We start from the raw sequence: 48285 nt of genomic DNA on the forward strand, positions 1-48285 counted from the left end.
CAGATAGGCGGTCAGGGCGCGCGCCACCGGCGATCCGGGCGCATGTCCGGCAATCGACATCTCGCCGCCATCGGCATGAATGAGGCCAAGCACGAGTTTCATCAAGGTGGATTTGCCCGCCCCGTTGTGGCCCAATAACGCCACACGCTCGCCCGCCGACACCGACAGGGAGACATCGTTCAAAGCGGTCTGCGCCCCGTAGCGTTTAGTGAGATGCGAGAGGGTCAAAATCGTCATCACGACCTCCGTTTACCCAAAGCGGTGTGCTTTGCGCCAAGAGTTGAAAGGGCCGCGGCACGTCACGCACAGGCGCGGATGTGAGCGGATGGCTGTCCACAACACCGCCGGTTTGCGTGGCGGGAAACTGTTCCTGAGACCACCGCACAAGTTGCACAGCCGGCGCCCCGAGCAGCAGTTTCGCGGCCGGTTGCGACCATAGGATATGGTCCATTAAATCATTGGGGCGATAAATGCTATCGGCACGCGCATCCCCATCCAGATCAAAGGCGGGATGATCGGACCAATAGTTGCCCGTCCCCTCGAACGACCACTCCACATCGCGGGTACCCACATATTTGACCTGCGTGCGATTGCCGATAAAGGCGTTCTTGGTGATGGTGTTGCGCTCGGATCCGGCGGTGAAATGCACGCCGATATCGCAGCCCTGAAAGGTGTTATCCGCCAACAGGTTCTGGTGCGAGTTATACACAAACACACATTTCTCCGTCCCGCCCGTCACCAGATTGGCAAAGATATCGGATTTGTTGGTAAAGTTGAGCATGACCCCGTGGTCACGGTCATTCACCGAAATATTGTCCCGCGCCACGATCCGGTCCGAGTACATCATCGCAAACCCCAAATGGTTGCCGATGGACACGTTGCCCGCAATCAGGCTGTCGTTGGTATACATATAATGGATGGCGAACCGCAGATCGCGCATCAGGTTGCCACGGTAGGTATTGTCCCGCGACGTGTTGGAAAAAATGCCGTCCCGCCCGTAGCGGATTTCATTGTCCTCGACCACCGATCCCGGCGCGTTCCAGACATAAATGCCATTGCCGCGGTCATTCATCCGCGCCAGACGCAGACCCTCGATCCGGTTGCCTTTGACAAGCGCATCACGCGCCCCGTGGATGTCCACACCCACAAGATTGCCGACGATGTCATTGTCGATCACCCGCGCACGGGTGGCCTTTTTGGTCAGCTTCAGACCCGCATCAATCGTATCATGCGACCGGCCCGACCCCGTCACGGTCAATCCCGTCACCGTCACATCCGCCGCATCAATCGTGATGACAGACCCCTGCCCCGCTCCGTCGATCACCGCACCCGGCGCGCCCGACAGACGCAAAGGAACAGTGATGGTCAACGGGCCAGAATACTGGCCCGCCGAAAGAATGACCTCGTCGCCCGCCGCAGCATGTGCCACGGCGGAGACGAGCGCCCCGTCGCCCGGTTGCACCACGATCCGCTCCGCGACCACAGGGGACGCGCACAGAACCGCAGCAACGATGAGAGCAACGAGACGGGTCATCAGGCTTTAGGCTCGACGAGCATACGGCCGCGCATTTCCATGTGGAGTGCGTGACAGAACCACTGGCAATAGTACCAGTAAACGCCGGGTTTCGATGCCACGAAGCTGATGGACGCTGTCGCCTGTGGGGCAACTTCCATCGCAACGCCGTGGTTGTTCATCGTGAAGCCGTGGGTCAGGTCGTCGATGTCGTCAAGGTTGGTGACATAGACCGTCACTTCGTTGCCCTCCTGGACCGTGAATTTCTCAAGCGAGAATTGCGGTGCCTGAGACGACATGTAGACGCGGACCTTGTTGCCATCGCGGATAACCGTGTCTTGGTAGTCATCCAGATCAACACCGTCGGCCTCGGCCTGTGCGCGGGCATCGGACCACGTCACGTCATTGCGGTCCCAAACAGACACAGGGTTCACAACAGAGGCGTGAACAATGATGCTGTCGTGGGGTTCGGCAAAGGTCGGACCATCGTGAACCATGGTCAGTTCGCTGCCGTTGATCGAGAACAATTGCTCGTTTTCAGGCTTCAACGGACCAACGTTGAGGAAACGGTCTTTCGAGAACTTGTTCATCGTGATGTACCATTTGCCATCCGCGTCAAGTGTCTCGCCCATCGAGGTCGAGTTGTGACCGGGCTGGTAATGAACGTCTTCTTTGGTGAGGATCGGATCGACGTCTTCGCCGTTGTAGGCGCGTACGGCGTCTTCGATGTTCCACATCACAACCTGGCTGTCGAGGAAGAGCGTGGTCAACGCATTGCCCTTGCCGTCAAAACAGGTGTGGAGTGGCCCGAGGCCCAATTCAGGCTCGGCAACGATTGCCGAACGTGGGTCGATGTCGCTTTCGAACAGCGCGTCGAGTTTGCGCACGTCGATCACGGACACGGTTGGCGACAATTTACCTGCAACGCACAGGTGGATTTTGTCGGGCGCCATGTTCACGCCGTGGGGCGAGTTGGGGATCGGAATGTAGCGTGTGTACTTTTTGTTCTGGCCTTTACGGCCGTCAATCACAGGCACACCGTTGAGAACCTGAACGTCGCCGTTGGCCACGCCTTTTTCGATCTCTTTGATGTTGAACACAACGACGTGGTCCATTTCGGCTTCCATCATCTCGGCGAGGTTCATCCCCATTTCCGAGTTATAGGAGGTCGAGAAGGCGTATTTGCCGTCGTAGTCACAATCGGTGTTGTCGAGGTTGCCCGACACCATAACCTGCCATGCGACTTTCATTTCGTCGGCGTGGATGGCGGTGTAGAAGTTCACGTACTGCGATGGATCGTCGAGGATTTTACCGTCGTTGATCATTGGTACTTCGTCTTCGCCGTTGGCAAATACGTAGTCGGTGCGTGGCCACTTTTGTGGGCGCAGGCCGTGGATGGCTTTGGCGTTCGGGATCTCGAGGATCTTGTCACACTTCATCACGTCACAACGCACACGTGCCACACGGGTGTTGGCCTTGTCGTTCATGAACAGGAAACGGCCGTCATATTTGCCCTCGGTAAAGGACATGTGGACGTGGTGCAAATCGCCGTTGTCGTGGATTTGCTTGCCCTGTGCTGCGAGGAACTTTTTGGTTTCTGGCAACATGTTTTCTGTGTGGATCTTGATGGATTCGTTGGTGGACCCCCAACCCGTTGCGGAACAACGGTTGAACACGGGAACGCGCATCAGTTCGCGCATGGACGGAATGCCCAGGATGCGCATTTCACCGCACTGGCCCGAGGACCAGAAGCCGTAGTATTCGTCAAGTTCGCCCGGTCCGGGGATCAAGGAGTGTGCGTCCTGCGCCGCAGCCGACGTGGCTGTTGCGGCTGTGACCGCGGCGGCACCGCCCAAGAGGCCAAGACGGCCGGTTGCGCCGCCAACAACGGCTGCACCGGTCGCGGTTGCGCCGATGAAACCGCGACGGCTCAGACCGCCTTTGGGTTCGTTTTTCATTGAGTCAGACATGGGTTTTCCCTTCCCTATTTGCTGATATTCGGATGGTTTGCCAATGCGGCGGCTTTTGCGCCCGTGAGTACGGGGGCCGTCACCGATGCGCGGCGTTTGAGTTGTTTGATCACCACAGGACACTTGTCCTTGGACTGGTAGAGCACCTGACAATGCATGCAGTTCACGCATTCGTTGGGGTTGATTTCGCCCGTCGGGTGAATGGCCTGAACCGGACACTCGTGCGCACAGGTCTGGCACGGGCTACCGCATTCCTTGTAGCGTTTGAGCCAGTCAAACATGCGCAGGCGTGCGGGGATCGCCAGTGCTGCACCAAGCGGGCACAGGTAGCGACAGTAGAACCGCTCGACGAACAGACCCGCCATCAACAGCGCCACAGCATAGGCCACAAACGGCCAGGCGCGCATGAATTTGAGAATGATCGCGGTTTTGAACGGTTCGACCTCGGCAAGGTGTTCGGCCTGCTCGATAGAGTAGAGCGAAACCCCGAAAAGACCGAGGAAAATCATGTACTTGAGTGGCCATAGCCGCTCGTGCAGCCCCCACGGCAGCGTCCACTGCGGGATGCCGATCTTGCGGGCGACCTGGTTGGACAGCTCTTGCAGCGCCCCGAACGGACACAGCCATCCGCAATAGGCCCCACGCCCCCAGAACAACAGCGCCGTCGCCACCGAGAACCACAGGATAAAGGTCAGCGGGTCAAGCAGGAACGCCTGCCAGCTAAAGCCCGAGGTCAACGCCCCGAACAGCGCCATCAGGTTCACAACCGACAGCTGCGCATTGGCGTAAAAGCCCAGAAACACAAGCGTGACCATCAGGAACGACATGCGGAACCAGTAGGTAAACCGCGCCGAACGTGTCACGTAGGTCTGGAAAAAGAACGCCGCCGTGAGCACGAACAGCATCACACCAAGCGCCGCAATCTCGACCGTTTTATCCTCCCAGATCCGTTTCCACAGGGCGTTTTGCGCGTCCATCTCGCTCGCATGACCCTCGGCCTCAACCGGCGCAGGGGCCACAATCGGCGACAGATAGGCGGGCGGCAACTGATAGCCGAGATCATAAGTCAGAAAGACCTTTTCGATCGCGGCCACATCGCGTTGTACCAAAAGCTGGATCCGGAACGGCTTGGTCGGATCAAAACCGGAATCCGCCGGAATTTTAAAGAGATCTTTCTCGACGAACTCGGGCGCACCGGAGGCCGCAATCGCCCCCATCCGTTTGTGACCACGGTCGCGGAAACGCACCGACACGTCATCCTGAATCAACACGATACGGTCGAAAATCCCGCCGCGCACATAGCCCGACCCCTTGAACGAATAAATCCCGCGGCCAACCACAGCAACAGCGTGCTCGCCCTCGTCAAGCCACGCAGTCAGGTTGCTATATTCCGCATCGCCAAGGATCGCCTCGCCAATCGCAGGCACAGACACCAAGGCCGCTTGCATATCGATAAATGTCGTCTCGGGCGCCTCCGTCAACGCCCGTTTCGCCGTGCGCGGATCGCCCATCTCCTCGAACGCGGCATTGATCTGACCCACGTCCAGAGCCAAGCGGCGCACAGTTCCGTCGCCTTCCATCTCGGTCCAGCTGTCAGGCATCGCGGCATCGGCATTGATGACAAATTGCGGACCCGTATCCACCTCGGTATGCAACCCGCCAAGGCCAAGCGCACGCGCCACCTTCAACCCGGAACGAATGATACTGTCGTCAATCACCATGATCGTCACGGTCGCGCCGGAGATAATGTTGAGATCGTGACCCGACCCCCCTGCCGCGGCTTCCTCGACAAGGCTGAGACCGATGTAATCCACCATCATCGCCTTGATCTTGGTGTCGGGAATACCGATCAACACAATCGGCTCGGAGTGTTTCACCAAATCGATCCCGAGAATACGCGCATCGTCGTCCACGGCCACCATCGTGTGAATCGGCTTACCCGAATACCCCGTCGTGCCGACGAAATCCGATGTGATAAACACATGACCGATCTGCGCGCCCTCTTTCATCAGGGGCGCGACCGCGACATCATCGCGAATGGGACCGAACGCATCGGCACCGGGGACAAGATCACCGGGGGAAATTTTGGAGAGGAATTGCGCGAGCACCGGCTGAGCGGTCTGGGCGCGGGCGCCTCCCGTCATGGAAACGACAATCAACACCGTTGCGAAAAGCAAACAGGCGAAATGCCGAACACGGGTCAGGAGCGAAAGAACAAAACGACTGGGCATCAGTTATACCTTGCTTTTGGACGGGGGGCCACGGGACGGGGACGCAACACGTTCAACACGCACAGGCAGGATCGTCAGGGCCGCAAAAACAGTATCCGCACGCATCACAACGGCCGGAACATCCGGGAGTGCGGTCAATGTGGCGAGAGGCACGAGCGAACAGTCGGCGCAATGTCCGCACTGCGTTGTCGATGAGGGAGAAATCGCATTGCCGTTGCGGTCAATCTGGACCGTTTCGGCCCCCTCGGTCGCGCAAATGACAATCTGCGTCACACCCACACGCGCCATCGCATGCGCCGTGCGTTTGTAGCCACCAATTCCCGCGCCAAGCAGAAGGCTCAGCGACAGAATCAATGTGAGAAAAGTGTGCGTCAGACGTGTCATGCCACAGCAATCCTGCATTCGGACAAACTTATCTTTGATCTAAGTCAAACATATTTGCCGTTATCTTTCAAAGTCTTTCAAATATTTAAGAAATCACAGCCATGAATGCGTCTAATTTGGCCTGAACTTCAAAGAGATCGAAAAACTATAGCTCGCCTGCGTCAAACCCTTCGGGGCCGAGGGGAACCGCCGCGCCGATTTCGCTGCCGCTACGGCAGCCTGATCAAGCACCGGATTGCCCGAACCTTGCGCGATAGACACCGCCCCGAGCGCACCATTGGCCCCGACGGTAAGTTTGAGTTTCACCTGCCCCGTTGCGCCGTTTGCCGCACGGGGATAGCGCTGAGCACGTTGGATATTGCGCCGGATCGTCGCTCCCCATTTGGACATCAAGGATGCTGTTTGCGCCTTGGACACCCCTGCGGTGGTCCCCTGCCCGCCCGCTGTCGCGGGTTTTGCGGCGGCGGGAGATGTGGTGGCGGGTTTTGACGGCGTGGAAACGGGTTTCGGTTTGGCCGTTGCGGTGCGCGGCACAGCCGCAGGGGCCGGACGTTCGGGGCGGGGTTTAGGCGCAATTGCCGGTGGTGGCACCTGTTGCGGTAGGGCGATCTGTGGCGCGGGGGCCGTGTCGTCAAACATCGGCGGCGGCAGTGTCGCAACGGGATCGGGCAACGCGGACGGTGGCGTCTCGGACGGCGCAGTATAGGGTGCGCGATCCTCGGGCGGGGTGACATCCAGCGACAGATCCTCGATCTGCGGCTGTGCCTGTTGCGAAACGGATTGCGCCACCTGCGTGGGGGTTTCCCATGCCGCGATCATCTGTGTGTAATCTTGCGGGGCCACCGTGATCTCACCCGCCATTGCCGGTGCGGCGGCAACGATAACCGTATCGACGCGGGTCATATGGGCAATCACCGCCCCATGCAGGCCCACAGCCATCAGACCCGCAACCAACAGGTCGATCCGTGATGTGAGCCAGACACTCATTTCTGCACCGTTACGAGGGCGATGTTTTCGACCCCGATCCCGCCCAACCGGCTCAAAAGTGCAGTCAAGTCCCGCGCCGGTGCGGCATGATCGGCCATGAGGTCAAGCGGGCAGGCGGCACAACCGAGCGCCCATTGCCCAAGCGCGTCCATGACGGCGCTCTCGCCCTCGGATGTGTTGAACGCCAACGCGCCGGTGCGCGACAGGTAAAGCGTATCCACATCGCGTCGCGCCTGATCCGTTGCGGCCTCGGGGGCCGAAATATCCATCGGTGGCGGCGGCACCAGACGCGCCGTCATCAAAAAGAAGATCAGCAAAAGGAAAACCACATTGATCATCGGCACCAAACCGATGTCCATGCGGTCGCGTTCCGGTCGGGACAGTTTCATTCCTGTGCCTCCACCAATGCGGTATTTGGCAATCCGGCGGCGGTGAGGTGGTCGAGCAGATCAACGAGCATCTGGACAGAGACCTCCCCGGACGCGCGGACCAGAATCGTATCCGTCGGGGTCTCCATCAGCGTAGGCAGCTGCGCCGTTATCTCGGCGAGCGGCATGTTTACCCCGTTCAGCAAAACGCCCTCCGCCGTGACATCCACCAAACGCGGCGGCCCAACGTATGGCGCGTCGGAAATCGTATGCGGTGTCGCCCGAACGGCGATCGTCGCCTCACGCGAATATTGCGCGGCCAACATGAAAAATACCAAAAGCAGGAACACCACATCGATCATCGGCGTGAGCGACGGGCGCAACCGCACCTTTCGATATGATCGCGTTAGCTGCATCGACCTCTTACCCTTTGGTCCGGTTTGTGGCGATGAGAATGCGTGTGGCGCGGGCTTCGATGTCGCGGGTCATCCGTTCCGCCGTGCTGTCAAAACCGGCCAGAGCCAGTGACGCAGGAATCGCCACCGCCATGCCCGCCGCCGTGGTCAGCAACGCTTCCCAAATCCCGCCGGCAAGCACCCCGGGGTCGGCCTGATTGCCGGACGTTTGCAGCGCCTGAAACGCGGCGATCATCCCCAAAACCGTTCCCAACAGACCCAAAAGAGGGGCGATCGCGGCAATCACCTCAAGCGCACGCAATCCATGACGGACCTGTGCGACGCAATCGGTGGCCACAAGCTCCGCCTCGGCCTCTGCATCTTGGCGGGGCAGCGTTCTAACGGCGTCTTGCGTGGCCTGTTCGATGCGCCCCAGAACGGTGTGACCGGACGACGCCCCCGACCATGCGCCCAACCGGAACAGGTGCATCAGTTTCCAAATGATGAGCGTTGCGGTGGCGAGCGACAAAAGCGCAATCGCGACCATCGCATAGCCACCTTTGTCGTAGATCATCGCGTAAAGGGACATGACATCCATGGGTCGCTCCTCGTTGCAGTCTTTGTGCCTATCTGACGATTCGGGCCTCTGTGCGCCTTGATCGAAGACAAGCTTCGCGAAACCGTGTGGCGAAAGTTCACAGCTGTGAACAGCTACGCCGCGTCCTTTCGCATCAGGGCCATAATCATCGGGCCACAGGAAAATTCCCCGACCGCCGCTTTGGCACTCAAGCTGCGCAGATACCCGCCGGGGGATCTGATGTCGGTGACACGTTCAAGCATCGCGGCCAAGGCAATCGAGGCCTGTGCGGCCCCCATATCCCGTTTGGCATCATTCCACGCCGAGGGCGAAATTCCCATCATCGGGCGGACGGTTTCGGCGGCGCGCACGAACTCGTGCCAATGCCGGATCGGTCCGTCTGAATAAGTCTGTAATTCACCGCACGCTTGCAACACCATTGCGAGAGGCAGGTTGGGGAGCGCCCGATCCGGGGGCAGGGGGGTATCAGTATCGGTATCTATATCTGTCGCTGTCTCTGGCTCACAATCAAGTAACGCGACCTCGCCGGTTTCCACAGGCGCGTCCAAAGACGGCTCGGAGGCCACGGATCCGCCTTTCGCGTTTTCTAAGCGAAGTTCAAGATCATAAGAGTCTTTAATTGAATTCTGATAGTGCTGCTCACTGTGAGCGTCATTGGTGCTCATATCTTCTGCAATACGTGGCTCCAGAATATCGCGTGCGTGGTCGAGTGCAGCACGCAGATCAACCTCCATCGCCTCCAGATCCGCCACCGCCAACTTGCGGCGAAGGGCGCGGGCGGACAACACGGCCAGATCGCTGAACTGACCCCAAATCGCAAGGTCGGGGCGCACATCTTCGCCGTATTCGGTCAGCGACGCCAGATCACGGCGCATCAGGCTCACAGCCTCGCGCAGACGCTTGTACCGCTCGGCCTCGGCACGCACGGCTTCGGCCGCCGCACAGATTTCGGCAAAGCGCGTGACGAGCGGCGTGAGATCAAACCCGAACGCCAGTTTTTCATCCCCATAGTGACGCGCATACCGTTTCCCGTTGGGGCTATCACGGCGAATAATCATCCCCGCATGGACAAGGCGGCCCAAATGGCGGCGCATGGTCGAGGTGGGCATACCATTCAGACGCTCACAGATCGATTTGTTGGACGGATGCACAATCAACGCACTGTCATTACCGCCCAAAATCGTCGCCTGATGAAAACTGACAAGCGCCTGAAGCACCGTCATATCGCGGTCGGTGAGGCCGTAAACCTCACGCGCGGCGGCCACTTCGCGGAGCGCCTCCCATTTGTTGACCCCATTTGGCGGCAGCTCTTTGGAGCCATGCGCCTGATGTTTCAACATGACAGCATCTATCGTTCGCCGGAACGGCGTGACTGGCGTGTATCCCATATCTGTTCACGAAGACAAAGATTTCCCGCTCCGCGAATCACTTTGGACTTGCGGATTGTTGCTCTCGACACTACCTTGAAGGTGCTAGAAACAAGTTAGGGTCTCGTGGAGCTATGTCTTTACGGGGCCTTTTCTTTGGTCCGGTCGTGCCTCCTTTTTGTTATCGTTGCTCTTCCTCAGTCTTCGACGCGCCGTAACCAGCGCGTGTGAAGCTCGTCTATCAACTCTTGCGCCTCGGCCTCGACCCAGTCGGCGAACCCGCCGCCCTGTAGGCTCAGAGTGATGCCCTTTGTGGTGCGTTTGATGCTTCCGCCACGCTGACCACCGATGCGAATGGGCTGTGCCTTCGTCGCGCGGGCAGGGGAGGGGGCGGCGGATTGTGCCACCGCTTTGCCCACGGCCGCCTCGACCGCCTGAAACGCCGCCACGGAGACGTCGGTGGGGTCGGGCACACGGTCCTCGGTGACCAAGGCCACGCTGGCTTTGGTATGCACATCGTCGGCCACCTGGATCAGGCGGGCGCGGTCCACGCCCTTGGCCTCGATCATCTTGGCAAGCGCGTCCCACCGTGGTCGCCCGATGCCATGCGCCGCACCGATCGCGCGGATCACATCAGCCCCGATCATATCCACCACGGCCAAGGCCATCGAAATGGACGATTTGGTCACTGTGAGCACTTCGGCGACTTGTGACTGTGTGCCAAAGCCGTTTTCGATAAGCTCTTGGGAAAAAAGGGCTTTTTCAATGTATGATAGGTCGCGGCGGGCCATGTTCTCGGAAATTTGCGCCCGCAGGGCGGCATCATCGTCAAGGTTGGCCACGAGGGCGCGGACCTTTTCGACCTTGTCGGACAGGCGGATGGATTCCAAACGGCGGCGGCCATAGACGAGCAGATATTGATCCGGCTCGGTGGGGTGGCGGCGCACCAGAATCGGCACGGTCTGGCCGTTGGCCTCAATCGCGGCGCGCAGATCGGCCACGTCCTCGGGTTCGAGACGGTCGGCGAGGCGGTCGTCGATAATCGCCGCGGGATCAAGTTCCCAGACACGGTGGCCATCGACGGCATCGCGGGCCGAGCGCAGCGCACGGTTGTTGGACATCATCGAGGTCGCGGAGACGGGCGCGGGGCCACCCGAGGCCGCGAGGCTATCGAGCATCGACATCCGCTTTTTCTTGCCATTGGTCATGTGTCTCGCCCCCATGTCTTTTGGATCAGTTGAGAGATTTCGTCGTTCACCGCATTGAGGCTTTCGACCGCGCGGTCGTAGGTGGAGCGGGTAAAGGCGCTGCGCTCGACCTCGTAGAGGGTTTGTTTGGTCAGGCCCGCGTCCGAGATGGCGGTGGATTTGAGCATCTGTGCGTTGAGCACGCTATCGCCGTACATCGTGCGCAAGAACGCGACGATCCGGTTTTGCGGGGCATCGGCGGGTTCGTACCGCGTGAGGACATAGCGCATCCAGTCGTGGGACATATCCGCGCCGCTTTCGGCGATCACGTCCATCAGGTCGGCAGTCATCCGCAGGAACTGGCTCATCGACATGACGTCGAGCATTTCGGGGTGGATGGTGACCAGAACGCCGGTCGCGGCGGAGAGCGCCGACATGGTGAGAAAGCCCAGTTGCGGCGGGCAGTCGATCACCACGACATCATAGTCGTCGTCCACTTGGGCCAAGGCCTCTTTGACGCGGAAAAAGAACAGGCCCGCGTTGCCTTGGGACAGGGCGCGGGGGGTTTCGTGTTCGAATTCCATCAGTTCGAGGTTGCCCGGAATGAGGTCGAGGTTCGGGATATAGGTTTGGCGGATCACCGTGCGGATCGGGTCGGGATCGTCGTAGCGGATCGCATCGTAGAGCGTGCCGCCGTCGACGAGGTCGAACTCGGGTTGCACGCCGTGCAGCGCGGTGAGCGAGGCCTGCGGGTCAAGGTCGATGGCGAGGACGCGGTACCCCGACAGGGCGAGGCGTTGCGCGAGGTGGGCGGCGGTGGTGGTTTTGCCGGAGCCGCCTTTGAAGTTCATCACGCCGATGATCTGCATGTGGTCGCCGTCGCGCCGCCCCGGCAGGTAATCGCCCGCCTTGCGCGCGGTTTTTTCCAACAGAACCCGCAGCTCCTGAATGTCGCGGGCCGAATAGAGGCGGCGGTTGCCGGGGGTGAGTTCGGGGGAGGGGCCTTTGCCGTCGAGGTGCAGTTTACGCAGGTAGGAATCGGTAACACCGAGCAGGGCGGCGGCCTCGCCCGACATGAATTTGCGCATCTTTTTGCTGGCGTCAGGCGGGAACAGGCTTTCGCGTTGCGCGTGCAACTGTTGGGCCAACCACTCGGAGTGTTGACGGATGACCGCATTGAGGTCTTCATGCTCTTGGGTCTTGCTCATTTGCCCTCTCGCGCCGTTCTCGGCTGTCTTTGCCGTACACGATCCGAACGTCTACTGGCGCGGTATCGTGTTCACGGTGTTTGGCGTTTATCGCCGCTTTTCCGTGACTATTGCCGAAAGACTCGGATTCGCGCAAGGCTTTTCTGGGATAGATCCGTCCAGATTTAGTAGGGCAGGGCGCCAAACACACTACAGGCACGCAAATCGCCACATATATAGCGACACCCCCGACACCGCGAAACGCGGGCTTCGGACCGGACACGAATCTCGCGGCACCGGCGGGCAAAACGGCGGGCAAAACGGCGCAATCCGCGACAGGGCCGCCGCCGGATCCACCAAAACACCGGCCCGCGCCCGACCTTCGAAATATTTTTTCGAGCTATTTTGTCGCGGTGTTCGCGCGGGATTCCGACGCAGGGCCGCACAGGACCGGCCCGCCCGATCCTGACCGGAGCGCCCCCGCAACAGGACGCCAGACGCATATCCAAATTTCTTAGTGTTTTCATAAAGCTTCAGGCGGGCTCACGTAAATGTGATGTGCTTTCAACGCCTTGGACGCGACCCGATTGCCCCTGTGTGACGGCCCTAAAAGATGCATCCCCGAGACACCAATTTCGACGGTTCCGCATCCGCGATACACCGCGCCACATCGGAGCGCACCACGCGGACACCTCGCGGGCGCAGACAGTCCGAACTGGCACCCCGCCACAGCCGCGCGGCCTATGATCTATGTCAAAGGGGCGCGGTACGGTGCCTGTTAGGTCAAGCCCGTGAACAACGAGCGAGACCATGCAACACACGCCTGCACGCCGATCCTTTCTAAAAGGCCGCTTTACCAAAGCGACCCATATCCGCCCCCCGGGATCCGTGGCGGCGTTTCACGATCTATGCACCCAGTGCGGCGCCTGTGCCAACGCCTGTCCCACGGGAATCATCTACCGCGACAACGACGGCTTTCCCGTGATCAACCTGCGCGCGGGGACCTGTCTGTTTTGCTCGGCCTGCGCCGACGCCTGTGAACCCGCCGCCATCGCACCCGCACCCGCGTGGTCGGTACGGGCAAAGGCAGATGCCTCATGCCTGTCGATGACCGGCGTCACCTGTCGCACCTGCGAAGACCAGTGCGACGCACAAGCCATCCGGTTCCGCCTTCAGACCGGCGGTCGGGCCATTCCCGAATTCGACGCGGATATGTGTACGGGCTGCGGCGCCTGTGCGGCGCCATGTCCGACCAACTCAATCACGTTTTACGACAAAAACCCCCAACACGAGGAAACATCATGCTGAATATTTGTGGATGCCTCGTCCATGCGCTGCCCGAACGGGAAGATCAGGTGATCACCGCGATCGCGGCAATGGATGGATGCGAAGTGCACGCCAACGAAAACGGCCGTGTCGTTGTCACCGTCGAGGATACCGGAACCAAACGCGCATCGGACCAGATCATGGATATGCACCAGATCCCTGGCGTTTTGACTGTCACTCTTACCTACCACCACTTTGAACCGCTCGGCGAACACCCCGCCGCCGCGATGTCGCTCTGAGGAGATCAAGCCATGACCATTGAAACAACACGGCGTTCATTTTTGAAAACCACTGCGGCGGCGGCGACCGCCTCGGCGGCGGGGATCACCCTGCCACAGGCCGCCACGGCTCAGGTCGGCGCCCCCGACATCCGGTGGGACAAGGCCGCCTGCCGGTTCTGCGGCACGGGCTGTTCGGTGCTGGTCGGCACCAAAGACGGGCGCGTCGTCGCCACGCAAGGCGACCCCGAGGCCCCCGTCAACCGCGGCCTCAACTGTATCAAGGGCTATTTCCTGTCCAAGATCATGTACGGCAAGGACCGCCTGACCACGCCGCTGTTGCGCAAAACCAACGGCGTCTATGACAAGAACGGTGAATTCGAGCCGGTGTCATGGGACGAGGCCTTTGACGTGATGGCGCAGAAATGGAAAGAGACGCTGAAAGCCAAAGGCCCCGAAGCCGTAGGCATGTTCGGTTCCGGCCAGTGGACCGTTTGGGAAGGCTACGCCGCCGCTAAATTGATGAAGGCGGGTTTCCTGTCCAACAACCTCGACCCGAACGCACGTCACTGTATGGCCTCGGCTGTTGCGGGCTTTATCCGCACCTTTGGCATTGATGAGCCGATGGGATGTTATGACGACCTCGAGCACGCCGACACATTCGTGCTTTGGGGCTCCAACATGGCCGAAATGCACCCGATCCTGTGGTCGCGTCTGACCAACACGCGCCTGACCAAACCCGGGGCCGAGGTGCATGTGTTGTCCACGTTCGAACACCGTTCGTTCGAGTTGGCCGACAACGGCATGATCTTTACACCACAAAGCGATCTGGCGATCCTCAACTACATCGCCAACTACATCATCGAAAACGATGCGGTGAACTGGGATTTTGTGAACAAGAACGTCAATTTCACCAAAACGCCCACCGACATCGGCTATGGCCTGCGTCCCGAACATGCGCTTGAACAAGCGGCGGCAAACCCCGCAGCGGGCAAGCTCGAAAGCATCACCTTCGAGCAGTACAAAGAGTATGTTTCTGAATATACCCTTGAAAAGGCTGCCGAACTTTCGGGCGTTCCCGCCGAGAAACTCGAACGTCTTGCGCGTCAGTATGCCGATCCGAACCGCAAGGTCATGTCGCTGTGGACCATGGGGTTCAACCAACACACCCGTGGCGCATGGGTCAACTCGCTGATGTACAACGTCCACTTGCTGGTTGGCAAAATTTCCGAGCCGGGCAACTCGCCGTTCTCGTTGACGGGTCAGCCGTCGGCCTGTGGGACCGCCCGCGAAGTGGGGACATTTGCGCACCGTTTGCCCGCCGATCTGGTGGTGAACAACGACGCGCACCGCGCCTTTTCCGAGGAGAAATGGAAACTGCCGCAGGGTGTGTTGAACGGCAAGGTCGGCGCCCACGCCGTGTTGCAGAACCGGTTGCTCAAAGACGGCAAGATCAACGCCTATTGGGTGCAGTGTAACAACAACATGCAAGCGGCACCGAACATGAACGAAGAGGGGTATCCCGGGTATCGCAACCCCGAGAACTTCATCGCCGTGTCCGATCCCTATCCAACCGTGACCACCATGTCCGCCGACCTGATTTTGCCGACGGCAATGTGGGTGGAGAAAGAGGGGGCCTACGGCAACGCCGAGCGGCGCACCCAGTTCTGGCGTCAACAGGTGAAAGCCCCCGGCGAGGCGAAATCGGATGTGTGGCAGCTGATGGAGTTTTCCAAGCGCTTTACCACGGACGAGGTCTGGCCCGCCGAGATCCTCGACGCCAACCCCGAGTACAAAGGCAAGACCCTGTTCGATGTGCTGTATGCGAACGGTCAGGTCGACAAATATCCGCTGTCCGAGACGGCGGAAGGGTTCGACAACGACGAGAGCGAGCACTTCGGGTTCTACATCCAGAAGGGTCTGTTCGAGGAATACGCCAGCTTTGGCCGCGGCCACGGCCACGACCTTGCGCCATTCGACACCTACCATCAGGCGCGTGGTTTGCGGTGGCCCGTGGTGGACGGCAAAGAGACGCTTTACCGCTTCCGCGAGGGGTATGATCCCTATGTGAAAGAGGGCGAGGGCGTTAAGTTCTACGGCAAGCCCGATGGCAAGGCGGCGATCATTTTCGCACCGTTCGAGCCCGCCGCCGAAGAGCCCGATGAGGAATTCAACCTGTGGTTGGTGACGGGGCGTGTGCTTGAGCACTGGCACTCCGGTTCGATGACGCGCCGTGTGCCCGAGCTGCACCGTGCCTTCCCGTCGGCGGTGATCTTTATGCACCCCGAAGACGCGAAAGAGCGCGGATTGCGGCGGGGCCAAGAGGTCAACGTGTCGACCCGTCGCGGCGATGTGGCCACCCGTGTCGAGACCCGTGGGCGCAACAAGATGCCACGCGGCGTTGTGTTCTTCCCGTGGTTCGACGAGGGCCAGTTGGTCAACAAGCTGACGCTCGACGCCACATGCCCGATCTCGAAAGAGACCGACTTCAAGAAATGCGCCTGTAAGATCGAGCGCGTTTAACGGCCCTTAAGGAGACAAACCGATGTCCGCCAAGTCGACACATCCCAAAGGCATTGACCGCCGCCGCTTCCTCACGGATACGGCGCGCGGGATTGCGGGCTGTGCCTTGGCGGGCGCGGGACTGACATGGTTCGCAAGCGACGCGCGGGCCTTGCCCGCAACCGCGATCCGTCCACCGGGGGCCTTGGGCGAGGACGATTTTCTCGCTGCCTGCATCCGGTGCGGATTGTGCGTGCGCGATTGCCCCTATGACACGCTTGTCCTTGCCGAACTCGGCACGGATGGCGCGGCCACGGGGACACCGTTTTTCACGGCACGCGATGTGCCATGCGAAATGTGCGACGACATTCCCTGTGTCGCGGCCTGCCCCACGGGCGCCCTCGACAAGAATCTGACCGAAATCGACAACGCGGACATGGGCGTGGCGGTTCTGATCGACGAGGAACATTGCCTCAACGCGCTCGGGTTGCGGTGTGACGTGTGCTATCGCGTCTGCCCCGTGATCGACAAGGCCATCACGCTCGAACAATCACCGAACACGCGCTCCGGCCACCATGCAATCTTTATGCCCACCGTCCATGCCGACCACTGCACGGGCTGTGGCAAATGCGAAAAGTCCTGTGTGCTTGAGGGCGAATCCGCGATCAAGGTGCTGCCGCAACGCATCGCCCGTGTCGAGGCCGCCGCCCACTACCGCCTCGGGTGGGAGGAACACGAAGGCATCGTCGACGAATTGGTCGACCTGCCCGACCGCCTCCCCGGACCGGGGACCGACAACCTCGCCGCACCGGGCGGGTACACGGACGGCGTTCCCGCCTTTGAACCGGCGTTCAAACTTCCGTCAACAGGGGGGGCAGGGCAATGAGCACGGCCTCCAAAATGCCCGTCGGACGCGAAGCTGTCGAACTCAAAGGATGGTGGAAAGCGTATAAATATCTCATCTTGCGCCGCACCTCTCAGGCCATCTTTCTCTTGGTGTTCCTGATCGGGCCGTGGTTCGGCCTGTGGTTGGTCAAGGGGACGCTTGCAGGGTCGATGACCTTGGGCGTGCTGCCGCTCAACGACCCGTTTATCGCGCTGCAATCACTTGTTGCGGGGCACATCCCCGAAACCACCGCCCTCATCGGCGCGGTGATCGTGGCCTGTGCCTATGCGCTGATCGGCGGGCGCGTCTATTGTTCGTGGGTCTGTCCGATCAACCCCGTCACCGACGCGGCCCATTGGCTGCATACACGGCTCGACCTGCCCAAAGGGTGGCAACCCAAACGCCAGACACGCATCATCGCGATGTTTGCCGTGCTTGCCGTCTCCGCACTCTCCGGCACCATCGCATGGGAACTGGTCAACCCGATCACCATGGTCCACCGTGCGCTCGTCTTTGGCGGCGGGTTCGCATGGGCCTTTGTGATCGGCGTCTTTTTGTTCGATCTGTTGTTGTCGCGCCGGGGTTGGTGCGGGCATCTGTGTCCGGTTGGTGCCTTTTACGGCCAGCTTGGCGCGAAATCCGTTCTGCGTGTCACCGCTGTGAAACGCGCGGCCTGTGACGACTGTATGGATTGCTTTGCCGTCTGTCCCGAAATGCAGGTCATCACCCCCGCCTTGCGCGGACAGGACGACGACACCCCGCTCATTCTTTCGCCCGACTGCACCAACTGCGGGCGCTGCATCGACGTGTGTTCTGTCGATGTGTTCGAATTCACCCATCGTTTCGACACACGCCCCGCTCCGGGTCGTGTGCGCGAGAAATCCAAACCTGCAAAACGGGCCGATAAAGCTGCCTGAACAAGCAATGGAGTTATAGGAAATGAAAACCCAAAGTCTCATAACCGCTTTGACCTTTTCGGCGCTTGTGGCCGTCGGCAGCATGGCTACCGCACAGCAATCGGGGAGCGGCAAAGTCGAAACCCTGCGGGGCGGGGACGTCGACGATTATGTCGCCGTCGAGGATGTGTTCCATCAGGATGAAAACCGGTTTGTGCGCAACTACCGCCAACAACCGCCGCTCATCCCGCACACGATCGAACAATACCAGATTGATCTGTCGGCCAACGAATGTCTGGCCTGTCACGACTGGACCAACGCGGGGGATCGCGGGGCGCCCACCTTGTCGATGACCCACTACCTTGACCGTGACGGCAACCAACTTGACAGCGTTGCAGGCACACGGTGGTTCTGTAACCAGTGTCACGTACCACAGGCCGATGCGCCTGCCCTCGTCGAAAACGATTTTCAGGCGTCTAACTAACGCCCAGCGGGAAAGGACTTAGCTATGGCTGAACAAGACACAACCACTGCCCGCGCGGGATTTTTGCGCCGCGTCTGGCGGTTCATTGCCTCTCCGTCGGGGATTTTCTCTCTGGGCTTTCTCGTCGCCGCGGGTTTCGCGGTCGGGGTCATGTTCTGGGGCGGCTTCCACTGGGCGCTCGAGATGACCAACCGCGAGGAATTCTGTATCGGGTGTCACGAGATGCGTGACAACGTCTATGCGGAATATCAGGGCACGATCCACCAGAACAACCGTTCCGGTGTGCGCGCGACCTGTCCCGATTGCCACGTGCCAAAGGACTGGGGACCAAAGATGATCCGCAAGATCCAGGCCTCGAAAGAGCTCTACGGTCACTTCATCTCGCAATCCATCTGGACGGAGGAGAAATTCGAAGACCACCGCATTGATCTGGCGTCGAACGAATGGGCGCGGATGAAAAAGACGGACAGTAAGGAATGCCGCAACTGTCACTCCTTTGAATTCATGGACTTTACGTTTCAGGAAAACCGTGCCGCCGACAACCACCAAAAGGCGTTGGATGACGGCATGACCTGTATCGATTGTCACCAGGGGATCGCGCACAACCTGCCCGCCAATTACCTCGACGCCTATCGCGATGTCGTGGCCAAGTTGGAAGCCGACGGTGTTATCGAGCCGCAGACGAAAGATGTCGCCGCCGCAAAGAGCGAAATCGAAGAGTACCTTGGTTCGAAATAAATGAACGCGGGGGCGGCCGGAGTGGCCGTCCCCATTTTTCCTTTGACCGAAGAGAGTGATCCCATGAACATCGCCTATGTCACCCATGCCGAAGGGGGCGTTGTGAACCGCGTTCTGGCCGCGCTTGCCATGACGTTACTGGACGAGGGGGTGCGTGTGATCGGCACCACACAGACCGATACGCCGCGGCCCAAAACCCATCATTGCGACATGGATGTGCGGGTTTTGCCCGATGGCGGGATTATTCGCATTTCGCAGGATCTGGGGCCGAATGCCCGCGGGTGCCACCTTGACCCGAGCGCCTTGGAAGAGGCGGTGGCGTTGACGGCGGCGCGTCTGGAGGGGGCGGAGATTCTGGTGGTGAACAAGTTCGGTAAACACGAGGCCGAGGGGCGCGGGTTCCGCGAGGTGATCGCCGAGGCCGCCGCGCGTGACATTCCCGTGATCGTGGGCACAAACGGCTTGAACATCGATGCGTTTATGGCGTTTTGTGGCGGGGACGCTGTGGCGCTTGACGCGGCAACGGACACGCTTTTGACATGGGCGCGTCCCTTGGTGCGCAGGGCCGCCTGACCCGTTCTGAAAAGGAAAGCCCATGATTCGTTTGTCTCGCCGGTCTGTTATTGTGAGTGGCGCTGCGGCGCTTGGATGTGCCGCGATTGGCGCCCCTGTGTTGGCCGCTGATCCGCTGTCGATCACCGTTGTGAAAGACCCCGATTGTGGCTGTTGCGCGGCATGGGTCGACGTGTTGGACGCGGACGGATTTGCCACGGATGTGAAACTCGCGGGCTATGACCAATTGCAAACGATCAAAGGCAAATTGGGGATCACCCCCGATCTGGCCTCATGCCATACCGCGTTGATTTCGGGCTATGTCATCGAGGGCCATGTGCCGCCCGCCGACATCCGCCGCCTGTTGGCCGAGGCCCCCGAGGCCATCGGCCTCACCGTTCCGGGCATGCCCTACGGCTCTCCCGGAATGGGGCCGGAAAACGAGCGCGAGGCCTATGATGTCCTGCTCGTGAACCGCGATGGTTCGACACAGGTGTTCGCCCGTTACGACGCCGCCTGAGCGCACCGGTCAGCCCTGTGACACCGGCGCGTAGAACTCGGTCTCCGAGGGGACCGAGCAACTGCCGCACATTTTGGACACGGTACAGCCGCCGCAGGGCAGGGGCTGTATCTGTTGTTCAATCGCGCCCTTGCGGATCCAGTGTTGCAACATGCCGCGCACCGCATCGGGGGAAATCCCGAACCGGTACGACAGGTCGGTGACGCTCACGCTGCCTTGCGCATCGATGTGGGTTTTCAGATCCAGAAGCAGCGGCATCTCAATGCCCCCCCATTTCCAATGGGGCGCCGTGGGACCGCCGCCCGATCAGCCATAGCACGCAGGTCACGGCCCCGAGAGCGGCGACAATCGCGCCGATCCACCACCCCGACGAGACCGGATGCCGCGTGAAGGTGGCGATCTGGTAGAACCCGACGGCGGAGCCATAGGCCAGTCCCATGGTCCAAAGCCCCGCAAAGCTCGCCCATTTCCACCCCGTTTCACGCCAGATCGCGCCCATAGCGGCGGCGCATGGCATGTAGAGCAGGATCATCAACAGATAGGCAAACGCACCGGTCTGACCGTCGAACCGCGCCGACATGGTGCTAAACGTCGACGATGTGACGCCCTGCGCATCGGCGGCCAGTTCGGCATCCCCGACCTCGCCGATGTTCAACCCGAGCGGATCGGAGGCCATGCCGAATGCATCGCGCAGGTTCGGCCCGATGGTGGACGCGGCCTCCGAGAACGATGCGCCGATCGAGACGGCACCACCGGCCTCGTTTGCATCACCGCTGTAGAGCGTGTTGAGCGTGCCGACCACGGCCTCTTTGGCGAGAATGCCGGTGAAAATCCCGACGGTGGCGGGCCAGTTGTCCTGTTCGATGCCCATCGGGCCAAAGGCGGGGGTCAGCGCCCGACCGACCTGCGACAACACAGAGGTGTCACGGTTGTCGTTGCCGAAACTGCCGTCCGTCCCCCATGAGTTGAGAAAGGCGAGGGCCGCAACCATGATCACGATCACCTGTCCGGCCTCTAACAGGAAGTCGCGCAGACGGTGCCATGTGCGCCGCCGCAACCCGCCCAACGTGGGCAAATGGTAGGGGGGCAATTCCATCACAAACGGCGAGGGCGCCCCGCGCAGCACGGTCACTTTCAACAACAACCCCGTGCCAACGGCGGCCATCAGGCCAAGCAGGTACAGCCCGAACACAAGGTTCTGTCCCCCCGTGGGAAAGAAGGCGGCGGCAAACAGTGCATAAACGGGCAGGCGCGCCCCGCACGACATGAACGGCGCCATCATCACCGTCAACACGCGGTCGCGTTGGCTATCAAGGGTGCGCGTGGCCATGATCGCCGGCACGTTGCACCCGAAGGCCACGATCAGCGGCACAAAGCTTTTGCCCGGCAGGCCGATCATGCGCATGAAACGGTCGGTGACAAAGGCCGCGCGGGCCATATAGCCGCTGTCCTCCAACACCGAGAGGACAAAGAACAGGCAGGCGACAATCGGGATAAACGTGGCCACGGTCTGAATACCGCCGCCCACGCCATTGGCCAGAACCGTCACCACCCATGTCGGCGCATTGACAGAGGCCAACAGGGCCGCGGTGCCATCCACGAACAGCGCCCCCGCGAAGATGTCAAAGAAATCGATAAAGGCCCCGCCGACGTTGATGGTGAGCATGAACATGACATACATCACCGCCAGAAAGATCGGGATGCCAAGGCCACGGTGCAGCACAACGCGGTCGATCCGGTCCGACAGCGGGCGGCTGATCTGGTCAAGGCGGTCAACGGTTTGCCCCACGATTTCCGACACACGGTCATAGCGGCCACAGGCAATCAGCGTGTCGGCCTCCATTCCCGTCTCTGCCTCGAGGCGCAGGCGCAGGCTCCGTGCCTTGGCCGCCAGATCGGCGGTGGTCATGGCCGGGTCCAGAACGTCGCCCTCGACGTGTTTGATGGCAATCCAACGGGCGTGGTCCGCACCCTTTCGGGCAATGACGTCCGGCAGCAGATCGCTCACGGCGCTCTCGATTTCGGGACCGAACGGCGTGCCGTCATCGGGCAGGCGGCCGCCCTTCAGGATCTGGTCACGCAGGGCGCCCAGACCGGAATTCTGTGCCGGTCCCGAGGCCACAATCGGCAAGACGGGACAACCCAGATGCTGTGACAGGGCATCGATGTCGATGCGGATGCGCCGTTGACGGGCGATGTCCATCATGTTCAGCGCGACGATAATGGGTGCACCCATTTCGAGCAATTGCACAGTCAGATAGAGGTTGCGTTCCAGATTGGCGGCGTCGATGACGTTGATCACCACATCGGGGCGCTCGGCCAGAATGAAATCGCGGGCGAGCTTTTCATCCAGTGACCCTGCCCCTCCCGTGACCGAGAGCGAATAGACCCCCGGCAGGTCGGTCACCTGAATTTTTTCGCCGTTGTGGCGGAAATGGCCGATCTTTTTTTCGACCGTTACACCCGGCCAGTTGCCGACCTGTTGGTGGGTGCCTGTCAGGGCATTGAACAGTGTGGTTTTGCCGCAATTGGGGTTGCCGACGATTGCGACAGTTGGCGCGGGTTTGGCCACAGGGTTGGCGGGGCTCATGGTTCGATCCGGCACACGTTCAACGCCTCTGCCTCGGCCTTGCGCAGGCTGAGCGCATAGCCACGGACCCTGATTTCGACCGGATCGCCCAAGGGGGCCATGCGGTTGACCGTGAACTCGGTGCCAAGTGTCAGTCCCATAGACAACAACATGCGGCGATAGGCCGGTGCGCCCGCGTCAAAGCCGGTGATTTTGGCATAGTCGCCCAAGGCGAGATCTTTGAGTTTTGGCATCGCACGGCTCTTTCTGTGACACGGCTGTCAGCCCGCAGGGCCACGCGGGCGCGGACCTATCCCGACTAATTTAATCGAGAATTAGGATGTTGCGCCGGAGGCCACATTGATCGAAGTCAAATCCGGGGCCAAGCCGCAAAATATGCCCGCGCCGCAAAGATCTCTCGATGAGGGGGAAGCGGGGGGGGGCGGCTTGACATTAGTCAATGATTGGCCGCCGGCACTTGGTCAATGTGGCGCATCGACACAGTGACCCATAATGAGGACATGCGTTTGCGCGACACAGATGACCCCGCAATGCCCGATGTGGCCCCCTCGCCACCCGCGCAATGCCCGATGACCCCGTCCGCGCACTCCGTGACCCCGCCAAAACCCGTCGCGCGCGCCCGCAAAGTCTCGCTCTGGACCTATTTCAAGCTGTTCAAACAGGACATTCTATCGGCACAGCCCGCGCATCTTTACCGTGCGTGGATGGCCGAATTCCGCACGCCGTTTTTCCGCTCCTACCTGTGCAACGATCCCGGGTTGGTCACGTTGGTGCTCAAAGACCGGCCAATGGATTTCCCGAAATCCGAACGCATCCGCACGGGGTTGAAGCCGTTGTTGGGGGAATCGATTTTCATTTCCAATGGCGCCTTGTGGCAACGTCAACGGCGCATCATCGATCCCGCGTTCGAGGGCGGACGGCTGCGCGAGGTGTTTCCCGCCATGTGGGACAGCGGCGTGGCGGCGGTGGAGCGGCTGCAAAAGGTGGCCAACGGCACGCCGGTCGAGATTGAAAGCCACGCCAGTCATGTGGCGATGGATGTCATTTTCCGCACGCTGTTCTCGGTGCCGGTCGAGAGCGAAATCGCAGGCGCGGCGTTTGACACCTTTAAAGATCACCAGAAACAACAACCCGTTGCCAATCTCGCCGCCCTTTTGCCGCTGCCCAAATGGTGGCCGCGCATCCATTCGCGGCGCACGCGACAGACCGCCGCCACCATCCGCGGGTTGATCGCACAGCTCACCGAAACCCGCGCCCGCGCCATTGCGGCAGGCACCGCGCCCGATGATCTGGCGACAAAGATCATGACAACCCCCGATCCCGAAACGGGCCAGTGTTTTGACACCGACGAGATGGTCGATCAGGTCGCCATTTTCTTTCTGGCGGGCCATGAAACCTCGGCGGCGGCCCTCGCATGGGCGCTCTACCTTTTGGCGACCCACCCCGACTGGCAAGAGCGGTTGGCCCGGGAGGCACAGGCGGAAATCGATCCCGACAAGATCTATTTTTCGACCCTGAACAAGCTGCGGGTCTCGCGGGCGGTGTTCCGCGAGGCCATGCGCCTTTACCCGCCCGTGCCGATGTATGTGCGCGAGGCGGCCTGTCCCGAAACGTTCCGCGAACGCCCCGTGGCCAAAGGATCACAGGTGATCATAAGCCCGTGGCACCTGCATCGCCACGAATGCATTTGGGACAGACCCGACGAGTTCGACCCAGACCGGTTCACCACGCCCAACGGCAAGGACGGGTTGCGCCGCGCCTATATCCCGTTTTCGGCAGGGGCGCGGGTCTGTCCGGGCTCGGCGTTCGCGATGGCCGAAGGACCGCTTTTGCTGTCGATGTTGGTGCGGGCCTTCCGGTTCGAACCGGTCGAGGGGCGCGTCCCTGTGCCCACCGCCCACCTGACCGTCCGCGCCAAGGACGGCATCTACCTGCGGATTACTCCACGCGAGACCACCCCACACCCCTCCGACGCCCTAAATTCCGAGGCCGACACATGACACAGACCCCCGCACCAACGCTCAAGGCGTGGCCCTACTGGCTCACGCTGACCTTTGTTCCCTTGTTAATTCTGGCGCTCGCCTATGGCGGATGGACGATCTGGCTCATCCCCGCCTACGGGTGGGTGTTGATGCCGTTGCTTGATCTCATCATGGGCAAGAACCTGACCAACCCCGATCCTGATACGCCCGATAGCGAGCTGTTCTGGTTTCGTCTGTTGACGTGGATCTGGTTCCCGATCCAGTTCTGTCTGGTGTTTGGCGCGATCTGGGTGTTGACCCATTCCGATGGCTATAGCGCCCTTGAAACCTTGGGGATCATGTTCGGCATTGCCGTCACCACGGGGACGGTCGGGATCGTCTATGCCCACGAACTGTTCCACAAATCCGCCAAATTCGAACGCGCTTTGGGCGACCTGCTTTTGGCCACGGTTCTCTACGGGCATTTCCGCACCGAGCACCTTTTGGTGCATCACCCCTATGTCGGCACCCCGCGCGACACGGTCACCGCCCGCTATAACGAAGGCTTCTTGCGGTTCTTTGTCCGCGTTTTGCGCACCGGCCGGCGGTCGGCATGGCGGGCCGAAAAGGCGATGTTGGCCCGTCGCGGGCGCGGCCCGTGGCACCTGTCCAATCCGATGTTCAAATATGCCGCCCTCAAACTCGTGTTCCTCACACTCGCCTTTGTCATTGGCGGATGGATGGGTGTGGGATTGTTCGTCTTTCAGGCCTTTCTGGCCGTTTGGCAACTGGAACTGACCAACTATGTCGAACACTACGGTTTGACCCGCAAGCACCTCGGCGACGGGGTATACGAGCCGGTTCAGGCCCATCACTCATGGGACTCGGCGCATCGCGTGTCGGGGTTGTTATTGATCAACCTGCAACGTCACGCCGATCACCACCTGCATCCGATGCGGCGGTTTCCCTTGCTCCAGATTCTGGATGAAACCCGCACGCCACATCTGCCAACGGGCTATCCGCCCATGACCTCTATGGCGATGATTCCACCCATTTGGCGGCGGCGGTTCAATCCGCGGGTGCGGGCATGGCGCGAGACGTTCTATCCCGAGATCGAGGATTGGACCCCCTACAAAGAGATGACAAATCCCGCCCCGAAAGGCGCAGGGTAAGCGCCACCGCAGGCGCCATCATAACAGGACCGGCGGCGGGGGAGACCCCGCCGCCTATGCCCAAAGTCATGCCTGTGCTAATACTATGCCCCTGACCAGGATGCGCCGCTTGGCCCTTCCAGAAAGCCGTCACTCAGCCGGATGCCGGGGCGGGCTCCGGTGAGGGCCGCCGCCACATCGCCGCGCGCCACGGTGCCGTCAATCCGGTCGCGGTACAGCGCACACAGGGCCGCAAAATCACCGGTCTGCGGGGACAGGCGCAGACGGGTCACCCCCGCATCTTTCAACGTTTCGATCTGGTGGTCGGCGCAGGCATAACTGTCCGACAGGGTTTGCACCCCGTTCATCGACAAAAAGCTTTGCTCGTCCAGTGTGGACACGTCCAAACCGTCCGGATCGTCCTCGCAGGCGAATTGACAATTGTCTTTCGTGCGCCCGTGCATCCGCGCGTGATAGCACCGCCCCGAAATGGCGAGCGGCACACGGCCATAGCCCCAGACCTCGATCGCCACACCAAGCTCACGGCCCAGTTGCGCCAGAGTGGTCAACGGGGCGAGTGGCAATTCGGGTGGCAAACAGACGCTTGTGGCCCCGCGTCCGGCAAGCCACCGCAGCGTGCCTTCGTTATAGACATTGACCAAGGGACCGACCGAGAACGGCGTGCCTTCGGGCAGGTAGGCGAGCATGGCCAGATCGTTGATCTCGACCTCGACCCCCGCCTCGACCAGTTGCGCACTGAGTTTGCGTTCGCGTTTGAGGGTGATCAGCGCGAGCGAGGTGACGGCCACGGATTTCCCCGCCTCCATCAGCGTCTCGATCGCCTCCGGAATCCGGTCCTGATAAAAGGGCAGGCGTTTGGAACAGACCACCTCGCCCAACACCACATGCGTCACGGGGGCCGCGACAAGGCTGTCGTAAAAGGCGCTCCACGGTTCGGGTTTCCAAAAGAACTGGTTCGGTCCGACGGTCAGGTCCATTTGATCTATCTCCACGTTTTCACATAGGCACCGGCGGTCGCGGACTGACCTTCGGTGAGGGAGGCCAACATGCCCTCGGGCAGCGGGCGACCGGCGGCATGGGCATCGACGGCGGCGCGGAAATTGCGCACCACCTGCGCCACATAAGAGCGCGAACGCTGACGGCCCTCGATCTTGAGCGCGGTGACGCCCGCCTTGGCCAGTTGCGGGATGAGTTTTTCGGCGTTGAGGCTGACGGGATCCTCGAACAGGTGGCCCTCGGCCTTGCCCGCGTGAAAGCATCCTTTGCACAGGGTGGGGTAGGGGGCCGCATCACCGGCGCCGACGCGGTGGATGGTGTAGCCACCCAGTTTGGCCGACAGCACACCCGCGTCCTCATGGTATTCCACGTGGCTTGCGGGGGAACAGACGCCGTTCATATTGGGCGATTGCCCCGTGGCGTAGGAAGAGAGCGAACACCGGCCCTCGGCCATGACGCACAGGCCGCCAAAGACAAAGACCTCGGTTTCGACCTCGGTTTCCGCATTGATCGCCGCGATTTCCTGAACCGACAAAACGCGGGGCAGAACCACCCGTTTGACGCCAAATTCACGGGCATAAAAATTGATGGTATCGGCATTGGCCGCCGCCGCTTGCACCGACAGGTGACGGCGCAGGGTGGGGTGATGGAGCGCCGCGTGCGCCAACAGGCCCATATCCGCCAGAATCACCGCATCGACGCCCGCCGATTGCGCGTCGGCAATGGCGGCGTGCCAGATCTCTTCGGCACCTGCACGGGGGAATGTGTTGATCGCCACGAGGACTTTCGCGCCGTGCTCATGGGCAAAGGCCACGCCCTCGCGCATCTCGTCACGGTCAAAGTTCAACCCGGGAAAATTGCGCGCATTGGTTTCATCGGCAAAGCCGCAATAGACGGTATGTGCGCCCGCCTTGACAGCGGCACGCAGGGAGGCGGGGGTGCCCGCCGGACAGACGATTTCCATTACCATTGTTCTACTTCCTCATGGCGCGACAATGGCACGCCGGTTCTGGCCTCGGCCGTTTCAATCAACCACCGCACCTGTGGCGCAAGATGGCCCGACATGGCCTGTGCCTCGGCCGAAAAATCCAGTTCCGCATCGTCGATGGCATTGCGCAGGGCCAACACCGCCGCCGTGTCGCCCTCGACCATCAGGTCGCGCGAGAAAAACAGGGCATCGCCGTCATACGTCCCGTGAACCAGACCCAACAGGCCCGACAGCGGCCCCGAAATCCGCGCATCGCCCCGCTGTGGTCCGCGCGACAGATGCACCCGCGGCGCACCGCCGTTGGGTTCCAGCAACAGCGTCACGGGCAGGTCGGTGGGATCAAGCACGAACCGCGCATGGCCGTAGATGCCAAGACGGCGGAACATCCCCGCGTGGGTTTTGGCCATCCGTTGCGCAAAGCCCGACAGGGCGACCGAAAGCGGTGCAAGGGGCGTCCACCGCAGCGAGGCGGCAGGCAGGCGCGGAACACGCGGCAGGTGAAGAGACGAAGCGGACATCGTTGGGGCTCCAGTTTCGCGGCGCGGCCAGACCACGGATCCGGACAAGACATCCGGACCGCATATGTCGGCACAACAGTTTGGCCCCGCACCAAGGGCAGGGGGAATTGAGGCATTTTTAGCGGCGGCTTTGGTCCCGTGTCTTGACGATTGTCAAATTTGGACATGCCCGCGGGTGATAAAGCGGCACAACTCAAAAGGAATTCCCCATGCGCAGCCTGCCCCCGTTTCCAACCTTGCGTGCCTTTGTGGACTGGAGTGCGGCGCAGGGCCAATTGACCGCCGTGCCTGATCCCGTCTCGGTGCGCCACCAAATGACCGCCGTCCACCGCGCCGTGTTGGAACGTGGCGGGCCGGTGTTGCGGTTCGATCATCCTCTACTGGACGACGGCAGCCGCAGCGACATACCCGTGGTGCTCAACATCTTTGGCACGCCCGAACGGGTGGCGGCGGGGTTGGGGGTGACGCTTGACGGGCTTGGGGATCTGGGGGCGTTTCTGGCCGCCTTGCGCGCGCCCGCCGCCCCCGAGGGGATGCGCGATGCCCTGTCCAAATGGCCGATGCTCAAGGCCGCGATGGCCACCCGACCCAAGATCATGAAAAAGGCCCCGGTGCAGCGCCGCGTCGACACCGATGTCGATCTGTCCCGCCTGCCGATCCAGACCCATTGGCCCGAGGATGCCGGTCCGCTGATCACATGGCCGATGGTGCTGACCCGCCCGTTTGACAGCACGCCGCAACAGGCGACCCGGTATAACGCGGGGGTATACCGCGCTCAGGTGATTGGCCGCGACAGGATCATCATGCGGTGGCTCGCGCATCGCGGCGGGGCGGCGCATTTCCGCACGTGGCAGGCCCAAGACGCGCCGATGCCCGTGGCGATTGTGTTGGGCGCGGACCCTGCGGCGCTTTTGTCGGCCGCCTTGCCGCTGCCCGAAACCGTGTCCGAGCTGTGTTTCTCGGGCGTCTTTTCCGGTGCGCGCCCCCGATTGGTCCCGGCCAAAACCGTGCCGCTTCTGGTGCCTGCGGACGCGGAAATGGTGATCGAGGGATGGATCCACCCGAGCGAGACCGCCCCCGAGGGGCCATTTGGCGATCACACAGGCTATTACAACAACGCCGAACCGTTTCCGGTGATGACGGTCAGCGCCGTGACCTCGCGCCCCGATCCGATCTACCTGTCGACCTATACGGGACGCCCGCCCGACGAGCCGGCCATTATTGGCGAGGTGTTCAACCGTCTGGCGCTACCGCTCATTCAGGCGCAAATCCCCGAGGTGCGCGATCTGTGGTTGCCGCCTTCGGCGTGTTCCTACCGTATCGCGGTGGTGTCCATCGACAAACGCTACCCCGGACAGGCGCGGCGCGTGATGATGGCGCTGTGGGGGATGTTGCCGCAGTTCAGTTATACCAAGATGATTATCGTTGTGGATGACGACATCGACCCGCGCAACTGGGACGACATTTCGTGGGCGCTTGCCACCCGTATGGACCCGTCGCGCGATGTGATGATGTTGGACAACACGCCGATGGATTACCTCGACTTTGCCTCCCCCGAGCCACGCCTTGCGGGGAAAATCGGCTTTGATGCCACCAACAAGATCGGGGCCGAGACCGCCCGCGAATGGGGGACGGTGATGCAGACCGCGCCCGCGGATGCGGCCTTTGCCGCCGATCTTTTGTCACGTTTGGAAGGACAGTTATGACCTGTGTAATCTTGGGCGTCTCGGGGGCATCGGGCGCGGCGCTGGCCCTCTCGGCCGCGCGTCATCTGGTGGATGCGAGCATCGGGGTCGAGCTTGTGGTCTCGCCCGCCGCCGAGCGCACGTTGCGCGCCGAATGTGGTGAAACCGCGCTACGCGCACTCACCGATCTGGCCGACCACATCTATGCCCCCGGTGACATCGGCGCGCGCATTGCCTCGGGGTCCGCGCCGGTGGCGGGGATGATCGTGGCCCCGTGTTCGATGCGCAGTCTGGCGGCGATTGCCCATGGTCTGGACGACAACCTGTTGACCCGCAGCGCGGGTGTGCAGCTCAAAGAGCGGCGGCCTGTTGTGTTATTGACCCGCGAAGCCCCGCTGACCCTTGCCCATCTGCGCAACATGACGGCGGCCACCGAAATGGGCGCAATCATCCTGCCACCCGTTCCCGCATTCTACCTCAATCCCACCTCGGTGTCGGATGTCGTCGACCAGATCGCCGCACGGGCGGTGGACCTTTTGCATGTGGCGCCCCCTGTGGCGCGGGCATGGCAGGGCTGATACCGAAAAAGGCGCCCCGCAGGGCGCCTTTCCCAGGAGGGTAGGGGACGCGGGTTACTCGGACAGAGTGAACGGCGCGGTGTAGTTTGCAACGTTCTTGGGGGTGATCAACAGGCAATCAAACAGTTGCTTTTCATCCGCAACCATCGCGGTGCCGTTTTTGATATAGTGGTCGGCCTGAATGACCGCCTCACGCGAGAAAACCGCCACGGGTTGCAACACGGTATAGGCCATTTCACCGGCTTTCACGGCGGCAACTGCGTCGGGTGAGCCGTCAAATCCGCCGACGATAACGCCGTCGAGGTTGCCGCCTTCCTTGAGGGCTGCAATCGCGCCCAGAGCCATTTCGTCATTGCCGGAGATCACGGCATCAATGACGGGGTTGGCCTGAATGATCGACTGCATTTTGTTGAAGCCCTGGGTGCGGTCCCAGTTGGCCACTTCCTGTGCGACTTTTTCAAGGCCGGGGTACTGGCTCAACACCGTGTTGTAGCCGTTCGAACGGGTCGCGGCGTTGTTGTCGGCAGGGTTGCCAAAGAATTCGACGTATTTGGCATTATCGCCGACAAGCTCCTGCCATGCCACGGCCCCCAAGGCCGCGCCCTGTGCGTTGTTGGACACGAGTTGGGCAATCGCGATGCCGCTTTCGTTGATTTCGGCGTTTACCAGAAAGACGGGAATGCCCGCCTCGGTGGCTTTGCGCACCACACCCACGGATCCGTCGGCGTTGGCCGGATCAAGGATGATCGCCTTGGCGCCATTGGTGATGGCCGCGTCGATCAGGTTGGATTCGATATTGGTATCGCCGGTGTGCGCGGACACGGTCGCCTCATAGCCAAGCTCCTCGGCGGTGGCTTTGGCCACCTCGCCCTCGGTGAACCAATACGGGTTGGCCGGATCGGTCACGATGATCGAAATCAGACCCTCGGCCCATGCGGACCCTGCCATAAGGGGCAAGGATGTCGCAGCGGCCAGAAGGATACGTTTGGTGAGTTTCATCATAGTGTAGTCTCCCTGTTGTGTAGTGTTTGCCGTGAGCCGGCGGTGTGTTCCGCGGGAGATCCTGTGGGATCCCTTGCAGTGCGAAATCTGGAAAAAGCGGGGTTAGCTGCGCTTGCCGGCCCCGCCGTACTGGACGGAGTTGAGCATCACGGCGAGCACGATGACGGTGCCTGTGAAGACGGTTTGCCAGTAGGAGGACACCCCTGTGATCACGAGGCCCGCGCCGAGGAATACGATCACGAAAGCACCCAGAAGCGTGCCCTGGACCGTGCCGCGTCCGCCCATGAGGGACGCGCCGCCCACGACCACGGCGGCAATCGCCGTCAATTCGTAGGTGGTGCCTGCGGTGGGTCCGGCGGAGGTCAGTTGCGAGCTGAGGACCATGCCCGCAATGGCGGCGCTGATGCCGGACAGGACGTAGACCATGATCTGGACCGACTTGACCGGAACGCCCGACAATTCAGCGGCGTTGGTGTTGCCGCCCGTGGAGTAGAGCCACCGGCCGAACGGGGTGCGCGACAGCAACAGATGGGCGGAAACCGCCACGAAAGCGAGGACAAAGATGCTGATCGGGACGCCCCAGAGGCGGTTGAAACCGAGCCAGACAAAGCCGGTATTGCCAAGCTCTTCGCGTCCCGAAAGGTTGTTGAAGGTCAAGCCGTTGGTCATCAACAACGCCGCCCCGCGCGCGACATAGAGCGAGCCGAGCGTGGCGACAAAGGCAGGCACTTTGAACCATGCGACGAGCACGCCGTTCACCACGCCCACAAAGGCACCCAGAGCCAGAGTACAGATCACCACGGCCCAAACCGGCAGGTACAAAATGACGCCAAGGGACGCAATTTCGACCCCTTGCATCAAAAAGCCCGCAAAGACACCGCACAGGGCAAGCGTCGAGCCGACGGACAGGTCAATGCCGCCCGACAGGATCACCAACAACATGCCAATCGCCAACAGACCGAAGATAGCGACCTGAGAGGTCATAATCAGAAAGTTCGGCACACTAAAATAGTTGGGCGACAAAACGGAAAAGATCGCGATGATCGCAATCAGGGCGAAAAAGGCGCGCCCTTCCATCAACAGGCGCACGATGTTGAGCCCTGCGCCCTTTTGAGCGTTGCGATCTTTGGCGTTCGGTGTCGTATCCGACATTACAGTTTCTCCCTGCCGCTGTGTCATGCCACGAGGCTTTCGCCAGATGCGGCCATGATGGATTCTTTGGTGGTGTCATGGGTGAATTCGGCGGCGATCCGGCCACGGCGCATGACGATAATGCGATGCGCAATCGACAGGCATTCGCTCACTTCGGAGGTGGTATAAATCACCGCCATCCCCTGTTTTGCGTGCTCGGCCAGAATGCGGAACACCTCGGCCTTGGCGCCGATGTCGATGCCGCGGCTTGGCTCGTCAAGCAGCACCACGGACGGGTGGGTGGCCAACATTTTACCGATGACAACCTTTTGCTGGTTGCCCCCGGACAGCGACCCGATCGGCGCATGCGGCCCGTCGGTTTTCACCGTTACCTCGCGGATGGACCGGTCGATGATTGCGGCTTCGTCGGCGCGGTTGGTGAACAGCCCACGGGTGAATTTCGCGATGGAGGCAAGCGACAGATTGCGCCCCACCGTCATCGTCGGCACCAAGCCGTCGCGCTGCCGGTCCTCGGGGACCAGAACCAAACCGGCGGAAATGCGCGCTGCAATGGACAGCCCATCAATATTTTGTCCATGCAGTTTCACAGTTCCGCCGCTGGCCGACAGCCGACCTGCAACGCATTCCATCATCTCGGTGCGCCCCGCCCCCATCAGCCCGTAAATACACAGGATTTCACCTGCCTTTACGCTGAGGTCCAAAGCATCCACGGCATTGCCGTGCCCCGTTGCGACAGGAACGGTGAGGTTTTCAAGTTCAAGAGCGGGCGCGCCCATGGCGTAGCCCTGTGGCGGTTGGCCAAGGTTGAAATTCTCGCCCACCATATTGCGTACGATCCATTCCAGATCGATCCCGGCGCGGGGCGCATAGGCGGTCATGGCACCGTCACGCAGCACCACCGCGTGATCGGTGATGGTCAGCGCCTCTTCGAGGTGGTGCGAAATATAGACGATCGACACGCCCCGCGCCTTGAGGTCGCGGATCACCTTGAACAGCACCTCGACCTCGGAGGCCGACAGCGCCGATGTCGGTTCGTCCATGATCAGAATGCGGGAATTGACCGATAGCGCACGGGCGATTTCAACGATCTGTTGTTGCCCCAGACGCAGGTCCTCAACACGGGTGAGCGGGTCAACGTCCTCCTCCAACTCGCGCATCAGGGCGCGGGCCTGACGTTCTTCTTCGGCATAATCGACCCCCATCGGGCCAACGATTTCGCGACCCATAAAGATATTGTCGCGCACCGTCATGTTGGGGGCGAGTGACAGCTCCTGATGGATGATCGAAATCCCCAGATCACGCGCCTCGCTCGCCGACTGGATCACAACGGGTTCCCCATCAAGGATCAACTCGCCCGAGGTCGGCAGCTGCACCCCCGACAGGATTTTCATCAGCGTGGATTTGCCTGCCCCGTTTTCGCCGAACAGCGTGGTGACCTGACCGCGATGGACGTCAAAGTTCACCCCCCGCAGCGCCCGCACCGCACCAAAGGATTTGGCCACATTGCGGGCCGCCAAAACCACTTCGCCGAGATCGGGGTTGGCCTGTGGTGTCTCGTTTGTGGTGGGGGTTTGCATCACTGCACCTCAATCGCAACGGGGGTGATCAGCCAGCTTTTGGGATTGATCATCGTAAAGGCCCCCGTGACCTGCACGGTCTTGCCGCTCAGCGTATCGCGGTCCAGATCGCCAAGCTGATCGGCGGCCATGGCGCGGTTGATGCCTGCGCCGGCGTCCTGATATTCGATCTGGTTTTTGAACGCGCCAAAGGCGATGTCGCCGGAGATGTCGCGCAATTCGGTGCCGTTGATCGCGGGGCCGGTTTGCACGCGGATCGTGAGACCCTCGGGCAGGCCGTCGACCGTGAGGCCAAAGATGCCGGACGCGCCATCCCCGACGCGGCCCGTCAGTGTCACGGGCATGACCGCAAACCCGCCCGCCATCGTGCCATAGGTGGCAATCGCCGCTTTTTTGTCCGCCGCAAGAGCCGCAGCCAAAGTCACCGCATCGGGGGCGCGCTGTGCCACGATATCGCGGATACGGGGAAATTCGGATTGGCCGAACCGGTCCGGATTGAACGCCTGTTGACGCACATCCTCGCCCGAGCCGATTTGCACAACCTTGGTATCCAACGCCATCGCCCCCAACAGGGCAACAACGGTGATCGCAAGAACAACCTTGCGTTTTGACGGTTTGCGTCCGGATGCGGTGCCTGTCATGGCCATATCGGTTTGCCCCACTTGCTATGCCAGACCCCGCCCGGGATCCGGCCTGTCTTCCCGGCGGACCGGGCTTTCGCGTTTGCACCGCCCACACGGGCGCCACAGCATTTCGGGGTGTTGCATCGTTGGTAAACCTGTCCGGCACCTCCCCCTCACAGCCCGCGGAACTCCTCAACTCCGGTGCTCGGCCTGTGATCCAACGCGCCACACGGGCGGCGTTGAATAAGTCGACCTTAGGTGAAATATTTTACGTTGTCTGCAAAAAAATACATACATCCGAAAATTCATGTGCTAAACATTTGGGAACACTGGGCGTTATCCGTTCTTTTTGCGCAGATCGTCCGGAACACGAAACCGACAGTGACGCGGCCAAAGGCGGGCGCATCAAAGGGGGAGATGGCATTGAGCGATCAGGATTCGGATCACCTGACAACAGCGACACCGCACTGCACCGGCGACCTCATCATCGGGATCGATGCCGGCACCTCGGTGATAAAGGCCGTGGCGTTCGATCTGTCGGGCCACCAACGGGCCAGTGCCTCCGTACGCAACACATATACAACAGGCGCCGATGGCGCGGTCACGCAATCCCTGTCCCGGACATGGGCCGATTGCGCCGCCGCCCTCACCGCTCTGGCGGACAAGGTCGACAATCTGGCCACGCGGGTGGCGGCGGTTGCCTTGACGGGGCAGGGGGACGGGACGTGGCTTGTCGGGGCGGACAACGCCCCCGTCACCGATGCGTGGCTCTGGCTTGATGCCCGCGCCGCGCCCACGGTGTCACGGATCACAGCGGGCGCCACCGAACGCGCCCGCTTCGAGGCCACCGGCACGGGGTTGAACACCTGTCAACAGGGCAGCCAGTTGGCGCATATGCAGTCCACCTGTCCCGGGATGCTCGACCGCGCCGAAGTGGCGCTGCATTGCAAGGACTGGCTCTATCTCAACCTCACGGGGGTGCGGGCGACCGATCCGTCCGAAGCCAGTTTCACCTTTGGCGACTTTCGCACCCGTCAGTATAGCGACACGGTGATTGAGGCGCTCGGGTTGGCGCGTCACCGCCACCTCTTGCCGCAGATTGTCGACGGATCGCAACAGACCCACCCGCTCACCCGCGCCGCCGCTGCGGCCACCGGATTGCGCGAAGGGACGCCCGTGGCTCTGGGCTATGTCGATATGGCCATGACCGCGCTTGGGGCAGGGGTGCATACGGGGGATAGGGGTACGGCCTGTTCGACCATCGGCTCCACCGGCGTGCATATGCGGGCGGTTCCCTCGGGACAGGTCCATCTCAACGCCGACGGCACGGGCTATGTCATCTGTCTACCGGTGCCGGATATTGTGACCCAGGTGCAAACCAATATGGCCGCCGCGCTGAACATTGACTGGGCGCTGTCATTCGCGGGGGATCTGATGGCGGAATACGGCACCGCGCCGAGCCACGCCGACCTTGTGGCCCGTGTCGATCACTGGTTGGCGCACTCCACCCCCGCCGCGCTTGTCTACCATCCCTATATCTCGGACGCGGGAGAGCGCGGGCCGTTTGTCGATGCCCGCGCCCGTGCGAGCCTGATCGGCCTGAACGCCACGCACCGCTTCCCCGACATGATCCGCGCCGTGGTCGAGGGCATCGCAATGGCCGCCCGCGATTGCTACGGCGCTATGGGCGAAATGCCACGCGAACTGCGCCTGACCGGCGGGGCGGCCCGCTCTGCGGCGGTGCGACAGGTGCTTGCCGCCGCACTCGACACTCCCGTGCGCGTCTCGACACGCGACGAGGCAGGGGCCGCCGGATGCGCCATGATGGCCGCCGTGGCCATAGGGGCCTACCCCGACATGGACGCCTGTATCGCCGAATGGACCCGTCCGCTGCTTGGCCCGACCGAGCCGCCCGATCCCGCTCTTGTGCCGGTCTATGACAGCCTATTCACCACTTACCGCGATGCCCGCGCCGCCCTCACCCCTGTTTGGGACGGGCTGGCTGCACATCGCGCCACGCCAGGAGTAAAAACATGACAGACACACCAGAGGTTGACCTTTTCGTCATCGGCGGCGGCATCAACGGGGCCGGAATTGCCCGCGATGCGGCAGGGCGCGGGTTGAGTGTGGTCCTGTGTGAAAAGGACGATCTCGCCGAAGGCACGTCGTCACGGTCCGGCAAACTGGTCCATGGCGGATTGCGCTACCTTGAATATTACGAATTCCGTCTGGTGCGCGAGGCCCTGATCGAACGCGAAGTTCTGATGCGCAACGCGCCACATATCATCTGGCCGATGCGGTTCGTATTGCCACACAGCCCGCAGGACCGCCCCGCGTGGCTCGTGCGTTTGGGTCTGTTTTTGTATGATCACCTCGGGGGGCGCAAAAAGCTGCCCGGCACACGGACCCTTGATCTGCGCCGCGACCCCGAAGGCGCGGCCATCAAAGACGCCTATACCAAGGGCTTTGAATATTCCGACTGTTGGGTCGATGACGCCCGCCTTGTGGTGCTCAACGCGGTGGACGCGGCCGAACGCGGCGCAGTGGTTCTGACCCGCACGCCCTGTGTATCGGCACGGCGCGACAACGGCGCATGGCGGGTCGTGACCCGCAACACCATGACGGGCGAGACCCGCGAATTTATTGCCAAGGCGCTTGTGAATGCCGCGGGGCCGTGGGTCACGGATGTGCTGACACGGGTGGCAGGATCGAACTCGCCGCGCAATGTGCGTCTGGTCAAAGGCAGCCACATCATCGTGCCGAAGTTCTGGAAGGGCGAGAATGCCTATCTGGTGCAAAACCACGACAACCGGGTGATTTTCATCAACCCCTACGAGCGCGACAAGGCCCTGATCGGGACCACCGACATCGCCTATGAGGGCCGCGCCGAGGATGTGGCGGCGGATGAGAGCGAGGTTCAATATCTGATCGACGCCGTGAACCGCTATTTCAAAGAGCAATTGACCCGCGACGATGTGGAGACAAGCTTTTCGGGGGTTCGTCCGCTGTTCGATGACGGCAAGGGCAATCCCTCGGCAGTCACGCGTGACTATGTCTTCGACCTCGACGAGACGGGGGGGGCGCCGCTGCTCAACATTTTCGGCGGGAAAATCACAACCTTTCGCGAATTGGCGGAGCGCGGGATGCACCGCATGGAAAAGATCTTTCCGCAGATGGCCAGGGACTGGACCGCACACGCGCCGCTTCCCGGGGGGGATATGGACGGTGCGGATTACGAGGCCTTTCGCAACACGATGAAGGTGGATTACCCGTGGATGCCGCGCCGCCTGCGCCAACACTACGGGCGTCTGTACGGCACGCGCAGCGCGTGGATCGTGGGCGAGGCCACCACGCTTGCCGGTCTGGGCCGACATTTCGGCGGCGATCTTTATGAGGCGGAAGTGACCTATCTGGTGACCCATGAATGGGCGCTCACCGCCGAGGACGTGATATGGCGGCGCACCAAGCACCGGTTGCACCTGAGCGCCGACCAACAGGCGGCGTTCACAACGTGGTTCGACGCCACCTATCCAAAGGCGGCTTGATATGGCGTTGTCTTTGTCGCTCAACACCAACCCGTTGGTGAACCGTTTTGCCGAGCCCGATGACCTCGTCAATGCGATTGCCCACGACATCCGCATCCGGGACATTCAGCTCACCCATGAGTTCATCAACCCCGCTTGGCCCGCCGCCGTGATCCGCCGCCTGACCCGCGACATGGACCGCGCCCTACAACGCACCGGTGCGCGGGTGACATCGGGCATGACCGGCCCCTATGGGCGGCTCAACCATTTCGGCCATCCCGATGCGGATGTGCGCCGCTATTATGTCGAGTGGTTCAAGACCTTTGCCGATATTGTCGGCGACCTCGGGGCCACATCCGTGGGAACCCAGTTCGCGATTTTCACCTATAAGGACTACGACGATCCACAGCGCCGCGAAGACCTGATCCAGACCGCAATCGGGTGTTGGGCCGAGGTGGCCGAACACGCCAAATCCGCCGGATTGGACTATGTATTCTGGGAACCGATGAGCGTCGGGCGCGAGTTTGGCGAAACCATTGCGCGTAGCCTCGACCTGCAATCGCGCCTCACCGCCGCCGATATGGCGGTGCCGATGTGGATGATGGCCGATATCGACCACGGCGATGTCACGTCACCCGATCCGTGCGACACAGATCCCTATGCGTGGGCGCGCGCCGTACCCGCCGTCAGCCCGATCATTCACATCAAACAATCGATGATGGACAAATCCGGTCACCGCCCGTTTACCGCCGCATTCAACGCCAAAGGGGCCATACAGCCCGCACCGCTCCTCGCCGCTCTGGCTCAGGGCGGGGCGTTTGACAACGAGATCTGTCTGGAGCTGTCGTTCAAGGAACGCGACCCCGATGACCGTCAGGTGATCGCGCAAATCGCCGAAAGTGTAGCTTTTTGGGCGCCGCATATTCATAGTGGCGTTCAGGACCTGAATGTGTGAAACGAGGGCGCATTCCAACGTCCTCTTTCGCCGGAACAACAGGCCCTGATACCGTAGGGGTCACGGGCCGAAAGCTATTGTAACGCCGGACAGGCACCGACAGGAAACGTGAGCATGGCCAAGGATCGCTCCTTCGCAGACCCCGAGCAATCATTGGCAATTCGGGCGGCATGGCTGCACTATGTCGGCGGATTGACACAGGCCAAGGTCGCCAAGCGCCTTGGCGTCCCGTCGGTCAAGGCCCACCGCCTCATCGCGCGGGCCGTGGCCGATGGCGCGGTCAAGGTCAGCATCGAGGGCGACATCATCGAATGTATCGCCATGGAACAAGCCCTCTGTGCGCGCTATGGCCTCGACCTTTGCGAGATTGCCCCCGATCTCGACGAAGAGGGATTGCCGCTGCGCGCCCTCGGCCTTGCGGGGGCGGCGCGGTTGCGCCGTTGGGTCGAAAGCGGCGAGGCCCTCACCATCGGCATCGGCCATGGTCGCACCCTCGCGGCCGCCGTGCGCACCATGCCGCGTCTGGCCACAACCGGACAGCGGTTCGTCTCGCTTCTCGGCGGGCTGACGCGCAATTTTGCCGCCAACCCCCATGACGTGATGCACCTGTTGGCCGAGAAAACCGGCGCACAGGCCTATGTCATGCCGGTGCCGTTCTTTGCCAACACCATCGAGGACCGCGAGGTGTTGCTGTCCCAACGGGGCGTCAACGAGGTGTTCGAGCTGGCCGAAAACTCACCCCTCAAGATTGTCGGCATCGGCACGGTTAAAACCGGCACGCAATTGGTGGCCTCCGGCATGATCGGGTCCGATGAAATTCAGGCCATCTCGCAGGCCGGCGGCGTTGGCGAATTGCTCGGGCACTTCTTTGACCCCGAGGGGCGCGCCCTTGCGACCCCGCTGACCGCACGCACCATTTCGGTGACCCTCGACGAAAATCGCAGCGACAGCATCATTGCCCTCGCCGGCGGGCCGGAAAAAATAGACGCGATCCGCGCCGTGCTCAACAGTGGCCGCCTGTCGGGGCTGATCACCGATGAACGGTCCGCCCGCGCCCTGCTCGACGCGTAACCGCCCCACCCGCATTCGGGCGCGGCGGTCCCCCGTGCATTACAGGATCGACTGACCCGTGGCGGCCCAATCCTTGGCAAACTGGTCCAGACCCTTATCGGTCAGCGTGTGACTGGCCAGACCTTTGATCACAGCCGCAGGGATCGTCGCCACATCCGCACCCGCCAATGCGGCCTCTTTGACGTGGTTTGCGGAGCGGATCGACGCGGCAAGGATGTTCGTCCCATACCCGAAGTTGTCGTAGATGGTGCGAATGTCGCGGATCAACGCCATGCCATCGAGGTTCAAATCATCCAGACGTCCGACAAATGGCGAGATGAACGTCGCACCCGCCTTGGCCGCAAGCAGGGCCTGATTGGCGCTAAAGCACAGCGTGACGTTGGTTTTGACCCCCTTGGCGGTGAAGTGGCGACAGGCCTTGAGACCATCGAGCGTCAAGGGCAGTTTGATCACCACGTTGTCGGCAATCCGCGCAAGGCGATCCCCCTCGGCCATCATCCCCGCCGCATCCATTGCGGCGACTTCGGCGGACACAGGTCCAGACACCACAGCACAAATCTCTGCAATCACCTCTTTGAAATCCCGCCCCGATTTGGCGATCAAAGAGGGGTTGGTCGTCACACCGTCAAGCAGCCCGTAGTCGTTCAGCTCCTCAATTTCGGACAGAATGGCCGTATCCACAAAGAATTTCATATTGGCTAACTCCTTTTGCTACGCCTCCTTACCGCGAGTCACCAAACTTAACAATTAAAAATAACAAAATCACAAAATATAAGATATATTGTGATTTTCGGTGCGATAACATGATTGCATAGACCGGCATATCAAATGCCGCGATATGCGCATATTTTTACATAACTCTGATTATAGGATTTACGAAATCCGCACCAACGTCCCTGCTGTTTCCTCCATCAACTCCAGTGTTCTATCCATTCTTTCGCGCCACCGCGGCCCCTGATCGCGGGCGGTTGCGAAGGCTTCTGCCAGTTCCTCGGGACGATCAGCCGCGAGCACCTCGATGAGGAAAGCGGCCTGGGCGCGGTCTTTACGGGCTTTTGCCTGATCGTGCCCGCCGCGCCGTCTGTCTGCGACGATCAGCTTATGGATGGCGAAGCGTTCGGGGCGCGGGATCTGGACGAGCACACCGGCGCGATAGAGCACGACCGCATGGATCGGCTCGGCGATCAGGTAGTTGAGGTAGTTCAGCCCCTGTGCACTGACGCCAAGCGCGGGCAGAGGTTTGATGGTTTCGTCCCCAAAGGCAGGCGTCAGGAATTCGACCAAAGCCTCGCCGCGATTTTGCCGCCAGCGCCAGACCTGCCTGTCTGCCACGCCCGGCACGGGATCGAATTGCAGCGTTTTGAGAATGTCGTTCGGCGTCTCCTCCACCCGATCGCCGAGCGCCACGGAAAGGCGCTCGAAACTGGCGAAGTCGATGTCGCCCGTCCGGGCCAGATCATCGAGCCCGAAGCGCACGCCAAGCTCGCCTTGGTAAAGGCCGTAAGCCGCCGTGCCGATCAGCGTCCCGCCGAGGCGAAACACCCCTGCCCGCGCGAAGGCCGACAGCAGAGACCCCGTGTCACGGTCCACGGTCATCAGCCCCTCGACGCGCAGGATACGGGCGAGCCGCAACATGGCGGCACGGCGGTCCTTCGCCTCGGCTTTGAGCGTCAGCGCCCGCTCGATCCGTGCGCGCAACTCCGGCGTCGCTTCCCCGATGTAACGACTCTTGATCGCCGTTCCGATGCGGAACTTGTCATAGAGATAGACCCGCTCGCCCCGCTTGCGTTCTTCGATCGTGCCGACGACGTCCGAGGCCGCTTCATCGAGGTGAAGCCGCAAGAGATCAAGATAGGCGGCCTGCGCGGTGCGGGTATGAGAGATGAAGGTCACTTTGCGCCTCGTGTGCTACAAACTTATCAACGTTGCACATAGCACATGTGTGCAACAAAATAAACAGTGTCGCACACCCATATTGGTGCAGGCGGTCGGCGGCGTTGGTGGTTTTGCGCAGGCTGCGGGAGTGGGCAAAGAGCGGTCAACCCGCTTCCCTCAAACGCGCGCTGATACGGCAGGGGCGGATCACCCCGGCCAGTTGGGCGCGGTCACGTCGATGGCCGCGGCCTCCCGCCCCATCACCCCCCAAGCAGTTTAGCGTCCTCGTCACTATGTGAAGCGGCCCACAAATCAAACGGCATGCGGCAGGGGCGATCGCGATCCACGAGAGCATCCGCACCGAGCCCCCCGATGAGAAAGACAACTTTGCCAAGGGACGCGCGACCATGACGGCTGTGATGCGCACGCCGACGGAAGTACGCGGCACGGTGATGTCCGATCTGGGCGATGGACCCCAAGGTGGTGCTTGATGCCGCGCAGGTGGTCACGTGTTTCGGCCCCGGTGGGCGGCGCAACGGCGCGCTCAAGCTGATCGACGCCTTCCACGAAAACCCGTTCTTCAGCAACATGAAGATCAAGCGGATGGCGCAGGGGCACAGGAAGGACGCAAGTGGACGGCAACCACTCCTCGTTGTCGGGCGTTCGCGTGCCACTTTGTACCCCAGTGAAGCGCCCCGCTTCAAAATGAAAACGCGCCCCGTAGGACGCGTTTTAATGTGGTGCTACTTCGAGCTTGTTAACGGCTCGACCGCGAATTCTGAACTGATCTCACAATTACAGACTTGTACTAGCCTTTCAAGTTGCAATCTCTTTCAAGCTACAGAAAACTCGCCGTATATTTTTATGAGGTGTATCATGCGGCTTGGTTTGGATATTGGCACGAATTCTATTGGTTGGTGGCTTTACAATACGGATGGCGCAGGGGCGTCCGCGCGGATTGTCGGGGTGGTTGATGGCGGGGTCCGGATTTTTTCCGATGGTCGTGATCCCAAATCCAAAGCCTCGCTCGCCGTGGATCGACGTACGGCGCGGGCGATGCGGCGGCGCCGTGACCGCTACCTGCGCCGCCGCGCCACCTTGATGAAACTGTTGGCCCGCACGGGTCTCATGCCCGCAAAACCCGCCGAGGCAAAGGCTCTGGAGGTTCTTGACCCCTATGCGTTGCGGGCAAGCGGATTAGACGAGGCATTGCCGCTTACCCACTTCGGACGTGCACTTTTCCACCTCAATCAGCGGCGCGGCTTCAAATCCAACCGCAAGACGGATCGAGGCGACAACGAGAGCGGCAAGATCAAGGATGCTACGGCGCGTCTTGATCTGGAAATGATGACCAGCGGCGCGCGCACCTACGGCGAGCTCCTTCACATGCGCCGCCAGCGGGCCAGTGATCCGCGCCACGTGCCGACCGTTCGCACGCGCCTGTCCATCGCGGCCCGTGGCGGCCCAGATGCCAAAGAGGAAGCGGGCTATGATTTCTATCCCGACCGCCGCCATCTGGAGGAGGAGTTCCACGCGCTGTGGGCGGCGCAGGCCGCGCACCACGAAACCCTGACAGACGATCTTCGCGATTTGGTGTTCGAAAAGATTTTCTATCAACGCCCGCTGAAAGAACCCAAAGTCGGTCTTTGCCTGTTCACCGCAGAAGACCGTATAGCCAAGGCCCATCCCCTGACCCAAAGGCGCGTGCTCTATGAGACCGTCAACCAGTTGCGTGTGACGGCGGACGGGCGCTCGACCCGCCCGCTGAGTGTGGAGGAGCGGGACACGATCATCCATGCGCTGGACAACAAAAAGCCGGCCAAATCCGCAACCTCCATGAACATGACGCTGAAGGCGCTCGGCAAATTGCTCAAGCTGCACGATGGTGAGCGCTTCACCTTGGAGACCGGAGTACGCGAGAACATTGCCTGTGATCCTGTCCGCGCCTGTATGGTGCATCCCGACCGCTTCGGATCAAAGTGGTCCACCCTTGACTGGAAAGCTCAGTGGCAGGTGATTGCCCGCCTGCGCAAGGTGCAGAGCGAGGTTGAGTTTTCTGCCCTGACCGACTGGCTCATTCACACGCACGGGTTGGACGCAGAGCATGCAAAATCTGTCGGCAATGCGCCCCTGCCCGAAGGCTACGGACGCCTTGGCTTGAGTGCGACGCAGAGCATTCTGGCGCACCTAAAAGCCGGGGTTTACACCTATGCCGAGGCGGTTGCGAAATGCGGCTGGCATCATTCGGACCAACGCACGGGGGAGTGTCTCGATGCGCTCCCGTATTACGGTGAGGTGCTCGACCGCCACGTGATCCCCGGCACTTACAACGAGAAAGACGACGAGATCACGCGCTACGGGCGCATCACCAACCCGACCGTTCATATTGGACTGAACCAGCTGCGCCGCGTCGTGAACAAGATCATCGAGGTTTACGGCAAACCCGATCAGATCGTCGTCGAACTGGCGCGCGACTTAAAGCAGTCCGAGGCACAAAAGAAAGAGGCGATGAAGCGCATCCGCGACACGACCGCAGATGCGATCCGACGCAGCGAGCAGCTTGAACAGCTCGGGCAGCAGAACACAGGTCACAACCGCATGCTCTTGCGGCTTTGGGAAGATCTCGGCCCCGCTATTGGGCCGCGCTGCTGCCCTTACACAGGGAAGACGATCTCCGCGACGATGGTGTTCGACGGCTCCTGCGATGTGGACCACATCCTGCCCTATTCACGCACACTCGACGACAGTTTTGCCAACCGCACCCTGTGTCTGAAAGAGGCCAACCGCGAGAAATCCAACCAGACCCCATGGGAGGCTTGGGGCGGCACCGACAAGTGGGATGCGATCGAAGCCAATCTCAAAAACCTGCCAGAGAACAAACGCTGGCGTTTTGGTCCGGATGCGATGGAACGGTTCGAGGGAGAAAGCGACTTTCTCGACCGCGCGTTGGTGGATACCCAGTATCTGGCCAAAATCTCGCGCACATATCTCGATACGCTTTTCACCGAGGGCGGGCATGTTTGGGTTGTGCCGGGTCGTATGACGGAAATGCTGCGGCGTCATTGGGGGTTGAACTCGCTCCTGAGCGACAAGGAGCGCGGGGCGGTGAAGGCAAAGAACCGCACGGACCACCGCCACCACGCTATTGACGCCGCCGTGGTTGCAGCTACGGACTACGGTCTTGTGAACAAGATCAGCCATGCCGCAGGCCGAGGCGAGAGCGCGGGACAGTCCGCGGAATTGATTGCCCGCGACACCCCTGAACCATGGGAGCACTTCCGCTCTGACATCGCAATTCAACTCGAGAAAATTATCGTCAGCCATCGCGCCGATCACGGCCGGATCGATGTGGAGGGCCGCAAGTCGGGACGCGACAGCACCGCAGGGCAACTGCACAATGACACGGCCTATGGTGTGATCGATGACCTCACCGTTGCAAGTCGCACCCCGCTGATGTCGCTCAAACCCTCAGACATCGAACTCACGGAGCGCGGCAAAAACATCCGTGACCCGCAGCTTCAGCAGGCGCTGTATGTCGCCACCAAAGGCAAAGACGGAAAAGATTTTGAAAAGGCGCTGGCAGCATTCGCATCCAAAGACGGTCCATATCAAGGCATCCGCCGCGTGCGCTTGGTTGAGCAACTGCAAAAGTCCGCGCGGGTCGAGATCGGCGCGGCCGAAGAGGGAAAACCGCTTAAGGCTTATAAAGGCGATAGTAATCACTGCTATGAAATCTGGCGGATGCCTGACGGTCAGTTCACCCACAACGTTGTGACGACTTTTGATGCTCACCGAGGAACCGAAAAGCGGCATCCGGCTGCAAAAAAGATCGCACGCTTTCACAAAGGCGATACGGTGCGTGTCGACCGGAGTAAGTTTGGCGCAGTGACAGCCACGGTCGCGAAGTTCAACGGGAATGGCATGATCGAGCTTGTCCCTCACAACGAGGCAAACGCTTCGGACCGATACCGCAAGAACAAAGAGGACTTGTACATTCGCCTAAGCGCGAAGACGGCTGTGAAAACAGGTCTGCGGCGCGTTCTCGTCGATGAAATCGGTCGTGTGCGCGACCCCGGTCCGCCCAAACTCTGAGCGCTGTCGCACGAATCGGGAAAATATGTCATGCTTCCAGTAATTTGGAGTATGAGTTTTGGATCGTGTCATTGATATTGCCACGGATGGACGCCACCTGTCGCGCGAACGCGGGTTCTTGAAAGTCACCGAGGACGGGGCCGAAATCGGCCGTATTCCTCTGGACGAAATCACCGCCGTCATCATCCACGCCCATGGGACAACCGTGTCGGGAACCCTCTTGGCCGAGCTCGGGGATCGCGGTATTCTGGTTGTCTTTTGCGCGTCCAATCACGCGCCCCGCTCCGTCCTGATGCCCATTGAGGGCCATCATGCTCAGGGCGGCCGGCTGCGGGCCCAGTGGCAGGCAAAGACACCCCTCGTCAAACAAGCGTGGAAGCAGGTTGTGATTTCCAAGATCACGATGCAGGCCGCCGCATTGGAGGCCATCACTGCGCCCCATGCCCCACTCACCATGATGGCCCGCTCTGTCACCAGCGGTGATAGCACAAACGTCGAGGCCCAAGCCGCCCGCTATTACTGGCCCCTGATGATGGGAGGCGATTTCCGCCGCGACCGTGACGCGTCCGATGTGAACGCTCTTCTGAACTACGGCTACACCGTTCTGCGCGCAGCAACGGCCCGCGCCATTGTCGCGGCGGGGCTACACCCGACCATTGGCCTGCACCATTCCAACCGTGGCAACGCCTTTGCCTTGGCCGATGATCTGATGGAGCCCTTCCGTCCCTTGGTGGATTGCGCCGCACGCACACTCGCCGACCGCAACGGTTCTCAGGTCGACACCGAAGCAAAACAAACATTGGCGCGGCTCATCGCGCTCGACCTCCCGCTCGGCGATGGTCAGACCCCTGTCTCTGTGGCGCTCACGAAACTGGCCACCTCCCTCGGGCAGAGTTTCGAGAGCGGAAAACTCTCTCTCGCCCTGCCGCGTCCTCCCGATGCGCTCACTCTGCTGGGATTGGGCGCATGACATCTCATCCCACCCATTTGTCAGGATACCGGATCATGTGGTTACTTGTGATGTTCGATCTGCCCACCGACACCAAACCGCAGCGCAAGGCTGCGACGAGCTTTCGCAACTTTTTGTTGGATGAGGGCTTCGAGCGCAGCCAGTTCTCCGTCTATGCCCGCTTCGTGAATGGCAAAGAGGCATTTCAGACCCGCGTCAACAGAATCGAGCGCAATTTGCCCGAGAAGGGCGACATCCAGATCCTCAACTTCACCGACCGCCAATATCGTGATATTGTCCATTTTGCGGATCAGGGCCGAAGGGCGGCCCGAAAGAATCCGGAGCAATTGGCATTGTTTTGATGGAAAACCACTGGAAATACGCAAGTCGAACCCTCTCAAAGCCTTGTAAAAACAAGGCCCTGAGAGGATATCAAGATTAGCAGTTCAGAATTCGAGGTCCAGCCGCAACAGGCCCATCAGATACCGCCTTTGCAGAGGAGATTAGCAGTTCAGAATTCGAGGTCCAGCCGCAACCATCGGTTCGGTGTGCAAGTATTCTTGACCAGATTAGCAGTTCAGAATTCGAGGTCCAGCCGCAACAGTCCGTTGCGGTGTTCAGTTTTTCATTGAAGATTAGCAGTTCAGAATTCGAGGTCCAGCCGCAAC

The 48285-nt window shown here is 61.0% G+C and carries 44 protein-coding genes (1 of these 44 only partly in view); 20 read left to right on the forward strand and 24 right to left on the reverse strand.

What is annotated here, in order from left to right; genetic code table 11:
- From ACN0Q0_RS14230 to repA, 12 genes are all read right to left on the reverse strand, one after another.
- Positions 1-237: the 5' portion of an ABC transporter ATP-binding protein gene (locus tag ACN0Q0_RS14230; RefSeq protein ID WP_417244072.1), read on the reverse strand. 654 nt of this gene lie to the left of the window's left edge; the window shows 237 of its 891 coding nt (coding positions 1-237); its start codon is at positions 235-237; its stop codon lies off the left edge, out of view.
- Complete coding sequence (locus ACN0Q0_RS14235; protein ID WP_417244073.1) at positions 206-1534, reverse strand: nitrous oxide reductase family maturation protein NosD; 1329 nt, start codon at positions 1532-1534, stop codon at positions 206-208. Before ACN0Q0_RS14235 ends, ACN0Q0_RS14230 begins: the two co-directional genes overlap by 32 nt.
- Positions 1534-3483 (reverse strand): TAT-dependent nitrous-oxide reductase, encoded by a 1950-nt coding sequence (gene nosZ, locus ACN0Q0_RS14240; RefSeq protein WP_417244074.1) that lies wholly within the window; start codon positions 3481-3483, stop codon positions 1534-1536. Before nosZ ends, ACN0Q0_RS14235 begins: the two co-directional genes overlap by 1 nt.
- A 14-nt stretch (positions 3484-3497) precedes the next feature.
- Positions 3498-5627: a 4Fe-4S binding protein gene (locus tag ACN0Q0_RS14245; protein WP_417244114.1), complete on the reverse strand. Its 2130-nt coding sequence runs from the start codon at positions 5625-5627 to the stop codon at positions 3498-3500.
- 90 nt (positions 5628-5717) lie between these two features.
- Complete coding sequence (locus ACN0Q0_RS14250; RefSeq protein WP_417244075.1) at positions 5718-6098, reverse strand: DUF2946 family protein; 381 nt, start codon at positions 6096-6098, stop codon at positions 5718-5720.
- Between the two features lie 111 nt (positions 6099-6209).
- Positions 6210-7085, reverse strand: coding sequence for a TonB family protein (locus tag ACN0Q0_RS14255; RefSeq protein ID WP_417244076.1), 876 nt, complete (start codon positions 7083-7085; stop codon positions 6210-6212).
- Positions 7082-7474 (reverse strand): ExbD/TolR family protein, encoded by a 393-nt coding sequence (locus tag ACN0Q0_RS14260; RefSeq protein ID WP_417244077.1) that lies wholly within the window; start codon positions 7472-7474, stop codon positions 7082-7084. Before ACN0Q0_RS14260 ends, ACN0Q0_RS14255 begins: the two co-directional genes overlap by 4 nt.
- Entirely contained in the window at positions 7471-7869 is a 399-nt protein-coding gene (locus ACN0Q0_RS14265) for an ExbD/TolR family protein (RefSeq protein WP_417244078.1), read from the reverse strand. The genes ACN0Q0_RS14260 and ACN0Q0_RS14265 overlap by 4 nt, the downstream gene beginning before the upstream one ends.
- Positions 7870-7876: 7 nt before the next feature.
- A complete protein-coding gene (locus ACN0Q0_RS14270) occupies positions 7877-8446 on the reverse strand; it encodes a MotA/TolQ/ExbB proton channel family protein (protein WP_417244079.1) in 570 nt (189 codons plus the stop codon).
- 113 nt (positions 8447-8559) lie between these two features.
- Positions 8560-9834, reverse strand: a complete 1275-nt coding sequence (repC, locus tag ACN0Q0_RS14275; RefSeq protein WP_417244080.1) for a plasmid replication protein RepC — start codon at positions 9832-9834, stop codon at positions 8560-8562.
- 176 nt (positions 9835-10010) lie between these two features.
- Positions 10011-11021: a plasmid partitioning protein RepB gene (gene repB, locus ACN0Q0_RS14280; RefSeq protein ID WP_417244081.1), complete on the reverse strand. Its 1011-nt coding sequence runs from the start codon at positions 11019-11021 to the stop codon at positions 10011-10013.
- Positions 11018-12208, reverse strand: a complete 1191-nt coding sequence (gene repA / locus ACN0Q0_RS14285) for a plasmid partitioning protein RepA (RefSeq protein WP_417244082.1) — start codon at positions 12206-12208, stop codon at positions 11018-11020. The genes repB and repA overlap by 4 nt, the downstream gene beginning before the upstream one ends.
- 789 nt (positions 12209-12997) lie before the next feature.
- On the opposite strand from repA, the gene napF reads away from it, so the two are divergent.
- The 9 genes from napF to ACN0Q0_RS14330 all read left to right on the forward strand — a co-directional run bounded on the left by napF (position 12998) and on the right by ACN0Q0_RS14330 (position 20309).
- Positions 12998-13495 carry a ferredoxin-type protein NapF gene (napF, locus tag ACN0Q0_RS14290; RefSeq protein ID WP_417244083.1) on the forward strand — a complete coding sequence of 166 codons (498 nt, stop codon included), beginning with the start codon at positions 12998-13000 and terminating at the stop codon, positions 13493-13495.
- Positions 13489-13752 carry a chaperone NapD gene (locus ACN0Q0_RS14295; protein ID WP_417244084.1) on the forward strand — a complete coding sequence of 88 codons (264 nt, stop codon included), beginning with the start codon at positions 13489-13491 and terminating at the stop codon, positions 13750-13752. The genes napF and ACN0Q0_RS14295 overlap by 7 nt, the downstream gene beginning before the upstream one ends.
- Before the next feature lie 12 nt (positions 13753-13764).
- A complete protein-coding gene (gene napA, locus ACN0Q0_RS14300) occupies positions 13765-16254 on the forward strand; it encodes a nitrate reductase catalytic subunit NapA (protein WP_417244085.1) in 2490 nt (829 codons plus the stop codon).
- A gap of 22 nt (positions 16255-16276) precedes the next feature.
- Positions 16277-17119, forward strand: coding sequence for a ferredoxin-type protein NapG (gene napG, locus ACN0Q0_RS14305; protein WP_417244086.1), 843 nt, complete (start codon positions 16277-16279; stop codon positions 17117-17119).
- Positions 17116-18036 (forward strand): quinol dehydrogenase ferredoxin subunit NapH, encoded by a 921-nt coding sequence (gene napH, locus ACN0Q0_RS14310; RefSeq protein ID WP_417244087.1) that lies wholly within the window; start codon positions 17116-17118, stop codon positions 18034-18036. Before napG ends, napH begins: the two co-directional genes overlap by 4 nt.
- Before the next feature lie 22 nt (positions 18037-18058).
- Positions 18059-18499: a nitrate reductase cytochrome c-type subunit gene (locus ACN0Q0_RS14315; protein ID WP_417244088.1), complete on the forward strand. Its 441-nt coding sequence runs from the start codon at positions 18059-18061 to the stop codon at positions 18497-18499.
- 24 nt (positions 18500-18523) lie between these two features.
- Positions 18524-19237 carry a NapC/NirT family cytochrome c gene (locus ACN0Q0_RS14320; protein WP_417244089.1) on the forward strand — a complete coding sequence of 238 codons (714 nt, stop codon included), beginning with the start codon at positions 18524-18526 and terminating at the stop codon, positions 19235-19237.
- A gap of 63 nt (positions 19238-19300) precedes the next feature.
- Complete coding sequence (locus tag ACN0Q0_RS14325; protein ID WP_417244090.1) at positions 19301-19810, forward strand: DUF2478 domain-containing protein; 510 nt, start codon at positions 19301-19303, stop codon at positions 19808-19810.
- Positions 19811-19832: 22 nt separating this feature from the next.
- Positions 19833-20309 (forward strand): DUF411 domain-containing protein, encoded by a 477-nt coding sequence (locus ACN0Q0_RS14330; protein WP_417244091.1) that lies wholly within the window; start codon positions 19833-19835, stop codon positions 20307-20309.
- A gap of 9 nt (positions 20310-20318) precedes the next feature.
- On the opposite strand, the gene ACN0Q0_RS14335 is transcribed toward ACN0Q0_RS14330, so the two are convergent.
- Genes ACN0Q0_RS14335 through ACN0Q0_RS14345 form a run of 3 tightly spaced genes read right to left on the reverse strand, consistent with a single transcriptional unit; the run spans position 20319 to position 23132 of the window.
- Positions 20319-20567 (reverse strand): FeoC-like transcriptional regulator, encoded by a 249-nt coding sequence (locus ACN0Q0_RS14335; protein ID WP_417244092.1) that lies wholly within the window; start codon positions 20565-20567, stop codon positions 20319-20321.
- 1 nt (position 20568) lies between these two features.
- Positions 20569-22899: a Fe(2+) transporter permease subunit FeoB gene (gene feoB / locus ACN0Q0_RS14340; RefSeq protein WP_417244093.1), complete on the reverse strand. Its 2331-nt coding sequence runs from the start codon at positions 22897-22899 to the stop codon at positions 20569-20571.
- Positions 22896-23132, reverse strand: coding sequence for a FeoA family protein (locus ACN0Q0_RS14345; protein ID WP_417244094.1), 237 nt, complete (start codon positions 23130-23132; stop codon positions 22896-22898). Before ACN0Q0_RS14345 ends, feoB begins: the two co-directional genes overlap by 4 nt.
- A gap of 336 nt (positions 23133-23468) precedes the next feature.
- Between ACN0Q0_RS14345 and ACN0Q0_RS14350 the strand changes: the two genes are divergently transcribed.
- Together ACN0Q0_RS14350 and ACN0Q0_RS14355 are read left to right on the forward strand one after the other, a co-directional pair.
- A complete protein-coding gene (locus tag ACN0Q0_RS14350) occupies positions 23469-24899 on the forward strand; it encodes a cytochrome P450 (protein ID WP_417244115.1) in 1431 nt (476 codons plus the stop codon).
- Positions 24896-26032: an alkane 1-monooxygenase gene (locus ACN0Q0_RS14355; protein WP_417244095.1), complete on the forward strand. Its 1137-nt coding sequence runs from the start codon at positions 24896-24898 to the stop codon at positions 26030-26032. Before ACN0Q0_RS14350 ends, ACN0Q0_RS14355 begins: the two co-directional genes overlap by 4 nt.
- 83 nt (positions 26033-26115) lie before the next feature.
- Here ACN0Q0_RS14355 and ubiV read toward each other — a convergent pair whose 3' ends face one another.
- Genes ubiV through ubiT form a run of 3 tightly spaced genes read right to left on the reverse strand, consistent with a single transcriptional unit; the run spans position 26116 to position 28534 of the window.
- Positions 26116-27009 carry a ubiquinone anaerobic biosynthesis protein UbiV gene (gene ubiV, locus ACN0Q0_RS14360; protein ID WP_417244096.1) on the reverse strand — a complete coding sequence of 298 codons (894 nt, stop codon included), beginning with the start codon at positions 27007-27009 and terminating at the stop codon, positions 26116-26118.
- A gap of 5 nt (positions 27010-27014) precedes the next feature.
- Positions 27015-27992 (reverse strand): ubiquinone anaerobic biosynthesis protein UbiU, encoded by a 978-nt coding sequence (gene ubiU / locus ACN0Q0_RS14365; protein WP_417244116.1) that lies wholly within the window; start codon positions 27990-27992, stop codon positions 27015-27017.
- Positions 27992-28534 (reverse strand): ubiquinone anaerobic biosynthesis accessory factor UbiT, encoded by a 543-nt coding sequence (ubiT, locus tag ACN0Q0_RS14370; protein WP_417244097.1) that lies wholly within the window; start codon positions 28532-28534, stop codon positions 27992-27994. The genes ubiU and ubiT overlap by 1 nt, the downstream gene beginning before the upstream one ends.
- A gap of 209 nt (positions 28535-28743) precedes the next feature.
- Between ubiT and ACN0Q0_RS14375 the strand changes: the two genes are divergently transcribed.
- Together ACN0Q0_RS14375 and ACN0Q0_RS14380 are read left to right on the forward strand one after the other, a co-directional pair.
- Positions 28744-30240, forward strand: coding sequence for a UbiD family decarboxylase (locus tag ACN0Q0_RS14375; protein ID WP_417244098.1), 1497 nt, complete (start codon positions 28744-28746; stop codon positions 30238-30240).
- Positions 30237-30797, forward strand: coding sequence for a UbiX family flavin prenyltransferase (locus ACN0Q0_RS14380; protein ID WP_417244099.1), 561 nt, complete (start codon positions 30237-30239; stop codon positions 30795-30797). The genes ACN0Q0_RS14375 and ACN0Q0_RS14380 overlap by 4 nt, the downstream gene beginning before the upstream one ends.
- A gap of 54 nt (positions 30798-30851) precedes the next feature.
- Here ACN0Q0_RS14380 and ACN0Q0_RS14385 read toward each other — a convergent pair whose 3' ends face one another.
- The 4 genes from ACN0Q0_RS14385 to ACN0Q0_RS14400 all read right to left on the reverse strand — a co-directional run bounded on the left by ACN0Q0_RS14385 (position 30852) and on the right by ACN0Q0_RS14400 (position 35169).
- Positions 30852-31799 carry a D-ribose ABC transporter substrate-binding protein gene (locus ACN0Q0_RS14385; RefSeq protein WP_417244100.1) on the reverse strand — a complete coding sequence of 316 codons (948 nt, stop codon included), beginning with the start codon at positions 31797-31799 and terminating at the stop codon, positions 30852-30854.
- Between the two features lie 102 nt (positions 31800-31901).
- Positions 31902-32951 (reverse strand): ABC transporter permease, encoded by a 1050-nt coding sequence (locus ACN0Q0_RS14390; RefSeq protein ID WP_417244101.1) that lies wholly within the window; start codon positions 32949-32951, stop codon positions 31902-31904.
- A 23-nt stretch (positions 32952-32974) separates the two neighbouring features.
- The gene (locus tag ACN0Q0_RS14395) at positions 32975-34528 is read right to left on the reverse strand and encodes a sugar ABC transporter ATP-binding protein (RefSeq protein ID WP_417244102.1); all 1554 of its coding nucleotides are present in this window, start codon (positions 34526-34528) and stop codon (positions 32975-32977) included.
- Positions 34528-35169, reverse strand: coding sequence for a DUF2291 family protein (locus tag ACN0Q0_RS14400; protein WP_417244103.1), 642 nt, complete (start codon positions 35167-35169; stop codon positions 34528-34530). The genes ACN0Q0_RS14395 and ACN0Q0_RS14400 overlap by 1 nt, the downstream gene beginning before the upstream one ends.
- 405 nt (positions 35170-35574) lie before the next feature.
- Here ACN0Q0_RS14400 and ACN0Q0_RS14405 point away from each other — a divergent pair, with 405 nt between their 5' ends.
- From ACN0Q0_RS14405 to ACN0Q0_RS14420, 4 genes are all read left to right on the forward strand, one after another.
- A complete protein-coding gene (locus ACN0Q0_RS14405; RefSeq protein ID WP_417244104.1) occupies positions 35575-37188 on the forward strand; it encodes an FGGY-family carbohydrate kinase in 1614 nt (537 codons plus the stop codon).
- Positions 37185-38696, forward strand: a complete 1512-nt coding sequence (locus tag ACN0Q0_RS14410) for a glycerol-3-phosphate dehydrogenase (RefSeq protein ID WP_417244105.1) — start codon at positions 37185-37187, stop codon at positions 38694-38696. The genes ACN0Q0_RS14405 and ACN0Q0_RS14410 overlap by 4 nt, the downstream gene beginning before the upstream one ends.
- A 1-nt stretch (position 38697) precedes the next feature.
- Positions 38698-39630 (forward strand): sugar phosphate isomerase/epimerase family protein, encoded by a 933-nt coding sequence (locus tag ACN0Q0_RS14415; protein WP_417244106.1) that lies wholly within the window; start codon positions 38698-38700, stop codon positions 39628-39630.
- A 114-nt stretch (positions 39631-39744) separates the two neighbouring features.
- The gene (locus ACN0Q0_RS14420) at positions 39745-40701 is read left to right on the forward strand and encodes a sugar-binding transcriptional regulator (protein ID WP_417244107.1); all 957 of its coding nucleotides are present in this window, start codon (positions 39745-39747) and stop codon (positions 40699-40701) included.
- A gap of 39 nt (positions 40702-40740) precedes the next feature.
- Here ACN0Q0_RS14420 and fsa read toward each other — a convergent pair whose 3' ends face one another.
- A complete protein-coding gene (fsa, locus tag ACN0Q0_RS14425) occupies positions 40741-41394 on the reverse strand; it encodes a fructose-6-phosphate aldolase (RefSeq protein WP_417244108.1) in 654 nt (217 codons plus the stop codon).
- A gap of 180 nt (positions 41395-41574) precedes the next feature.
- A complete protein-coding gene (locus ACN0Q0_RS14430; protein ID WP_417244109.1) occupies positions 41575-42594 on the reverse strand; it encodes a GSU2403 family nucleotidyltransferase fold protein in 1020 nt (339 codons plus the stop codon).
- Between the two features lie 858 nt (positions 42595-43452).
- On the opposite strand from ACN0Q0_RS14430, the gene cas9 reads away from it, so the two are divergent.
- From cas9 to cas2, 3 genes are read left to right on the forward strand one after another with little or no spacing between them, the layout of a single operon-like run.
- Positions 43453-46668 carry a type II CRISPR RNA-guided endonuclease Cas9 gene (gene cas9 / locus ACN0Q0_RS14435; protein WP_417244110.1) on the forward strand — a complete coding sequence of 1072 codons (3216 nt, stop codon included), beginning with the start codon at positions 43453-43455 and terminating at the stop codon, positions 46666-46668.
- A 58-nt stretch (positions 46669-46726) separates the two neighbouring features.
- On the forward strand, positions 46727-47638 hold the full coding sequence (gene cas1, locus ACN0Q0_RS14440; RefSeq protein ID WP_417244111.1) for a type II CRISPR-associated endonuclease Cas1: 912 nt from the start codon (positions 46727-46729) through the stop codon (positions 47636-47638).
- Complete coding sequence (cas2, locus tag ACN0Q0_RS14445; protein ID WP_417244112.1) at positions 47635-47979, forward strand: CRISPR-associated endonuclease Cas2; 345 nt, start codon at positions 47635-47637, stop codon at positions 47977-47979. The genes cas1 and cas2 overlap by 4 nt, the downstream gene beginning before the upstream one ends.
- Positions 47980-48285: the final 306 nt, after the last annotated feature.

Origin of the sequence: Celeribacter sp., from assembly GCF_048259695.1 — a bacterium.
Classification (GTDB): domain Bacteria; phylum Pseudomonadota; class Alphaproteobacteria; order Rhodobacterales; family Rhodobacteraceae; genus Celeribacter.

What these genes read in the sequence shown, in the direction of transcription:
- ACN0Q0_RS14235 (WP_417244073.1), bottom strand. Translation starts at nt 1,534, where the DNA reads ATGACCCGTCTCGTTGCTCTCATCGTTGCTGCGGTTCTGTGCGCGTCC.
- nosZ (WP_417244074.1), bottom strand. Translation starts at nt 3,483, where the DNA reads ATGTCTGACTCAATGAAAAACGAACCCAAAGGCGGTCTGAGCCGTCGC.
- ACN0Q0_RS14245 (WP_417244114.1), bottom strand. Translation starts at nt 5,627, where the DNA reads ATGACGGGAGGCGCCCGCGCCCAGACCGCTCAGCCGGTGCTCGCGCAA.
- ACN0Q0_RS14250 (WP_417244075.1), bottom strand. Translation starts at nt 6,098, where the DNA reads ATGACACGTCTGACGCACACTTTTCTCACATTGATTCTGTCGCTGAGC.
- ACN0Q0_RS14255 (WP_417244076.1), bottom strand. Translation starts at nt 7,085, where the DNA reads ATGAGTGTCTGGCTCACATCACGGATCGACCTGTTGGTTGCGGGTCTG.
- ACN0Q0_RS14260 (WP_417244077.1), bottom strand. Translation starts at nt 7,474, where the DNA reads ATGAAACTGTCCCGACCGGAACGCGACCGCATGGACATCGGTTTGGTG.
- ACN0Q0_RS14265 (WP_417244078.1), bottom strand. Translation starts at nt 7,869, where the DNA reads ATGCAGCTAACGCGATCATATCGAAAGGTGCGGTTGCGCCCGTCGCTC.
- ACN0Q0_RS14270 (WP_417244079.1), bottom strand. Translation starts at nt 8,446, where the DNA reads ATGGATGTCATGTCCCTTTACGCGATGATCTACGACAAAGGTGGCTAT.
- repC (WP_417244080.1), bottom strand. Translation starts at nt 9,834, where the DNA reads ATGGGATACACGCCAGTCACGCCGTTCCGGCGAACGATAGATGCTGTC.
- repB (WP_417244081.1), bottom strand. Translation starts at nt 11,021, where the DNA reads ATGACCAATGGCAAGAAAAAGCGGATGTCGATGCTCGATAGCCTCGCG.
- repA (WP_417244082.1), bottom strand. Translation starts at nt 12,208, where the DNA reads ATGAGCAAGACCCAAGAGCATGAAGACCTCAATGCGGTCATCCGTCAA.
- napF (WP_417244083.1), top strand. Translation starts at nt 12,998, where the DNA reads ATGCAACACACGCCTGCACGCCGATCCTTTCTAAAAGGCCGCTTTACC.
- ACN0Q0_RS14295 (WP_417244084.1), top strand. Translation starts at nt 13,489, where the DNA reads ATGCTGAATATTTGTGGATGCCTCGTCCATGCGCTGCCCGAACGGGAA.
- napA (WP_417244085.1), top strand. Translation starts at nt 13,765, where the DNA reads ATGACCATTGAAACAACACGGCGTTCATTTTTGAAAACCACTGCGGCG.
- napG (WP_417244086.1), top strand. Translation starts at nt 16,277, where the DNA reads ATGTCCGCCAAGTCGACACATCCCAAAGGCATTGACCGCCGCCGCTTC.
- napH (WP_417244087.1), top strand. Translation starts at nt 17,116, where the DNA reads ATGAGCACGGCCTCCAAAATGCCCGTCGGACGCGAAGCTGTCGAACTC.
- ACN0Q0_RS14315 (WP_417244088.1), top strand. Translation starts at nt 18,059, where the DNA reads ATGAAAACCCAAAGTCTCATAACCGCTTTGACCTTTTCGGCGCTTGTG.
- ACN0Q0_RS14320 (WP_417244089.1), top strand. Translation starts at nt 18,524, where the DNA reads ATGGCTGAACAAGACACAACCACTGCCCGCGCGGGATTTTTGCGCCGC.
- ACN0Q0_RS14325 (WP_417244090.1), top strand. Translation starts at nt 19,301, where the DNA reads ATGAACATCGCCTATGTCACCCATGCCGAAGGGGGCGTTGTGAACCGC.
- ACN0Q0_RS14330 (WP_417244091.1), top strand. Translation starts at nt 19,833, where the DNA reads ATGATTCGTTTGTCTCGCCGGTCTGTTATTGTGAGTGGCGCTGCGGCG.
- ACN0Q0_RS14335 (WP_417244092.1), bottom strand. Translation starts at nt 20,567, where the DNA reads ATGCCGCTGCTTCTGGATCTGAAAACCCACATCGATGCGCAAGGCAGC.
- feoB (WP_417244093.1), bottom strand. Translation starts at nt 22,899, where the DNA reads ATGAGCCCCGCCAACCCTGTGGCCAAACCCGCGCCAACTGTCGCAATC.
- ACN0Q0_RS14345 (WP_417244094.1), bottom strand. Translation starts at nt 23,132, where the DNA reads ATGCCAAAACTCAAAGATCTCGCCTTGGGCGACTATGCCAAAATCACC.
- ACN0Q0_RS14350 (WP_417244115.1), top strand. Translation starts at nt 23,469, where the DNA reads ATGACCCCGTCCGCGCACTCCGTGACCCCGCCAAAACCCGTCGCGCGC.
- ACN0Q0_RS14355 (WP_417244095.1), top strand. Translation starts at nt 24,896, where the DNA reads ATGACACAGACCCCCGCACCAACGCTCAAGGCGTGGCCCTACTGGCTC.
- ubiV (WP_417244096.1), bottom strand. Translation starts at nt 27,009, where the DNA reads ATGGACCTGACCGTCGGACCGAACCAGTTCTTTTGGAAACCCGAACCG.
- ubiU (WP_417244116.1), bottom strand. Translation starts at nt 27,992, where the DNA reads ATGGAAATCGTCTGTCCGGCGGGCACCCCCGCCTCCCTGCGTGCCGCT.
- ubiT (WP_417244097.1), bottom strand. Translation starts at nt 28,534, where the DNA reads ATGTCCGCTTCGTCTCTTCACCTGCCGCGTGTTCCGCGCCTGCCTGCC.
- ACN0Q0_RS14375 (WP_417244098.1), top strand. Translation starts at nt 28,744, where the DNA reads ATGCGCAGCCTGCCCCCGTTTCCAACCTTGCGTGCCTTTGTGGACTGG.
- ACN0Q0_RS14380 (WP_417244099.1), top strand. Translation starts at nt 30,237, where the DNA reads ATGACCTGTGTAATCTTGGGCGTCTCGGGGGCATCGGGCGCGGCGCTG.
- ACN0Q0_RS14385 (WP_417244100.1), bottom strand. Translation starts at nt 31,799, where the DNA reads ATGATGAAACTCACCAAACGTATCCTTCTGGCCGCTGCGACATCCTTG.
- ACN0Q0_RS14390 (WP_417244101.1), bottom strand. Translation starts at nt 32,951, where the DNA reads ATGTCGGATACGACACCGAACGCCAAAGATCGCAACGCTCAAAAGGGC.
- ACN0Q0_RS14395 (WP_417244102.1), bottom strand. Translation starts at nt 34,528, where the DNA reads ATGCAAACCCCCACCACAAACGAGACACCACAGGCCAACCCCGATCTC.
- ACN0Q0_RS14400 (WP_417244103.1), bottom strand. Translation starts at nt 35,169, where the DNA reads ATGACAGGCACCGCATCCGGACGCAAACCGTCAAAACGCAAGGTTGTT.
- ACN0Q0_RS14410 (WP_417244105.1), top strand. Translation starts at nt 37,185, where the DNA reads ATGACAGACACACCAGAGGTTGACCTTTTCGTCATCGGCGGCGGCATC.
- ACN0Q0_RS14415 (WP_417244106.1), top strand. Translation starts at nt 38,698, where the DNA reads ATGGCGTTGTCTTTGTCGCTCAACACCAACCCGTTGGTGAACCGTTTT.
- ACN0Q0_RS14420 (WP_417244107.1), top strand. Translation starts at nt 39,745, where the DNA reads ATGGCCAAGGATCGCTCCTTCGCAGACCCCGAGCAATCATTGGCAATT.
- fsa (WP_417244108.1), bottom strand. Translation starts at nt 41,394, where the DNA reads ATGAAATTCTTTGTGGATACGGCCATTCTGTCCGAAATTGAGGAGCTG.
- cas9 (WP_417244110.1), top strand. Translation starts at nt 43,453, where the DNA reads ATGCGGCTTGGTTTGGATATTGGCACGAATTCTATTGGTTGGTGGCTT.
- cas2 (WP_417244112.1), top strand. Translation starts at nt 47,635, where the DNA reads ATGACATCTCATCCCACCCATTTGTCAGGATACCGGATCATGTGGTTA.